Annotated in this window: 46 protein-coding genes and 1 pseudogene; 20 read left to right on the forward strand and 27 right to left on the reverse strand. The window is 71.2% G+C overall.

The annotated features are described in order from the left end of the window. A partial coding sequence (locus V3T34_RS17440; protein WP_331369249.1) for a methyl-accepting chemotaxis protein occupies positions 1-427 on the forward strand: 427 nt, incomplete at its 5' end. Positions 428-485: 58 nt separating this feature from the next. Here V3T34_RS17440 and V3T34_RS17445 read toward each other — a convergent pair. After that, complete coding sequence (locus tag V3T34_RS17445; RefSeq protein ID WP_091891190.1) at positions 486-875, reverse strand: hypothetical protein; 390 nt, start codon at positions 873-875, stop codon at positions 486-488. Positions 876-1384: 509 nt separating this feature from the next. Between V3T34_RS17445 and V3T34_RS17450 the strand changes: the two genes are divergently transcribed. Further along, positions 1385-2032, forward strand: coding sequence for a QcrA and Rieske domain-containing protein (locus V3T34_RS17450; RefSeq protein ID WP_305079243.1), 648 nt, complete (start codon positions 1385-1387; stop codon positions 2030-2032). Positions 2033-2092: 60 nt separating this feature from the next. Beyond that, a complete protein-coding gene (locus tag V3T34_RS17455) occupies positions 2093-3871 on the forward strand; it encodes a PQQ-dependent dehydrogenase, methanol/ethanol family (RefSeq protein WP_305079244.1) in 1779 nt (592 codons plus the stop codon). 428 nt (positions 3872-4299) lie between these two features. Here V3T34_RS17455 and V3T34_RS17460 read toward each other — a convergent pair whose 3' ends face one another. The 4 genes from V3T34_RS17460 to V3T34_RS17475 all read right to left on the reverse strand — a co-directional run bounded on the left by V3T34_RS17460 (position 4300) and on the right by V3T34_RS17475 (position 8481). Next, on the reverse strand, positions 4300-5649 hold the full coding sequence (locus V3T34_RS17460; protein WP_305079245.1) for a histidine kinase: 1350 nt from the start codon (positions 5647-5649) through the stop codon (positions 4300-4302). 73 nt (positions 5650-5722) lie between these two features. Then, the gene (locus V3T34_RS17465; RefSeq protein ID WP_060849734.1) at positions 5723-7015 is read right to left on the reverse strand and encodes an adenylosuccinate synthase; all 1293 of its coding nucleotides are present in this window, start codon (positions 7013-7015) and stop codon (positions 5723-5725) included. A gap of 162 nt (positions 7016-7177) precedes the next feature. Next, positions 7178-7540: a hypothetical protein gene (locus V3T34_RS17470; RefSeq protein WP_060849735.1), complete on the reverse strand. Its 363-nt coding sequence runs from the start codon at positions 7538-7540 to the stop codon at positions 7178-7180. 89 nt (positions 7541-7629) lie between these two features. Then, positions 7630-8481 carry a D-amino-acid transaminase gene (locus V3T34_RS17475; protein WP_305079246.1) on the reverse strand — a complete coding sequence of 284 codons (852 nt, stop codon included), beginning with the start codon at positions 8479-8481 and terminating at the stop codon, positions 7630-7632. A gap of 197 nt (positions 8482-8678) precedes the next feature. Between V3T34_RS17475 and V3T34_RS17480 the strand changes: the two genes are divergently transcribed. Next, a complete protein-coding gene (locus V3T34_RS17480; RefSeq protein WP_305079247.1) occupies positions 8679-9605 on the forward strand; it encodes a dihydrodipicolinate synthase family protein in 927 nt (308 codons plus the stop codon). A gap of 54 nt (positions 9606-9659) precedes the next feature. Here the strand turns inward: V3T34_RS17480 and purB are convergent, their stop codons facing one another. Both purB and V3T34_RS17490 read right to left on the reverse strand, forming a co-directional pair. Beyond that, positions 9660-10967: an adenylosuccinate lyase gene (gene purB, locus V3T34_RS17485; protein WP_305079248.1), complete on the reverse strand. Its 1308-nt coding sequence runs from the start codon at positions 10965-10967 to the stop codon at positions 9660-9662. 142 nt (positions 10968-11109) lie between these two features. After that, entirely contained in the window at positions 11110-11544 is a 435-nt protein-coding gene (locus V3T34_RS17490) for a CU044_2847 family protein (protein ID WP_244533704.1), read from the reverse strand. Positions 11545-12054: 510 nt separating this feature from the next. On the opposite strand from V3T34_RS17490, the gene V3T34_RS17495 reads away from it, so the two are divergent. Further along, positions 12055-13791: a tetratricopeptide repeat protein gene (locus tag V3T34_RS17495; protein ID WP_331369250.1), complete on the forward strand. Its 1737-nt coding sequence runs from the start codon at positions 12055-12057 to the stop codon at positions 13789-13791. A gap of 38 nt (positions 13792-13829) precedes the next feature. On the opposite strand, the gene V3T34_RS17500 is transcribed toward V3T34_RS17495, so the two are convergent. The 4 genes from V3T34_RS17500 to V3T34_RS17515 form a co-directional block, all read right to left on the reverse strand. Then, the gene (locus V3T34_RS17500) at positions 13830-15722 is read right to left on the reverse strand and encodes an autotransporter domain-containing protein (RefSeq protein ID WP_305079285.1); all 1893 of its coding nucleotides are present in this window, start codon (positions 15720-15722) and stop codon (positions 13830-13832) included. A gap of 157 nt (positions 15723-15879) precedes the next feature. Beyond that, complete coding sequence (locus tag V3T34_RS17505; protein WP_091746275.1) at positions 15880-16632, reverse strand: arginyltransferase; 753 nt, start codon at positions 16630-16632, stop codon at positions 15880-15882. Between the two features lie 163 nt (positions 16633-16795). Continuing rightward, complete coding sequence (locus V3T34_RS17510) at positions 16796-17317, reverse strand: RDD family protein (RefSeq protein WP_060849745.1); 522 nt, start codon at positions 17315-17317, stop codon at positions 16796-16798. Between the two features lie 234 nt (positions 17318-17551). Next, positions 17552-17674 (reverse strand): hypothetical protein, encoded by a 123-nt coding sequence (locus tag V3T34_RS17515; RefSeq protein ID WP_305079284.1) that lies wholly within the window; start codon positions 17672-17674, stop codon positions 17552-17554. Between V3T34_RS17515 and V3T34_RS17520 the strand changes: the two genes are divergently transcribed. Together V3T34_RS17520 and V3T34_RS17525 are read left to right on the forward strand one after the other, a co-directional pair. Then, the gene (locus tag V3T34_RS17520) at positions 17661-17945 is read left to right on the forward strand and encodes a hypothetical protein (protein ID WP_091890422.1); all 285 of its coding nucleotides are present in this window, start codon (positions 17661-17663) and stop codon (positions 17943-17945) included. The two genes, V3T34_RS17515 and V3T34_RS17520, sit on opposite strands and share 14 nt — an antisense overlap. Positions 17946-18078: 133 nt before the next feature. Next, positions 18079-18993, forward strand: a complete 915-nt coding sequence (locus tag V3T34_RS17525; protein WP_407942725.1) for a transporter — start codon at positions 18079-18081, stop codon at positions 18991-18993. A 19-nt stretch (positions 18994-19012) separates the two neighbouring features. Here the strand turns inward: V3T34_RS17525 and V3T34_RS17530 are convergent, their stop codons facing one another. From V3T34_RS17530 to hemB, 3 genes are read right to left on the reverse strand one after another with little or no spacing between them, the layout of a single operon-like run. After that, positions 19013-20254, reverse strand: a complete 1242-nt coding sequence (locus V3T34_RS17530) for a threonine ammonia-lyase (protein WP_060849747.1) — start codon at positions 20252-20254, stop codon at positions 19013-19015. Positions 20255-20303: 49 nt separating this feature from the next. After that, positions 20304-20678, reverse strand: a complete 375-nt coding sequence (locus V3T34_RS17535) for a hypothetical protein (protein WP_305079283.1) — start codon at positions 20676-20678, stop codon at positions 20304-20306. Positions 20679-20719: 41 nt separating this feature from the next. After that, the gene (gene hemB / locus V3T34_RS17540) at positions 20720-21769 is read right to left on the reverse strand and encodes a porphobilinogen synthase (RefSeq protein ID WP_060849748.1); all 1050 of its coding nucleotides are present in this window, start codon (positions 21767-21769) and stop codon (positions 20720-20722) included. 309 nt (positions 21770-22078) lie between these two features. Between hemB and V3T34_RS17545 the strand changes: the two genes are divergently transcribed. From V3T34_RS17545 to fcl, 5 genes are all read left to right on the forward strand, one after another. Beyond that, positions 22079-23131, forward strand: a complete 1053-nt coding sequence (locus tag V3T34_RS17545) for an enoyl-CoA hydratase/isomerase family protein (protein WP_091890416.1) — start codon at positions 22079-22081, stop codon at positions 23129-23131. A gap of 3 nt (positions 23132-23134) precedes the next feature. After that, complete coding sequence (locus V3T34_RS17550) at positions 23135-23596, forward strand: DUF6163 family protein (RefSeq protein WP_060849750.1); 462 nt, start codon at positions 23135-23137, stop codon at positions 23594-23596. Between the two features lie 173 nt (positions 23597-23769). After that, the gene (ldtR, locus tag V3T34_RS17555) at positions 23770-24285 is read left to right on the forward strand and encodes a transcriptional regulator LdtR (RefSeq protein WP_060849751.1); all 516 of its coding nucleotides are present in this window, start codon (positions 23770-23772) and stop codon (positions 24283-24285) included. Between the two features lie 276 nt (positions 24286-24561). Continuing rightward, positions 24562-25638 carry a GDP-mannose 4,6-dehydratase gene (gene gmd / locus V3T34_RS17560; protein WP_060849752.1) on the forward strand — a complete coding sequence of 359 codons (1077 nt, stop codon included), beginning with the start codon at positions 24562-24564 and terminating at the stop codon, positions 25636-25638. Beyond that, entirely contained in the window at positions 25628-26602 is a 975-nt protein-coding gene (fcl, locus tag V3T34_RS17565) for a GDP-L-fucose synthase (protein ID WP_139235053.1), read from the forward strand. The genes gmd and fcl overlap by 11 nt, the downstream gene beginning before the upstream one ends. 55 nt (positions 26603-26657) lie before the next feature. Here fcl and V3T34_RS17570 read toward each other — a convergent pair whose 3' ends face one another. The 10 genes from V3T34_RS17570 to V3T34_RS17615 all read right to left on the reverse strand — a co-directional run bounded on the left by V3T34_RS17570 (position 26658) and on the right by V3T34_RS17615 (position 36248). Then, positions 26658-27116, reverse strand: coding sequence for a LysE family translocator (locus V3T34_RS17570; RefSeq protein WP_091890410.1), 459 nt, complete (start codon positions 27114-27116; stop codon positions 26658-26660). A gap of 484 nt (positions 27117-27600) precedes the next feature. Beyond that, positions 27601-27858 carry a DUF6894 family protein gene (locus tag V3T34_RS17575; protein ID WP_060849754.1) on the reverse strand — a complete coding sequence of 86 codons (258 nt, stop codon included), beginning with the start codon at positions 27856-27858 and terminating at the stop codon, positions 27601-27603. 267 nt (positions 27859-28125) lie between these two features. Next, positions 28126-28611 (reverse strand): F0F1 ATP synthase subunit B family protein, encoded by a 486-nt coding sequence (locus V3T34_RS17580; protein WP_091746998.1) that lies wholly within the window; start codon positions 28609-28611, stop codon positions 28126-28128. Between the two features lie 22 nt (positions 28612-28633). Beyond that, entirely contained in the window at positions 28634-29203 is a 570-nt protein-coding gene (locus V3T34_RS17585) for a F0F1 ATP synthase subunit B family protein (protein WP_091890407.1), read from the reverse strand. Positions 29204-29403: 200 nt separating this feature from the next. Next, positions 29404-29631, reverse strand: coding sequence for a F0F1 ATP synthase subunit C (locus V3T34_RS17590; RefSeq protein WP_048430690.1), 228 nt, complete (start codon positions 29629-29631; stop codon positions 29404-29406). 126 nt (positions 29632-29757) lie between these two features. Beyond that, positions 29758-30513, reverse strand: a complete 756-nt coding sequence (locus V3T34_RS17595; RefSeq protein WP_060849757.1) for a F0F1 ATP synthase subunit A — start codon at positions 30511-30513, stop codon at positions 29758-29760. 91 nt (positions 30514-30604) lie between these two features. After that, positions 30605-30982 carry an AtpZ/AtpI family protein gene (locus V3T34_RS17600; protein ID WP_091890404.1) on the reverse strand — a complete coding sequence of 126 codons (378 nt, stop codon included), beginning with the start codon at positions 30980-30982 and terminating at the stop codon, positions 30605-30607. 158 nt (positions 30983-31140) lie between these two features. Further along, entirely contained in the window at positions 31141-34590 is a 3450-nt protein-coding gene (locus tag V3T34_RS17605) for a chromosome segregation SMC family protein (RefSeq protein ID WP_305079282.1), read from the reverse strand. 331 nt (positions 34591-34921) lie between these two features. After that, positions 34922-35566: a DsbA family protein gene (locus V3T34_RS17610; RefSeq protein WP_060849760.1), complete on the reverse strand. Its 645-nt coding sequence runs from the start codon at positions 35564-35566 to the stop codon at positions 34922-34924. A gap of 193 nt (positions 35567-35759) precedes the next feature. Next, positions 35760-36248: a DUF721 domain-containing protein gene (locus V3T34_RS17615; protein ID WP_305079281.1), complete on the reverse strand. Its 489-nt coding sequence runs from the start codon at positions 36246-36248 to the stop codon at positions 35760-35762. A gap of 170 nt (positions 36249-36418) precedes the next feature. On the opposite strand from V3T34_RS17615, the gene mutY reads away from it, so the two are divergent. Further along, complete coding sequence (gene mutY / locus V3T34_RS17620) at positions 36419-37660, forward strand: A/G-specific adenine glycosylase (RefSeq protein ID WP_331369251.1); 1242 nt, start codon at positions 36419-36421, stop codon at positions 37658-37660. Between the two features lie 126 nt (positions 37661-37786). Here mutY and V3T34_RS17625 read toward each other — a convergent pair whose 3' ends face one another. Together V3T34_RS17625 and V3T34_RS17630 are read right to left on the reverse strand one after the other, a co-directional pair. Then, positions 37787-38365, reverse strand: coding sequence for a hypothetical protein (locus V3T34_RS17625; RefSeq protein ID WP_305079279.1), 579 nt, complete (start codon positions 38363-38365; stop codon positions 37787-37789). Positions 38366-38549: 184 nt separating this feature from the next. Beyond that, positions 38550-39740 carry a site-specific DNA-methyltransferase gene (locus V3T34_RS17630; protein ID WP_305079278.1) on the reverse strand — a complete coding sequence of 397 codons (1191 nt, stop codon included), beginning with the start codon at positions 39738-39740 and terminating at the stop codon, positions 38550-38552. A gap of 792 nt (positions 39741-40532) precedes the next feature. Between V3T34_RS17630 and V3T34_RS17635 the strand changes: the two genes are divergently transcribed. From V3T34_RS17635 to V3T34_RS17650, 5 genes and pseudogenes are all read left to right on the forward strand, one after another. Then, complete coding sequence (locus V3T34_RS17635) at positions 40533-40916, forward strand: septal ring lytic transglycosylase RlpA family protein (RefSeq protein WP_082742857.1); 384 nt, start codon at positions 40533-40535, stop codon at positions 40914-40916. Between the two features lie 87 nt (positions 40917-41003). Then, positions 41004-41318 carry a polyhydroxyalkanoic acid system family protein gene (locus tag V3T34_RS17640; RefSeq protein ID WP_048430684.1) on the forward strand — a complete coding sequence of 105 codons (315 nt, stop codon included), beginning with the start codon at positions 41004-41006 and terminating at the stop codon, positions 41316-41318. A gap of 476 nt (positions 41319-41794) precedes the next feature. Beyond that, positions 41795-42157: pseudogene (locus V3T34_RS28600) on the forward strand (PAS domain-containing protein); the annotation flags it as partial. Between the two features lie 18 nt (positions 42158-42175). Beyond that, positions 42176-44005, forward strand: coding sequence for a methyl-accepting chemotaxis protein (locus V3T34_RS17645; RefSeq protein ID WP_407942726.1), 1830 nt, complete (start codon positions 42176-42178; stop codon positions 44003-44005). A gap of 88 nt (positions 44006-44093) precedes the next feature. Next, positions 44094-44300 carry a hypothetical protein gene (locus V3T34_RS17650; protein WP_091746220.1) on the forward strand — a complete coding sequence of 69 codons (207 nt, stop codon included), beginning with the start codon at positions 44094-44096 and terminating at the stop codon, positions 44298-44300. Between the two features lie 6 nt (positions 44301-44306). Here V3T34_RS17650 and V3T34_RS17655 read toward each other — a convergent pair whose 3' ends face one another. Continuing rightward, a complete protein-coding gene (locus tag V3T34_RS17655) occupies positions 44307-46139 on the reverse strand; it encodes a gamma-glutamyltransferase family protein (protein WP_305079276.1) in 1833 nt (610 codons plus the stop codon). A gap of 154 nt (positions 46140-46293) precedes the next feature. Between V3T34_RS17655 and V3T34_RS17660 the strand changes: the two genes are divergently transcribed. Both V3T34_RS17660 and V3T34_RS17665 read left to right on the forward strand, forming a co-directional pair. Further along, complete coding sequence (locus V3T34_RS17660) at positions 46294-48126, forward strand: ABC-F family ATP-binding cassette domain-containing protein (RefSeq protein ID WP_305079275.1); 1833 nt, start codon at positions 46294-46296, stop codon at positions 48124-48126. Positions 48127-48493: 367 nt separating this feature from the next. Then, positions 48494-48632: porin (locus V3T34_RS17665; RefSeq protein ID WP_305077272.1), on the forward strand; the 139-nt coding region annotated here is incomplete at its 3' end.

Here is a 48632-nt window from a genome sequence, read left to right on the forward strand (position 1 = left end):
GGCCGGCGAGGCGGGCCGCGGCTTCGCGGTGGTCGCCGCCGAGGTCAAGGAGCTCGCCAGCCAGACCGCCAAGGCGACCGAGGAGATCGGCCAGCGCATCGGCCAGGTGCAGGGCGTGACCGCCCAGGCCGTCGGCGCCATCGGCGGCATCGCCGGGCGAATCGAGGAGATCTCGGGCGTCGCGGCCTCGATCGCCGCGGCGGTGGAGCAGCAGGGCGCCGCGACCCAGGAGATCGTCCGCAACGTCAGCCAGGCCGCGAGCGGCACGAGCGAGGTGACCGGCAACATCGCGGGCGTCGCCCGCGCCTCCGAGGATACCGGCGCGGCGGCCACCCAGGTTCTCGCCTCGGCCTCCGAGCTGTCGCGTCAGTCCGAACAGCTCTCGGCGGAGGTGCACCGCTTCCTCGACACCGTGCGGGCGGCGTAGGCCCTCCGCGTCGACGCGGCGATCACACGATGAAGGGCAGGCCGGTCGCGCCAGCCCTTCATCGCGTGACGGCGCGCATATGCGCGACGCGTTCCGCGGCCGGGAGCATCCGCGTCTCGATGGCGACCTGCTGGATCAGGAGCTGTCCGGCGTCGACGAACGTCCCGATATAGACGGTGACCGGATGGCCGCCCGCGCCGGTGCAGACGATCCGGATGCGACCCGTCTTGCCGTCCTTGGCTTCGCATTCCGCGCCGCCGGCCGTGATGCGCCGGAAGAAGGCCGGGGTTTCGCCGACGCCCACCGTCTCGCCGGCGCCGTCGGTCGCCGCGACCTGCAGCGGCCGTCCGGCCTCCATCAGGAGGTCGTGCCGGCTCCACTCGACGGCCTGCGCCGCGACAGGCTGGAGCATGAGGGCGAGGCCGCCCAGTGCGTGTCGGAACGTCATGCTCGGTCCTTCGCAGGGGGCGCCATCGGGCACGCGCCCGGCGGCGGAAGGCGGTCCCGCCGTGCCGGCTCTCCCGTCGCCGCGACCCTGCCGGGCGAGGCCGCGTCCGGCAAATCAAAAGTGCAGCCTTGTTCTTTATTATAATGTTATATCTTTATAATAATCTTATTATGATAAGATTGTCGTACCTACGTCCCCTCAATTTGTTGCAAGAAAGAAAATCATGGTGATATCCTTCGTCTAAGGCGCCTGCAGCAGCGCCATCCGACGGCGAAACATCAGGCCGGCGAGACGACAGGGAGGACATGACCGTGCGAAGCCCGAATAAGCCGGGCGTGATCGCGCGTGCAACGCACACAATTCTTGACATCGTCTTGCTGCGCCGCGGTGTCCGCACCGGAACGACCGCGCGCGTACTGGCCCGTGCCGCCTCGGGAGGCCGTTCCCTGCCGCGAGGGCCGCGCGGCCGAGACCCTGCACCAGACAGGTCCTTTGCGGAGAGAGTGCTCATGACCGACGAGACGACGCAGGAGCCGTACGCGTGCGGATGTGCCGGGGCGCCGTTGCCGCGCCGCAGCCTCCTCACGGCGGGGCTCGCGCTGCTTCTCGCCCCCGCCGACGCCTTTGCCGCCGGAGAGCCGGGCAACGCTGCCAACGCATCGACCGTCAGGACGCCGAATCCCAAGGCGATCCGCCCGCAACCCGGCGATACCTTCGCGTATCTCAGCGGCGAGGCCAAGGACCAGAAGGTCATGGCGGCCGACCTCAAGGTCGGCGATCCGCCGCGCCTCGTCTATCCGGTCGATCCGGCGACGGGGACGATTCGCAGCGGCTCGCGGGTCAACCAGATCCTGCTGATCCGCACCGATCCCGCCGCCCTGACCGCGGCCACGGCGCCGCGCTCGGCGGACGGCCTCGTCGCCTATTCGGCGGTCTGCACCCACAACGGCTGTCCGATCACGCTCCTCAACGAGGACGGCCGGTCGGTGGTCTGCACCTGCCACGGCTCGCGCTTCGATCTCGCCGACAACGGCACCGTGCTGACCGGCCCGGCCACCCGCCGCCTCGCCGGGCTGCCGATCGCCGTGACCGACGGGGCGGTCACGGTCGCAGGCGCGTTCGTCGGCGCCCTCGGCGCGGCCCCGTCGCAGCAATAACCGGTCGCGAGAACCGGAAAAGACGCTTTCGCCACACGACGCTTCTGGGAGGTCAACGCCATGATCAAGACCCTGTCCGCGGCCCTGCTCGGCTCCGTCCTCGTGCCCGCCCTCGCCGCGGCGGCGCCGCTGAAGACCTACTCGACCGTCACCCAGGAACGGCTCTCCAACCCGGAGCCCGAGAACTGGCTGATGGCCAAGGGCAACTATGCCGGCTGGAGCTATACGCCGCTCGATCAGGTCAATGCCGGCAATGTCAAGTCGCTGAGGCCGGTCTGGAGCTACTCCACCGGCGTGACCTCCGGCCACGAGGCGCCGCCGATCGTCAACAACGGCGTCATGTATGTCGCCACGCCCTACAACCAGGTCATCGCCATGGACGCGAAGACCGGCGAGTCGGTCTGGCGCTACAAGCGCGACTTCCCCGAGGGCTTCAGCGCCTTCCACTACACCAATCGCGGCGTCGCCCTGTGGGGCGACAAGGTCTACGTCGCCGGCCTCGATTGCCGGCTCGTCGCCCTCGACGCGAAGACCGGCAAGGTGGCGTGGGAGGCCGAGGTCTGCGACTGGACGCAAGGCGCCTACATCACCTCTGCCCCGGTCGCGGTGAACGGCAAGATCATGATCGGCCCGTCCGGGGGCGAGTTCGGCGTGCGCGGCTTCCTCAAGGCCTTCGACGCGGAGACCGGCAAGGAGGACTGGACCTTCTGGGCCGTGCCGGCTCCCGGCCAGCCGGGCTCCGAGACCTGGCCGAAGGAGGGCCGCTGGAAGGACGCCTGGAAGATCGGCGGCGGCACGATGTGGATGCCGGGCAACTACGACGCCAAGAACGGGGTGCTGTACTGGGGCGTCGGCAACGGCTCGCCCTGGCTCGGCGACCAGCGGCCCGGCGACAACCTCTACGTCGCCTCGGTCGTCGCGCTGAACCCGGCGGACGGCACGATCAAGAGCCACTTCCAGTACCACTGGAACGATTCCTGGGACTGGGCCGCGATGAACGCCCCGACCCTGATCGAGCTCGACCGCGACGGCAAGAAGGTGCCGGCGATGATCAGCGCCCAGCGCAACGGCTATCTCTACCGGCTCGGCCGCACCGATGGCGGCCAGATCAGCTTCCTCGACGCCCGGCCCTTCGTGAAGAACACGGTCTTTTCCAGCGTCGACCCGAAGACCGGCCGGCCGACCTACAACCAGGCCGGCGTGCCCGGCACCGGCCGGGCCGGCACCTATTGCCCGAGCGTGTGGGGCGGCAAGGACTGGCCCTACGAGTCCTTCAACCCGAAGACCGGGATGCTCTACGTCCCGTTCAACGACAATCACTGCATGACCTACGAGGGTAAGGTCCAGGAGCGGGTCCCCGGCCAGTGGTCGGCCGGCGTCGACATCACCGACATCAAGCTCCTGATCGATAAGGACGTGAAATATATCGGCGGCATCCAGGCCATCGACGTCAACACCAACAAGGAGGTCTGGCGCGACACTTACGCAAAGTCGTGGATGTGGGGCTCGATCCTGTCGACGGCCACCGACCTAATCTTCACCGGCGGCACCAGCGACCGGATGTTCCGGGCCTACGACGCCAAGTCCGGCAAGGAGCTGTGGAGCTTCAAGACCAACTCCGGGATCATCTCGCCGCCGATCAGCTACGCCATCGACGGCAAGCAGTACATCGCGGTCGTCTCGGGCTGGGGCGTCGATTCCGCCCTGGTCCAGGGCATCATGGCCGACGAGCACGGCTGGGAGAAGGACTTCCCCCAGGGCGGGACGGTCTGGGTCTTCGCCGTCGACGACGAGAGGGCGCCGGAGAAGCGGGCCGAGGCCGGGTCGTCCACCCGGTAGTCCGGCGGGGCGTCCCCGAGACGAGAGACGCGCGGATCTGCCGCTCTCCCCGTGCGGCCTTGGGCCCGCGGGGAGAGCGGAGGCCGTCGCTCTTCCTTCGCCCGGGGCGGGCCCTCGGTCCCCCTAGAGCGCTTCACGATCGCGCTGCAATCGCGAAGCTCTCCAAGTCTTTGTTTTGTCGCATTTTCTGCGACGAACCGGTTCCCACGTCGTCGGAAGCTGCTCTAGCGGGCCGCCCCGGCGTCAGGAAATGCAGGATAGCCAGCCCGCCGGGCTACCTTGGCGAAGCCGTCGATCATCGAGCGACCCGGGCCCGCGCGGGGGCGGAATCGAGGCCGACCCGGGACGGCTCCCGGAAACCCTGCGAAGGCACTGCCTCTCGGTGCCGTGGCCGCGGCGGCGGGCGCGCGATCAAGCGCGCCGGTGCCTCACGGCTGCCACTGCTCGAACGCCTCGCGCATCACCTTCTCGCCGGCATTGCCCTTCTCGAAGGTCAGGATCGCCCGGTTGCCGTTGGCGTAGCGGATCGGCAGGTCGATCCAGTTGCGCTTGAGCAGGAGGTCGGTGTTGCGCTCGATGTCGGCCTTCAGGTTCGACAGGCCGATCAGGAACAGGTTGTCGCGCACCGGCACCGGCAGGCCGGAGACCGGCGAGCCGCGGCCGGTCTCGTCGTCCTTGAACTGGATCAGCCCGACATCGCGCACCGTGCGGTTGGCGTCGGTCGCCGTGAAGGTCAGCTCGATGATGTGCGAGGCCGGCAGGGTCGCGTCGGTGTTGCGGCGCAGGACCAGGGCGAGGTTCAGGCCCGCCTCCGGCACGTCGATCGTCGCCCGCACCACGGTCTGGAGCGGCTGGCCCTGGCCGGCATTGACGGCATCCAGGCGCCAGACCACCCGGGCCTGCGTCGCCTTCGGGGCCGAGCCCTGCGGGCCGTTCTCCTCGTAGAGCGTGCCGCGCTGCGCCACCGCGATGTCGGGCGTCGGCGCGGGCCGGGCGGTCCCGCCCTGCGGCGCGGCCGGCGGGGGAGCGGGCGCCTGGGCGGCCCGATCGCCCCCGACCCGGTCGGCGAACTTCGAATCCTGGTTCTCGGCCGGCCGGTTGGGGCCGTTCTCGGCAAAGCCCGTCGGCAGGGCGGCCGGGTTGTCGCGCAGGGACCAGGCGGTGACCGCGATGGCGCCGACCACCGCCGCCAGCACCGCCGCCACGATGCCGTTGCGCGCCAGCCGCGAGCGGTCGCGCTTGGGCGCCACCACGTCGAGGCGCGGACGCTGCGGGCCGGAGCCTGCCGCCTCGCCGGCCAAGTCCTCGGCCGCCGGCTCGGGCGTGCGCGGGCGGGACGGCGGCAGCTTCAGCTCGACCGGCGGACCGGCCTCCGGCAGGGCGTCGGCGGTGTGGGGGGCGGGCGGCGCGACCGGGGGTGCGGGGAGCGGCGCGGGCGGCGTGGCGCGGGGCAGGCCGTTCGCCTCCGGCGCGGGGGCCGGGGGCGCCTCAGCGGCGGCCGGTTCGGGGTCGCGCGGGGGCTCCTTAGCGGCCTCCTTCGGGGGGTCCGGGAGGGCGGGCTCCGGCTGGCCGCCATGCTCGGTCTCGAGCCGGGCGATCGCCCGGTCGAGCGAGACCCGCTCGGCCTCGATGTCGGCCTCGGACAGCGGCGGGTCGAGGGAGCGGAGCTGGCCGATCAGCGCCGCGCGGGCGCGCTCGTAGACCGTGTGCCGCAAATCGGGCGAACGGTCCGGCAGGGCCTCGAGGGCGCGGGCGAGCAGGGGGTAATAGTCGGCCATGGTCGCCGCATGCCTTGTCGTGCGGGGCGGCGGGCGTCAAGCTTCGCCCGCCGGGATGCGCGCGGGATCCCGCTCAATCCTCGAAGGGGTTGTGGACCAGGATGGTGTCGTCCCGCTCCGGCGAGGTCGAGAGCAGCGCCACAGGCGCGCCGATCAGCTCCTCGATGCGGCGCACGTACTTGATCGCCTGGGCCGGCAGGTCGGCCCAGGAGCGGCCGCCCGCGGTGGTCTCGCTCCAGCCCTCGAAGGCCTCGTAGATCGGCTCGACCCGGGCCTGGTCGGCCTGGCTCGCCGGCAGGTGGTCGATCACGCGGCCGTCGAGGCGGTAGCCGGTGCAGATCTGGATCGTCTCGAAGCCGTCGAGGATGTCGAGCTTGGTGAGCGCGATGCCGTTGATCCCGGAGGTCCGCACGGTCTGGCGCACCAGGGCGGCATCGAACCAGCCGCAGCGGCGCTTGCGCCCCGTCACGACGCCGAACTCGCGGCCGCGCTCGCCGATCCGCTCGCCGATCGCGTCGGTGAGCTCGGTCGGGAACGGCCCCTCGCCGACCCGGGTGGTGTAGGCCTTGACGATGCCGAGCACGTAGCCGATCGCGCCCGGGCCGAGGCCCGACCCCGTCGCCGCCTGCGCGGCCACGATGTTGGAGGACGTCACGTACGGGTAGGTGCCGTGGTCGACGTCGAGGAGGGCGCCTTGCGCGCCCTCGAACAGGATGCGCTTGCCGGCGCGGCGGGCGTCGTCGAGGAGCGACCACACCGTGTCGGCGAAGGGCAGGATCTTGGGGGCGATGGCGAGCAGCTCGGCCTTCAGCGCCGCGCCGTCGATCTCGTCGATGCCCAGGCCCCGGCGCAGGGCGTTGTGGTGGGCCAGCAGCCGGCCGATCTTGGCGTCGAGCATCTCGGCATCGGCGAGGTCGACGACGCGGATCGCCCGGCGGCCGACCTTGTCCTCGTAGGCCGGGCCGATGCCGCGCTTGGTGGTGCCGATCTTGAGCACCGCGTTCGAGGTCTCGCGGAAGTGATCGAGCTCGCGGTGCAGCGGCAGGATCAGGGTCGCGTTGTCGGCGATGCGCAGGTTCTCCGGCGTGATCGCCACGCCCTGCTGGCCGATCTTCGCGATCTCCTCGACGAGGTGCCAGGGATCGACCACGACGCCGTTGCCGATGACCGACAGCGTGCCGCCGCGCACCACGCCCGACGGCAGCAGCGACAGCTTGTAGGTCACGCCGTCGATGACGAGGGTATGGCCGGCATTGTGCCCGCCCTGGAAGCGCACCACGACGTCGGCCTGCTCGGAGAGCCAGTCGACGATCTTGCCCTTGCCCTCGTCGCCCCACTGGGCGCCCACGACGACGACGTTCGCCATATCAAAAACCCGTCCCTGCCCCGCCACGCGAAAAGCCCCGGCGCGTGCTAGGCGCGGGGCTGATCGGCTTGCGGATGGTGTCACGCGTCTGCGCTCTTCGGCGATCCGGGCCGGGAAATCAAGCTGGGCCCGGGAGATGCCCCGGATGCGCGGCGCGAGCCGCTACTTCGCCTCGGTGCCCGGGCCCTGGCCCGGCAGCTCGCCGGGCTTGATCACCGGGGTCGAGTTCGGGGTCGGCTCCGGGGGCTTCACCGCCATGTCCGGCGTGCCGGTGGCCGGCGGCTTGATCACGCCGTCCGAGCGCTGGAGCTTGTCGCTCAGCGTCGAGCCGGTGGTGTCGGACTTGTCGGCGTTCGAGGTCGCGTCGCCGGGCCGGACCTTCTCGGGGATGGTCTGGTTCAGCGGCGGCAGGTTCGGGTCGCGGTCGCGCCCCTTCAGGGGCACCTCGGGCGACTGGGCGAGGGCGGCGGTGGCGCCGGCGACGATCGCCAGCGCGGCGAGCCCGCCACGCATCAGCTTGGACATCGGGTTTCTCCTGCGAGTGGAGTCTCCCGAAGGAAACCGGGCCGGCTCCCGAGGGTTCCGGCCGCGCTTGGTCTCGGCCGTCCTTGCCGTCAGCTCGCCCTGGCCATCTCCAGGTAGAGGTCGCGCAGGCGCCGGGTCATCGGACCGGGCTGGCCGCCGCCGACGCGCGTCCCGTCGATCTCGATCACCGGCATCACGAAGGCCGAGGCCGAGGTGAAGAACGCCTCGGCGGCGGCTTGCGCCTCCGCCACCGTGAAGGCGCGCTCCTCGACGGTGAGCCCGTTCTCCTCGGCGAGCCGCATCACCGCCCGGCGGGTGATGCCGGGAAGGAGTGCGGTCGAGAGCGGGCGGGTGACGATGCGGTTGTCCTCGGTGATGATGAAGGCGGTGGAGGAGCCGCCCTCGGTCACGAAGCCGTCCTCGTGCATCCAGGCCTCGGCGACGCCCGCCGCCGCCGCCTGCTGCTTGGCCAGCACCTGCGCGAGCAGAGCCACCGACTTGATGTCCCGGCGCTTCCAGCGCAGGTCCTCGACGGTGATGACCTTGGCGCCGCGCTCGGCCAGCGGGTTCGCCGAGACGGTCTTGGCTTGCGTGAACATCACCACGGTCGGCGGCGTGCCCTCGGGCGGGAAGGCGAAGTCGCGCTCGGCGACGCCGCGGGTCACCTCCATGTAGACGAGGCCTTCCGTGAGGCCGTTGCGGGTGACCAGCTCCTCCTCGAGCTTCGTCCACTCGACGATCGTGTGGGGGTTGCGGATGCCGATCTCGGCGAGCGACCGGTCGAGGCGGGCGAGGTGGGCCTCGTTGTCGACGAGGCGCCCGTCCAGCACCGCGCTCACCTCGTAGATCCCGTCGGCGAACAGGAACCCGCGGTCCATGATCGGGATCGTCGCCTCCTCGAAGGGCACGAAGCGGCCGTTGACGTAGACGATGCGGGACATGGCGGGCCTTCCTCTCGCGGGGCCGACGGCGCGGCCGTGCACGAACAAGAGGTCCTTGAAGCATCAGCCGGCGCCCGGCGGCAAGCGCGATTCCGGCCGCCCCGCCCTGCACGATTCGGGCGGGCCCCCGGCGCGCGCGGCGGTTGCGCTCGGTTGCGCGCGCGACCTATCGTCCGTCGACACGGAGAGGACACGACATGCGGCTCACCCCCGACGCGAAGGGCGTTTTCCCCATCGCCCCGACCCCGTTCCACCCGGACGGCCGCATCGACGAGGCCTCGATCGACCGGATGACCGATTTCTACGGCGAGATCGGCGCGACCGGCCTCACCGTGCTGGGCATGATGGGCGAGGCGCCCAAGCTCGACGGCGCCGAGGCGATCGCGGTCGCCTCCCGGGTGATCCGGCGCACCAGGCTTCCCGTCATCATCGGCGTCTCGGCCCCGGGCTTCGCCGCCATGGGCTCGCTCGCCCGCGCGGTGATGGAGGCGGGCGCGGCCGGCGTGATGATCGCGCCGCCGCCGTCCCTGCGCACCGACGACCAGATCGTCGGCTACTACGCCCAGGCCGCCGAGGTGATCGGCCCCGACGTGCCGTTCGTGATCCAGGACTACCCGCTGACCCTGAGCGTGGTGATGACGCCCGGCGTGATCCGCCGCATCGTCGCCGACAACGCCAATTGCGTGATGCTCAAGCACGAGGACTGGCCGGGCCTCGAGAAGATCTCCGCGCTGCGCGCCTTCCAGCGCGACGGGTCGATGCGGCCGATCTCGATCCTGTGCGGCAACGGCGGCCTCTTCCTCGACTTCGAGTGCGAGCGCGGCGCCGACGGGGCCAATACCGGCTACGCCTTCCCGGAGATGCTGGTGGATGTCGTCCGCCTCTCCGCAGCCGGCGAGCGCGCGCAGGCGCACGACATCTTCGACGCCCACCTGCCGCTCCTGCGCTACGAGCAGCAGCCCGGCGTCGGCCTCGCGGTGCGCAAATACGTGCTGATGCGCCGGGGCATCCTCGCTTCGGACGCCCAGCGCAAGCCGGCCGGCGGGCTGTCGGCGACGGCCCGCGCCGAGGTGGACTTCTTGCTGGAACGCCTGGGGTGGCACGACCCGCGGGCGCGGGTCTGACCGCCCGCTCGTCCCGGGGCCTCCGCAAAAAGAGCCCCGGGACGTGTTCGGCGATCAGGCCTCGCCAAACACCCGCCGGAAGATCGTGTCGACGTGCTTGAGGTGGTAGCCGAGGTCGAAGCACTCGGCGATGGCCTCGGGCTTCAGCGCCGCGGTCACCTCCTGGTCGGCCTGGAGCAGGGTGAGGAAGTCGCCCTCGCCGCGCCAGACCGGCATCGCGTTGCGCTGGACCAGCCGATAGGCGTCCTCGCGCGACACGCCGGCCTGGGTCAGCGCCAGCAGCACCCGCTGCGAGTGGACGAGGCCGCCGAGCCGGTCGAGGTTGCGCTGCATCTGCTCGGGGTAGACCAGCAGCTTGTCGACCACGCCGGTGAGGCGGGCGAGCGCGAAGTCGAGGGTGACGGTCGCGTCCGGGCCGATCATCCGCTCGACCGAGGAATGCGAGATGTCGCGCTCGTGCCAGAGCGCCACGTTCTCCATCGCCGGGAGCGCGTAGGACCGCACCATGCGGGCAAGGCCCGTGAGGTTCTCGGTCAGCACCGGGTTGCGCTTGTGCGGCATCGCCGAGGAGCCCTTCTGGCCCTCGGAGAAGTACTCTTCGGCTTCCAGCACCTCGGTGCGCTGCAGGTGACGCACCTCGATCGACAGCCGCTCGATCGACGAGGCGACGACGCCGAGCACCGCGAAGAACATCGCGTGGCGGTCGCGCGGGATGACCTGGGTCGAGACCGGCTCGACCGTGAGGCCCATCTGGGCGGCGACGTATTCTTCCACCCGCGGATCGATGTTGGCGAAGGTGCCGACGGCGCCGGAGATGGCGCAGGTCGCGATCTCGGCGCGGGCCGCGACGAGACGGGCGCGGGCGCGCTCGAACTCGGCATAGGCCTGGGCGAGCTTGAGCCCGAAGGTCACCGGCTCGGCGTGGATGCCGTGCGAGCGGCCGATCGTCGGGGTGAGCTTGTGCTCGAAGGCCCGGCGCTTGAGCGCGGCGAGCAGCCCGTCGATGTCGGCGATGAGCAGGTCGGCGGCGCGGGCGAGCTGCACGTTGAGACAGGTGTCGAGCACGTCCGAGGAGGTCATGCCCTGGTGGACGAACCGCGCCTCGGGGCCGACGATCTCGGCGAGGTGGGTCAGGAACGCGATCACGTCGTGCTTGGTGACGCGCTCGATCTCGTCGATCCGTGCGACGTCGAACACCGCGTCGCGGCCCTTCTCCCACACCTTCGCGGCGGCCTCCTTCGGCACGACGCCGAGTTCGGCGAGCGCGGTCGTGGCATGGGCCTCGATCTCGAACCAGATCCGGAAACGCGCTTCCGGCGACCAGATCGCCGTCATCTCGGGCCGGCTGTAGCGGGGGATCATCGTCGGGGCTCCTGCTCGTCGGGGCGGGGGGTAATGCCGCGACGGCTAGGGGAAGCGGGTCGAGAAGGCAAGGAAGGGGAGGGCGGTGGCCTGCGCCGCCCACCGGTGCATGCCTTTCCCTCGTCCCGGCGACTTGCCCCGGCTATTTGCCTTTTCCCAAGGTCAGCGTGACCTCGAACTCGGCCTCGGTGTCGCCCGAGACGATCCACAGGTCGCACTCGCCGGTGAGCGAGGCGCCGAACTCCATCTTGATCCCGTCCGGCCGGTTCGGCAGGGCGCCGACCGTCTCCTCCATCGCCTTCACCAGGCCGGCGAGCGAGCCGAGCGCCGCCTCGAACTGTCCTTGGTCTTGCGCGCGACGTCGTCGGCGATGCCGATCTCCCCCATCGCCCCGCCCTCGGGCGCGCCGATCAGGACTTGGTGCCCGTCCGGCAATTCGACTATCATCCGGGCCGTCATGATCTGGATCTCCGCCGCTCGATGATTCAGAAGAGCCTCGTCTACATCTACGCGACTCATCCACGGCGGACTTTCGTCGGCTGCGGCGCGTTCGTAGAGGGTGGCTACGTCGCGACATGCCGTCACGTCTGGATGACGGCGACGGCAAAACACGGAGGCACTGAGACGCAGGTCGAGATCGTCTTTCCTTATCATCGCGATCCCGCCGCGTCCGCCATCGTCGGATCGCTCTTGAGCGACTGTGATCTCGGCCGGGGACCTGCGCCGAACCTGGTGCTCCTGTCGCCCAGTGCGGTCCCGCCCGACATCGTTGCCATGCAGGCCGCCGCCGACACGGGCAGGGAGACGGGGGAGGCACAGGGCTTGGCCGGGTTGGTCGATCCCGGGCGTCCGGGCGGCCCGTTCCAGGTCGAGATCATAGGGAAGCTCGCCGAGATGATCGGTGCGGATGGACTGCAGCAGTTCACCGGCGCGAATTCCGCCGGCTATTGGCCGAAGCGCGGCTCCAGCGGCTCACCCGTCTTCCTGACCAGGGGCCAGCAGCTACCAGGGGCCAGCAGCTCGCCGGCATCCTCAGCCTCGCGACCTTCCAGGCGAATGCCGGGAGACCCATCTCCGGGAAGCCTACGTGGTGCCCGGTACGGTCGTCCGGGAGCATCTCATCGCGTTCCAGGCCCTTCCGGTCGCGAGGGAGAAGCATATTCCGGTTGCCAATTTGCAGGACATTCTCGAAAGACTTGGAGCTCAGAATATGGCGGTCGCCGACATTCCGAAGCTGCTGCGGGAGTACATCAAGGCGTCCCGGGCCCATGGCCGAAAGCCGCCGGCCCCGTCGAACGATGTCGACATCGCTGCCACCGTCGAGCGGTCGCGAAGCCTGGTTCAGGATCTCAAGCCGAGCGAAGCCCTGAGCGTCCTGACCGCACGCATCGCCGAGGAGAACGAAGCGCATGCACGGCGCCTGATTCCGCTCCTGAAGGAGCAGGCCGAGGTGCAGCGCATCGTGTCCGATCATACCGGCAGGTTGGCGATACTTGAGGAAATCGCGCGGATTGGCGGTTCCGATGCAGCTTTGTGGGGCGAGATCGGCGATATCCAAATCTTGCTGGGAAGCAGCCAGGATGCGCTAGGAGCCTATCACCGCGCTCGTTCTGCAGCGATGGCGGATCAAGACGAACGCAATATCTCGAACAGTCACGAGCGGATCGGCGACGTTCTGGTGGCGCAGGGTGATGGAGCCGAAGCTCTGGGGGCGTACCAAGCGTCGCTCGCGCTCCGCACCGCTCTCGCTCAGCGCGATCCGGCCAACACGGAGTGGCAGCGCGATTTGTCGGTCAGTCACAATAAGATCGGCGACGTTCTGGTGGCGCAGGGCGATGGAGCCGGAGCCCTGGCGGCCTACCAGGCTTCGCTCGCGCTCCGCACCGCTCTCGCTCAGCGCGATCCGGCCAACACGGAGTGGCAGCGCGACCTGTCGGTCAGTCACGACCGGATCGGCGACATTCTGGTGGCGCAGGGTGATGGAGCCGGAGCCCTGGCGGCGTACCAGGCTTCGCTCGCGCTCCGCACCGCTCTCGCTCAGCGCGATCCGGCCAACACTCAGTGGCAGCGCGACCTGTCGGTCGGTCACAGTAAGATCGGCGACGTTCTGGTGGTGCAGGGTGATCGAGCCGGAGCCCTGGCGGCGTACCAAGCCGGGCTAGACATTGCCCGGAGCCTCGCTCGGCGCGATCCGGCCAACACGGAGTGGCAGCGCGACCTGTCGATCAGTCACAGTAAGATCGGCGACATTCTGGTGGCGCAGGGCGATGGAGCCGGAGCCCTGGCGGCGTACCAGGCTTCGCTCGCGCTCCGCACCGCTCTCGCTCAGCGCGATCCGGCCAACACTCAGTGGCAGCGCGATCTATCGGTCAGCCACAGTAAGATCGGCGACGTTCTGGTGGCGCAAGGTGATGGAGCCGGAGCCCTGGCGGCGTACCAAGCGGGACAGGACATTGCCCGGGGCCTCGCTCAGCGCGATCCGGCCAACACGGAGTTCCAGCGCGATCTGTCGGTCAGTCACAACAAGATCGGCGACGTTCTAGTGTCGCAGGGTGATGGAGCCGGAGCCCTGGCGGCGCACCAAGCGGGGCTGGACATTGCCCGGAGCCTCGCTCAGCGCGATCCGGCCAACACTCAGTGGCAGCGCGACCTCGTGGTTTCCAACGTCAACTTGTCGAAGGTCGTCAAGACAGGAAAACGCGCCTATCTCGAACGCGCCCTTCAGATCGTGCGCGACCTCTACGAAACCAACCGTCTCGCGCCAGTCGATGCCTGGATGCTGGACGACCTCACCCGCCGCCTCAACGACTTCCCAGACGAGTAGGTGACCGGTGGTGCGGACCGGTAGCAGCCCGCGCCACCTCAGAACCGCATCGTCAGCCCGCCATTCACCGCATACCCATCCCCACCCGTCCGGGCGAAGGTGGTGCCACCGGTGAGCGTCAGGCTCACGCCCGGCGTCACGTCGGCGGCAAGGCCCGCCTCGACGAGGCCGTAGGTGCCCCGCGCCCCGCGGCCGAGCGGGGTGAGGATCGGCAGGAGCGGCGTCGAGGTGAAGGAGGTCGTCAGCGTCCGGCCGCCGTCCAGGAATTCGTGCTCGGCGGTGACGTTGACGAAGGCGCGGACCGGCAGGCCGACGAGGTGGAAGGGCGCGGCGCGGACCTGCACGCCGGCGCGGCCGACCAGCGACTCGAGACCCGTGGCGCCGACGGCCTGCGTCAGCACCGGATCGCCCCGCTCGGTATAGGCGCCGACCCGGGTGGTGGCGTAGGTCAGGCCGACGATCGGGCCGAGGCGAACGGGGCCGAAGGTGTCGAACAGGTAGCCGGCCTTGGCCGCCACCGCGACGCTGTCGCCACTGGCGGCGCCGTTCAGCGGGTCGACCACGCCGGGGCGGGTCACGGCATAGTGGTGGCGGCCATAGGCCAGCACCGCGTCGGCGAAGAGGTTCGTACCGGTGAACGAGCCGTAGGCGGCAAAGCCGTAGCTGTCGACGTCGATCGCGCCGGCGCCGCCGCGCAGGTTGGCGTGCGGGTTGGCGTAGTTGAAGGCGAAGCCGAAGCGCACGCCCGGCATCGGCGTGGCCTCGAGCCCGATCGTGCCGCTCGGGCTGTCGTAATCGTAGCCGGTGGCGAATCCCCGGCTGGCGCGGCTGCCGCCGGCGTATCCGCCCTGTCCCCACACGATGAGCGGGCTCGCCGGGGCGCCGAGCGGGGCGACGCCGGTGCTGCCGAGGGCGCCGGTCGTCGCGCCGGGAGCGGGGGCGAAGAGCCGGTAGGCGTCGAGGCGCTGGAGCAGGGCGCCCGCGAAGCTGGTGGTGCCGATCTGGCCGAGCTCGGCCTGGGCGGCGATGCCGTTCGGCGCGGCGAGCGCGTTCGCCATGTAGCGCGACAGGACGAGGTAGCCGCCCTCGGTCAGGTGCACGCCGTCGAGGGAGAGAAACGTGTTCTGCACCGCCTTCGGGGCGCCGATGCAGGCGGCGACGAGGGCGCAAGGCGTGGTGGTGTTGGCGAACCCGTAGCGGCCCGGATCGGCGATGATGCGCTGGAAGATCTGGCCGTTGTCGAGGAGGAAGATCCGGGTGCCGGCGGCGGAATACGGCGCGAGGCCGGCCTGCAGCCCGTCGAAATAGGTGCGGGCGAAGAGGTCTGCCGCCGGGGCGTTGCCGGAGGCGGCGACCCGCGGCAGGCCGTTCAGGGTGGTGAAGCCGTTGAACACGATCGTCTGCGCGCCGGCGCCGACGAGCTGCCCGACGCTGCCGACGGCGTTCGCCGACGAGATCCGGCCGAGCAGCGGCGCCTGGGCGGCGGTGAGCCCCGACAGCGCCGCGCCGATGCCGTCGTTGCCGCCGATGTTGATGGCCACGAGGTCGCCGGCGCCGAGGCGCTGGCCGCGGGCCAGGAACGCCGCCACCTCCTGGGTCAGGCCGGGCAGCAGGGCCGAGCCGACATTGCCGGTGCCGGTCTGGGCGCCGCCGACGGCGTAGTTCGTCACCGCGGCATCCGGCAGGCCGTAGAGCGCCTGCAGCCCGTCGACGAAGTTGGCGCCGTTGGAGTAGCGGCCGTTCACGTAGGGAAAGCCGAGGGGACGGCCGGTGAGGCGCACGACGTTGCCGGTATCGGCGTAGCTGTCGCCGAACACGGTGAGCCCGGTCACGCCCTGCGCGCTCGCGCCCTCGACGCCCGCGAGCGCCGTGCCGGCGAGCCACGCGGCGATCAGACCTGCCCGGCGCAACCGCCCGAAATCCTTGCCCATCCGTCGTCTCCCCCGGGGCCTGCGGCGTCGTGGCACCGCTTCGGCACGAGGATGGGGCAGGGCCGGACGAGTTCGGTCAAGCTTCGTCCGGGCGGGTTACGAAGGCGAAAAAGAAAAGGCCCGGTCCTGTGGCCGGGCGGCGACAGGAATGGGCCGCTCAGGTCTCCTCGACCCGGGCCCATCCGTTCGGCATCAGCCGTTCCTGGGGGGTGAACTTGGCCTTGTACTGCATCTTGCGCGAGCCCTCGACCCAGTAGCCGAGATACAGGTACGGCAGGCCGAGGCTGCGGGCGCGCTCGATGTGGTCGAGGATCATGAAGGTGCCGAGGGAGCGGTCGGCCTCCACGGGGTCGTAGAACGAGTAGACCATCGACAGCCCGTCGGAGAGCACGTCGGTGAGGCAGACCGCGACCGGCCCGCCGACGCCGCGGCCGTTGATGGCGGTGTCGGGCCCGCGCCTGCGGTAGACCACCAGGTGGGTGTCGACGTGGCTGTCCTCGATCATCATGGCGTAGTCGAGCACGGTCATGTCGACCATGCCGCCGTCGCCGTGGCGGGCGTCGAGGTAGCGGCGGAAGAGCGCGTACTGCTCCGAGGCCGGGCGGTTGGGCTGGATCTGCCCGACGAGGTCGCGGCTGCGCCGCACCACCCGGCGCTGGCTGTCGCTCGGGCGGAAATCGTCCACCAGCACCCGCACCGAGATGCAGGCGCGGCAGGTCTCGCAGGCCGGCCGGTAGGCGATGGTCTGCGACCGCCGGAAGCCCCCCTGCGTCAGGATCTCGTTGAGGTCGCGGGCGCGCCGTCCGACGAGATGCGTGAAGACCTTCCGCTCCTGCTGCCCCGGCAGGTACGGGCAGGGCGAGGGCGCCGTGAGATAGAACTGCGGTGCGTCCCGCGGATGGCTGGTCACGCTTCGTCGTGCTCGCAGGCAAGGACCGGCGCCGACGCCGGGAGGGCCAGGATAGCACCGGCGCGGCCCGCCTCAACAGGCGGGTGGCGCGCCGGCGCCGATTCCCGGGATTTAAGCGCGGCAGGCCCCCGAAGGTTGCAGCCCGCGGGGCGCGGGTGCGGCCTCAGACGTCGCGCACCACCGCGAGGTCGATGACGAGGTCGTGGCCCATCCGCCGGTCGGCCCGCAGCACGCCGATGCCGATGTCGAGGAGCCAGAGCAGGAAGGTCGAGAGCGCGACGTAGAACAGCAGCGCATGGACCGCCGCGGTGATCCAGTCCACCGGCCCGCCGGTCGTCGCCCGCACCGCCCGCAGGCCGAGCATCCGCATGCCGAGCGTGCTCTGGCGCGGCCCGCCGACCGTGATGGCGCTGTAGAGGATGCCGCTCGCCGGCAGGATCGCGTAGAGCACCCAGGCGACCCCGAAGGTGATGACGCCGAGGAACGAGATCGCCAGCCACAGCAGGCAGCTGAAGCCGAAGATGAACACGATGTCGAGCAGGTAGGCCATGAAGCGCCGCGACAGCGAGCCGTGCGCCACCCGCACCGGGGGCCCGCCCCAGCCAGGCCCGGCCGGCGGATAGGCGCCCGGGTAGGGCCCGCCATACGGCGCCCCTTGCGGGTCCGTCTGCCAGGAATTCGCCATCGCACCCGTCTCCGTTCCATGCCCGGTGGATCATGCCCGACCGGTAAGGTGGGCGCGGCCCGGCCGCGTCTCAAGAGCGGCGGCGCACGGGTCGCGCCGGGATCCCGCGGCCGGCTCTCGCATCTGCGTCATCCCGCGCGACCGTCGCGCCGCGTCGTCCGGTGTGCCCTTGCGCACAATACCGTAGATATCGATGGATTAATTTGAGATTGTCTTGAGGTGTGCTTGCACACATCAACAAATCTTCGTCGAATGCAAGATCTCGATATCGCAAACGGTGGTCGTCGGCATCGGCAGGAAGTCCTGCTCGGTGAGTCGCCGCCCCACATCGAGGATCGCTCCGATGAAGACGCTCACGCTCTCGACCCTCGCCGCCGCGATGGCGGTCTCCCTCCTCGCCGGTGCGGCCCGGGCCGATGGCGGCGGCGACGGACGCATGGCGGCGGGCGGCGCCCACATGAGCAGCTACGTCCACCATCCCTACCACGATCCGCGCTCGTCGCACTCGCAGTTGCGCGGCACCGGGCAGCTCCTCGGCGCGCCGATGGTTGCCGAGCGCCCGAAGGCGGGGCCGGGGCTGCGGGATTCGGGCTTGCGGACCTGGGCGACGCAGCCGCCGCGCCGCTGAAGCGGCGGGCCCCGGTATCCGGCCGGGCCCTGCGGCCGCAAGGGAACTCCGGAAAAAGCGACGGGTCACAACGCATGCAAGAATGAAAAGCCCCCGTCGCTCGGTCATCGATAAAACAACGGGAGGACGATCCGTGGCAGCAGATCCCATCGGAAGGACGCGTCCGGGCGGCAAGGAACGGGGGCGCGCCGCGACGTACGGCGCGATCCTTGCGGCATCCTGCCTCGTCGCGGCGCCCGGGCCCGCCCGGGCCGGCTCCGCGGCGCAGCCCGGCCAGTCGCTCGGGTTGCCGGTCGGGGCGCAGATCCCGCACGGCGTGTACTGGATCACCACGACGAATTTCGGCGTCCGCGACACCGGCCCCGGGGTGACGCCGCTCAACGTCAACGCCACGACCCTGGCCTGGGCGACGCCCTGGGACATCCTCGGCGGCCGGCTGCAGCTCTTCGCCGCCGGCTCGTACTCGGCGGTCAGGCCGCAGGACGGCGACTGGCAGAGCGGCCTCGGCCAGCCGCTGCTCGCCGCCCAGCTCGCCTGGGACCTCGGCAACGATTTCGGCTTCAGCTACCTGCTCGGCGGCTACCTGCCGAGCCAGACGGGCTTCGCGACCCAGACCTCGTCGCTGACGCATCGCTTCGCGCTGAGCTACGTCGGCAACGACTGGAACCTGACCGGCCACCTGTTCTACGGCCAGTTCCTCGATACCACGTCGAAGTCGGGCGTCGTCTATCCCGACTACATGAACCTCGACCTGACCGCGACGAAGAAGTTCGGCAAGTGGCAGGTCGGCGGCGTCGCCTTCGCGTCCACCGACCTGCCGACCGGCGTGGCCGGCGCCCGGCCGCAGGGGCAGATCGCGGTCGGCGGGCTGATCGGCTACAATTTCGGCCCGGTGAACCTTCAGGCCTACGTCACCCGCGACCTGATCGACCGCAACTACGGCGGCCGGGACACCCGGGCGTGGCTGCGGGCGGTGGTGCCGCTCTACCAGGACAAGCAGGAGGCGGCGCCCGGCCGCACCCTGGTGACGCGCGAGCAGTCGCGCTGAAGCCCCCCGCGGCGTCGGGTCAGCCGCCCGTCGCCGCATTCCCGAGCGGGCCGATCCGCCGCGGCTCCAGCCCCTCCTCGCGCAGGGTGTGGAGGATCTCGGCGGTGTGGCCGGGGCCGCGGGTCTCAATGGTCACGTCGATCGAGACGCTTTTGGCCGGCACGTCGAGGTGCAGGCGTCCGTGCGAGACCTCCAGGATGTTGGCGCCGAGCTCGCCGAGCCGCCCCGCCACCTGGCCGAGCACGCCGGGCCGGTCGCTCGCGGTCATGCGGAACGAGATGATCCGGTCCGCGCGCTCCAGCTCGCGCACCATCACGGAGGCCAGCAGCCGCGCGTCGATGTTGCCGCCGCACAGCACCAGCCCGACGGTGCGGCCGGCGAACAGGTCGGGCCGGGCGAGCAGGGCCGCGAGGCCGGCGGCGCCCGCCCCCTCGGCGAGGCTGCGCTGGAGCGTGGCGTAGTCGTGCACCGCCCGCTCGATCTGCGGCTCGTCGACGAGGACGATCTCGCGCACGTGGTCGCGGATGATCGGCAGGGTCAGGCGGCCGACGGTCTTGACGGCGATGCCCTCGGCCAGCGTCGGGCCGCCGATCGGGCGGTCCTGCCCGTCGATGGCGTTGAGGAAGGAGGGGTAGAGCGCCGCCTCGACGCCGGTGAGCGCCACCCGCGGCCGCAGGCTCGCACCAACCGCGATGCCGCTCATCAGCCCGCCGCCGCCGATCGGCACCACCAGGCAATCGAGGTCGGGCGCGTCCTCCAGCATCTCCAGCGCGATGGTGCCCTGGCCGGCCATCACCAGGGGATCGTCGTAGGGATGGACCAGCACGAAGCCGTGCGCCTCGACGAGGCGGTCGACCGCGGCCGCCGATTCGACCAGGGTCTCGCCCTCCAGCACCACGGTGGCGCCGTGGGCCCGGGTATTCTCCACCTTCACCAGCGGCGTCGTCGCCGGCATCACGATGGTGGCCGGAATGCCGAGGCGCCGGGCGTGGTAGGCCACGGCCTGGGCGTGGTTGCCGGCCGACATCGCCACCACGCCGCGGCGGCGCTCGGACGCGGTCAGGGCGCTCAGGCGGTTGACCGCGCCGCGCTCCTTGAAGGCACCGGTCGCCTGCATGTTCTCGTGCTTGACCAGCACCCGCGCCCCGGTGAGCTCCGACAGGCGCGGCGCCGGCACCAGGGGCGTGCGCAGCACGTGGCCGCGGATGGTGTGGGCGGCCCGGACGACGTCGTCGGGGGTGATGGCGTAGGGCTGGCTCACGCGGGGGCTCTCCGGGGAAGCGGCACTGTAGGGCCGGCGGCGCCCCGCGTCAGCCCGGCCCCGGATCGGCGAGCGCGGCGTCCGGCGTGTCGAGGTAGTAGTGCTTGAGCAGGTAGAGCGCCGCGCCGCCGACCGGGCCGCGGTCGCTCGTCAGCCCCGAGAGGTCGGTACGGCTCATGCCCGAGAACTCGCAGACCGCGTAGCGCGGCAGCGGGCTGCGGCCTTCGCGCTCCTGCGAGAAGTCGACCCGGATACTGCGCTCCTGCGGGCCCGGTGCGGTACGCAGGACGGTGATGCGGGCGCCGGCCGGCACCAGGGTCGGCAGGGCCCGCCGGCAGGTCCGGGCCTGCTCGGCATCCGGGTTGCCGGCGCAGGCGGCGAGGCCCATGAGCGCTGCGAGCGCCGCGAGCCTCGACGCGGTCACCCTTGCCGCGATCACCCTTGCCGCTGTCACCCCTGCCGCTGTCACCCCTGCCGCAGCCGCTCGGCGACCCGCGGGGCGAAGTAGGTGAAGATGCCGTCGGCGCCGGCGCGCTTGAAGGCGGCCAGGCTCTCCATCATGGCGCGCTCGCCGTCGAGCCAGCCGTTCTGGGCGGCGGCGGCGATCATCGCGTACTCGCCCGACACCTGGTAGGCGAAGGTGGGCACGGAGAAGGTCTCCTTCACCCGGCGGATCACGTCGAGGTAGGGCATCCCGGGCTTGACCATCACCGAGTCGGCGCCCTCGTCGAGGTCGAGGGCGACCTCGCGCAGGGCCTCGTCGGTGTTGCCGGCATCCATCTGGTAGGTGCGCTTGTCGCCGACCAGCGTGGCGCTGGTGCCGATCGCGTCGCGGAACGGGCCGTAGAAGGCGCTGGCGTACTTCGCCGCGTAGGTCATGATCTGCACGTCGCGGAAACCCGCCCGGTCGAGCCCGGTCCGGATCGCGCCGACGCGGCCGTCCATCATGTCGGAGGGGGCGATCACGTCGGTGCCGGCCTCGGCCTGGATCAGGCTCTGCTCGACGAGGAGCGCCACCGTCTCGTCGTTGACGATCACCCCGTCCTCCAGGAGGCCGTCATGGCCGTGGCTGGTATAGGGGTCGAGGGCGACGTCGGTGATGACGCCGATCTCCGGCACCGCCCGCTTCACCGCCCGCACGGCGCGGCAGACGAGGTTGTTGCGGTTGAGCGCCTCGGAGCCGGTCGCGTCGCGCAGATGGGGCTCGACGAAGGGGAAGAACGAGATCGCGGGGATGCGCAGGGACGCGGCCTTCTCGGCCGCCCGCACCGCCTCGTCGACGGTCAGGCGCTCGACGCCCGGCATCGAGGCGACCGGATCGCGCCGGCCCTCCCCCTCGATCAGGAAGATCGGCCAGATCAGGTCGTCGACGGTCAGGGTCGTCTCGCGCACCAGGCGGCGCGACCATTCGGCCTTGCGGTTGCGCCGCGGGCGCTGGGTCAATCCCAGGGAGGCCGGCTCGGTCCGGGCAGCTTCTCGGGCGAGCGGCCGGGGCATCGGCTGGATCTGCGACATCCGGGGTCGGGCCTCCTCGCGGCCCGCTCCAGGTCGGGCCTGATCTTCGTCGAATTCGTCCAATCCGCAGGTAGCACGTTCCGGGCGGCGCCAGAACCCGGGCGCGGCCGCATGGCAGGGCCGCGGGCGCTTGGCAGGGCCGCTGCCGCCCGGAAGGGCCGCTGCCGCCCGGAAGGGCCGCTGCCGCCCGGAAGGGCCGCGGGCGCATGTTAGGGCCGCGGGCGCCCGGCAGGGGGCGGAGACGGGTCGCGGCGTTGACGCGACGGGCCCCGGGCGGTTAACCGCCCTTAACCGGGGGAGCGAGGCACCATGGGCGACGCGGGCGGGACGGCGGACAACACGGTGCTCGTCGAGCGGCGAGGGGCGGCGGGTTTCCTCACCCTCAACCGGCCGAAGGCGCTGAACGCGCTCACCCTCGAGATGGTGCGGGCCTTGCGCGCCGCCCTCGACGCCTGGGCGGCGGACCCTGAGGTGACCCGGGTGGTGATCCAGGGTGCCGGCGAGCGCGCCTTCTGCGCCGGCGGCGACATCCGCCGCATCCACGAGGAGGGGAGCGCCGGGCGCCATGCCGAGGCCGAGACCTTCTTTCGCGAGGAATACGAGCTCAACGCGCTGATCCAGCGCTACCCCAAGCCCTACGTCGCCTTGATCGACGGCATCGTGATGGGCGGCGGCGTCGGCGTGTCGCTGCACGGCTCGCACCGGGTCGCGGCGGAGCGCACCGCCTTCGCGATGCCCGAGACCGGGATCGGCTTCTTTCCCGATGTCGGCGCCACCTACGCGCTGCCGCGCCTGCCGGGCTTCGTCGGCACCTACCTGGCGCTCACCGGCGAGCGGATCGGCCAGGGCGACGTCGTCGCCTTCGGCCTCGCGACCCACGCCGCTCCGGCCTCGGCGTTTCCGGCGATCCGCGACGCGCTCGCCGAGGGCCGGCCGGTCGAGGCGGCGATCGGCACCCACGAGGCGCCGGCTCCCGGCCCGCTCCACGCCGAGCGGGCGCTCGTCGAGGCCTGCTTCTCGGCCGACGACGTGGCCGAGGTGCTCTCCCGCCTCGATGCCGCCGGGTCCGGGTTCGCGAAGAAGGCCGCCGCGACGATCCGCACCCGCTCGCCCACCAGCCTGCACCTGGCGCTGGCGCAGATGCGGCGCGGCGCCGCCCTGTCCTTCCCGGAGGCGATGCGGCTCGAGTACCGCATCCTGTGCCGGATCCTGCGAGGGCACGACTTCTACGAGGGCGTCCGCTCCGTCCTGATCGACCGCGACGGCAAGCCGGACTGGCAGCCCGCCACCCTGGAGGCCGTCACCGCCGAGGACATCGAGGCCCATCTCGCGCCGATGCCCGGCGAGCCGAGCTTCACCTAGGCCATGCGCTCCCTCAGCAAGGTCCGGGGTGGTCCCCGGCGGGCGGGTTCCGAGGACACGGCCGACCGCATCGAGCGCCGGGCGCCGCGGCCCGAGACGCGCTGGGACGTGGTCCTGGTCTGGCTGATGCGGGTCGTGGCGGCGGTCTGGATGGTCAAGGGCCTGAGTGCCTGGGCCGAGATTCTCGGCGCCCGCCCCAACGCCGCGCCGTTCGAGGCCGCGCCGATCGGCCGGCAGGCGGTGATCGTCTATTTCGGCGTCATCAACCTGCTGGCGGCGGTGGGCCTGTGGCTCGCCACCGCCTGGGGCGGGGTGGTCTGGCTGCTCGCCGCCACCTCGGCGATGGTGCTCGCGTTGCTGGCGCCGCAGCTCCTGCCGATGTCGCTCCCCAGCCTCGCCTTCGACGGCATGATCATCGTGGTCTACTTCGTCGTATCCTGGCTGGCGTCGCGCGAACTACGCTGATCCTCAACCTTTCTCGAAAGTGAATGATCAGGTTCATCTTCGGTTTACCGACAGAGGTAAATCGAGAATTTATCCTGTCGTTTAAACTCACATTCACGGGGTGCGCCTAATTTGAACCCATAAGCGGAGCGGGACACACCGCCGAGCACCCCCGTACAGAGTGAGGCGTTCCCATGAAGACCCAGGCGACGAAGGTGGCGCAGACGATCTCCGCTCCCGAGACCGAGACCGCGGTGCGTCCCCACTACCTCGAGGCCCTCCACCTAGTGGAGCGCCTGCACCGCCGCCTCCTCGACGTGATCAAGGACGAGTTCGAGCGCCGCGGCCGCGAGGACGTCAACAGCGTCCAGGCGCTGCTGCTCTACAACATCGGCGACAAGGAACTGACCGCGAGCGAGCTGCGCACCCGCGGCTATTACCTGGGCTCGAACGTCTCGTACAACGTCAAGAAGCTGGTCGAGACCGGCTACCTGCACCACGCCCGCTCGAAGACCGACCGGCGCTCGGTCCGCATCAGCCTGACCGACAAGGGCCGCGAGGTCCACGAGATCGTCCGCGGCCTCTACGACAAGCACGCCAAGACGATCCAGCCGATCGGCGGCATCTCCGAGGACGATTTCGGCCGCCTCAACGTGGCGCTCGCCCGGCTGGAGCGCTTCTGGACCGACCAGATCCGCTACCGCCTCTGATCGGACCGAACGACGATCGATCCCGGGAGCCGCGCAAGGCCCCGGGATGGAACGAGGTTCCGGGCGGGATCCCGCCGCCGGGAGGAGCATCGACGGTGGCCGCGCAGCCGGCCCGCGCCACGGGACACCGCGCTTTTCGCGCACGATCTTTGCCGATCGTTGACCCTGGCGGTGGACCAGAACGTCGCGCACATCGGCGAAGCGGGTTCCGTCTTGATTGAAAAATATTTTTAAAATATAATTTATTAAATACCTAAGTAATTTTACGGAAAAACGATGACGACAGAGAATTCACGGAAGGTCGCGCTCATCACGGGCGTGACGGGGCAGGACGGCGCCTACCTGTCGGAGCTGCTGCTGCGCAAGGGCTATGTCGTCCACGGCATCAAGCGCCGGTCGTCGTCGTTCAATACGGGGCGCATCGAGCACCTGTATCAGGACCCGCACGTCGTCGACCAGCGGTTCGTGCTGCATTACGGCGACATGACCGATTCCACGAACCTGATCCGGGTCATCCAGCAGGTCCAGCCGCACGAGATCTACAATCTCGCGGCGCAGAGCCACGTCCAGGTCAGCTTCGAGACGCCGGAATACACCGCCAATGCCGACGGTATCGGGACGTTGCGGATCCTGGAGGCGATCCGCATCCTCGGCCTGACCCAGCATACCCGCTTCTACCAGGCCTCGACCTCCGAGCTCTACGGGCTCGTCCAGCAGGTCCCGCAGAGCGAGACGACGCCGTTCTACCCGCGCAGCCCCTACGCGGCGGCCAAGCTCTACGCCTACTGGATCACGGTGAACTACCGCGAGGCCTACGGGATGCACGCCTCGAACGGCATCCTGTTCAACCACGAGAGCCCGCTGCGCGGCGAGACCTTCGTCACCCGCAAGATCACCCGGGCGGTCGCGGCGATCCGGCACGGGCAGCAGGACACCCTCTATCTCGGCAACCTCGACGCCCGCCGCGACTGGGGCCATGCCCGCGAATACGCCCGCGGCATGTGGCTGATGCTGCAGCAGGACCAGCCCGACGACTACGTGCTGGCGACCGGCGAGACGACCCTGGTGCGCGACTTCGTGACCGCCGCCTTCGCGGAGGCCGGGATCGGGCTCGAATGGGCGGGCAGGGGGGTCGAGGAGACCGCGCGCTGCACCCGCACCGGCCGGGTCCTGGTCGAGGTCGACCCGCGCTACTTCCGGCCGACCGAGGTCGACCTGCTGATCGGCGACCCGACCAAGGCGCGCGAGAAGCTCGGCTGGGTCCACGAGACCAAGTGGCAGGACCTCTGCGCCGAGATGGTGCGCCACGACCTCGCGACCGTCGCCCGGGAGCAGCCGCGCCATGCCGAGTGAAACCACGCCGAGTGAGATCCTCTACCCTCTCGCCGGCAAGCGCGTCTGGGTCGCCGGGCACCGGGGCATGGTCGGGAGCGCGGTGGTGCGGCGCCTGGCGGGCGAGGGCTGCGAGGTCCTGACCGCCGACCGCCGCACGGTCGACCTCACGCGCCAGGCCGAGACCGAGGCCTGGATGGCGGCGGCCCGCCCCGACGCCGTGGTGCTGGCAGCCGCCCGCGTCGGCGGGATCCTGGCCAACGCCACCTACCCGGCCGATTTCCTGTACGACAACCTGATGATCGAGGCGAACGTCGTCGAGGCGGCCCGCCGCACCGGCGTCGAGAAGCTGCTCTTCCTCGGCTCGAGCTGCATCTACCCGAAATTCGCGCCCCAGCCGATCGCCGAGGATGCCCTGCTGACCGGGCCGCTCGAGCCCACGAACGAGTGGTACGCGGTCGCCAAGATCGCCGGGATCAAGCTCGCCGAGGCCTATCGCCGCCAGCACGGCTGCGACTTCATCTCGGCGATGCCGACCAACCTCTACGGCCCGGAGGACAATTTCGACCTCGCCGGCAGCCACGTCCTGCCGGCCCTGATCCGCAAGGCGCACGAGGCCAAGCGGCGCGGCGACGACGAACTGGTGATCTGGGGCACCGGCACGCCCCGGCGCGAGTTCCTGCACGTCGACGACTGCGCCGACGCCCTGGTGTTCCTGCTCCAGCGCTACACGGGCGAGGCGCACGTCAATGTCGGCTCGGGCACCGACATCGCGATCTACGACCTCGCCGAGATGGTGGCGGAGGTCGTGGGCTTTCGCGGGCGGATCGCCCGGGACACGAGCAAGCCGGACGGCACGCCCCGCAAGCTGATGAGCGCCGAGCGGCTCCGGGCGATGGGATGGAGCCCGCGCATCCCGCTCCCCAAGGGGATCCGCGCGGTCTACGACTGGTTCCTGCAGAACTGGACGGAGACGCGCGCCTGAGCGCCCGCGCGGCCGGCCCGACCTCGTGTCGGGCCGGCTGCCGCATTCGGCGGGGTCACCGCTCCTGCAGGGCCAGCCGGATGCCGAGCCCGAGATAGATCGCGCCGACGACCCGGCCCTGCCAGCGGCCGATGCGACGGTGGCGCGCGAGCCAGCCGGCGACCTGCCCGGCCGCGAGCGCCAGGAGCGTCGTGTAGACCACGCTCATGCCGACGAAGACGAGCCCGAGAACGACGAGCTGCGCCGGGACGGAGCCCTGCCCGGGACGGACGAATTGCGGCAGGAACGCGAGGAAGAACAAAGCCGTCTTGGGGTTGAGCACCTCGGCCAGCACCGCCTGCCGGAAGGCGAGGCGGGGATCGACCCGTCGGGCGGGGCCGAGGGACAGCTCGCCGCCGCGTTCGGCCAGCGCGCGCAGGCCGAGAACGATCAGGTAGGCGGCCCCGGCATACTTCACGAGGCTGAAGGCGAGCGCCGAGGTCATCAGCACCGCGGACAGGCCGACCACGGCCATCGCCGTGAGATCACTGGATTCCTCCTTCGAGGCTCACTGCGTTCGCACCTCAGGATGAGGTGGAGGGTAGGATAGAAAATCCCCTCGCGATCGTGTCGTCGTAAGTCAAACAGGCTCTGAGACTGTGGAGGCCGTCCGAGGGCGTTCCGAGACGGCTCGCCCCCTGTCCCGGACGACTGGAGCGTCAGCGCAAGGAGATCCGGGACCCAGCACAGGTTGTGCCGCGAAGCGGCTCGGCATGCCGCACCGTCGCGGACGCACGGACGCTTCGCGGCTTGTCGTGCTGGATCCCGGATCTCCTTGCGCTTCGCTTCAGTCGTGCAGGCCCGTACCGGGCCCGGAAAGGGGTTGGCCGACGATGAGCCGGGGAGCCCGGCCAGGGCCAGTGTCGTGTACCGTGGGCAGGCCACGCTTCGCCCGCTCAGGATCTTGTTTTGTCGCAGATTTCCGGCGCCGAACCAGTCACCACTTCGGCGAAATCTGCTTAGTTCACGAAGGCCCGGCTGCGGCTGTCGCGCGCCCGCACGCTCGTCAGCGGCAGCCGGAAGACCCGGCGCTGATCCTGATCCTCGACCCGGACGGCGCTGTGGGTCCAGTCGCACGTCACCTCGCCGTCGTCGAGCAGGCCGGCGGCGAGCTTCGCCGCCATCTCCAGGGCGTCGGCCGGGCTCGCCAGTTCGACCCCTTCGGGGTCCAGGATCAGGCGACGCCCGGCCTGGAAGTGGAAATAGTAGACGGTCATGGCGGGCTCGGCGACGATTCTCCTCCCGTATGCCACACGGCACGACGAGAAGCGATTGTACCTGCGTCAAACCCGCATCGATCATGCATGTTTGCAGTCGTCGGCTTTCCGGATTGTCCCGTCGACTTGCAGGATTGTCGGTTGCCGACAGCGAGACCTTCGCCGAAAGTTCGGAGGCGGCTTTCGCTTGCGCCCAAAAAGAAAGCCGCCCGAAGGCGGCTCTCGTCGTTCGTTTCGGTCGTCCGGCGCCGCGGGGCGGCCGGAACCTCAGGCCTGCAGGCGGGTGCGGACCTCGCCGAGGCTGCGGCGCACCAGATCCTGGGCGGCCTCGCCGCTGACCTTCTCCCGCAGGATGGTCTCGGAGACCCGCACGGCGGCTTCCGCCGCGGCGGCCCGCACCTCGGCGGTGGCCTGGGCCTCGGCCTGGGCGATCTTGGTCTCGGCCGCCTTGGTGCGGCGGGCGACGAACTCGTTCAGCCGGGCATGGCCCTCGGCCGCGGCGGCCTCGGCCTCGGCGCGGGCGTTGGCGACGATCTCGGCGGCCTCGCGCTCGGCATCCGAACGGCGACGCTTGTAGTCCGCCAGGACGGCCTCGGCCTCCTCGCGCAGGCGACGGGCCTCGTCGAGCTCCTTGCGCACGCGGGCGCCGCGCTTGTCGAGCCCGCCGATGATCTGGTCGAACAGACCCATCTTCCAGGCGATGCCGCAGAACACCACGAAGGCGACCGCGACCCAGAACTCCGCATCGAACAGCATGTCGGTGATCTCCTGCGGCTCAGTGCGCGGTCTGGGGCCGGGTGCGGTCGTAGGCCGCCTCGACGGCGCTGCGGTCCGGCGCGTGGCCGGTCAGGCGCTCGACGATCGCGGTCGCGGCGTCGGCGGCCACCTCGCGCACGCTGCCCATCGCGGTGGCGGTGCGGCTGCGGATCTGGCCCTCGGCCTCGGCGAGCTTGGTCGCGAGGTCGGCCTCGAGGGACTTGCGGCGCGTCTCGGCCTCGGAGGCGAGCTGCTCGCGGGTCGCCTGGGCGATGCCCTTGGCCTTGTCCTGGGCGTCCTTGAGGGCACGCTCGTAGGTGTCGCGGGCGCCGTCGGCCTCGGACTTGGCGCGGGCGGCCTGGTCGAGGTCGCCGGAGAGGCGGGCCTGCCGGTCGTGCAGGATGCCGGCGATCTGCGGCAGGGCGATCTTCGACATCAGGTAGTAGAGCAGGCCGAACGAGAGCGCGAGCCAGAGGGTCTGCGCGACGAACGTGCTGCTCTCGAACGGCGGGAAGCCGCCGCCATGCTCGGAGGCCGGCTCGTGAATCAGCCCCTCCTTGAGGGGAGCGGGTGCATGTGGCTGCGCCATGGTGTCGTCCGGGTGTGGGGGAGACGAAGCGCTCCCGCCGAGCGCTCGGCCGGGCCGGCCGTCGCGCCGCCACACCTTGAGCAGGGCGGCGGCTGCACGAAATTGTCCGAGGCGGTCCTTCCATCACGCGCGCGCACCGGAGCCTCGTGTGAAGCCCGGTGCGCGGGTGGACCACCTCTTGGAGGGTAATCCTCGCCGGATTAGACGGCGAACAGCAGCAGCAGCGCGACGAGCAGCGAGAAGATGCCCAGCGCCTCGGTCAGCGCGAAGCCGAGGAGCAGGTTGGCGCGCTGGCCGTCGGCCGCGGAGGGGTTGCGCAGGGCGCCGGCGAAGAACTGGCCGAACAGGTTGCCGAGGCCCATGGCGGCGCCCGCCATGCCGAGGCAGGCGAGGCCGGCGCCGATGTACTTCGCAGCAACGGGATCCATCGTGATGCTCCTAAGGTCGTCTAGTCGTCTGGCGGGTGGTATCCGGCCGCGACACGGCGAACCGGGGTGGGAAGCTCGGGGGTTGCAGGTCCGGGGGGCGAGGCCTCGCGCGGAGGCCTCGTGCCCTTAGTGGCCCGGATGCAGGGCGTCGCTGAGGTAGATCGAGGTCAGCGTCGCGAAGACGTAGGCCTGCAGCACCGCGACCAGCATCTCCAGCGCGGTGACCGCGACCGAGAGGGCGAGGGGCAGCGGCGAGAGGATGCCCCAGACGCCGGCGGCGAGCAGGGCCGGGACGAAGCCCGCGAAGATCTTCAGCGCGATGTGGCCCGCCAGCATGTTGGCGAACAGACGCACCGAGAGGCTGATCGGGCGGGAGATGAACGACACGACCTCGATCACCACGATCAAGGGCTTGAGCCAGCCGGGCACGCCCGGGGGCACGAACAGGCCGAGGAAGTGGGTGCCGTGGGCCATGAAGCCGTAGATCACCACGGTGAGGATCACCACCAGCGCCAGCATGAAGGTGACGATGATGTGGCTGGTCACCGCGAAGGCGTAGGGGATCATCCCGAACAGGTTCAGCAGCAGCACGAACATGAACAGGGAGAAGACCAGCGGCACGAAGCGCTCGCTGCCGTGGCCGGCCGACTGGTGCACGGTCTGGCCGATGAACTCGTAGAACACCTCGGCCAGGGACTGCGCCCGGCCCGGCACCACCGCGCGGCTGCGCGTCGCCCAGATCGTCAGCAGGGCGATGAGCCCCACCGCCAGGAACATGTACAGCGCCGACTGGGTGAAGGCGATGTTCTGGTGGCCGATATGCCCGAACGAAACCAGCGGCTTCAGCTCGAACTGGTGGATCGGATCCATCTTGACGGCCATGCCGGTCCCGCCCCCTCGTGTATCGCTGCCGCGGGCTTGTCCCGCCGCGCTGCCAATCCGTGCAGGCGGATGCACGGCATCCACCGGATGATCAAGACCCTGGCGGGCCTTTCTTCGTGTCCGCGACCGGAAAAAATCCGGAAACGCGCATCACGTTGTAGATTCCGGCCGCGAAGCCCAGGACGAGCAGGACGATCAGGCCCCAGGGCTTGGTGCCCAGGAGACGATCGCAGCCCCAGCCGAGGAGGCCGCCCGCCAGGACGCCGGCCACGAATTCCGTGGACAGCCGCATGGCGACGCCGATGGACGAGGGCTGGCCGCGGTCGTGACGCGACGAAGGATCGGGAGCCGCCGCGGGGCGCTTCCGGTCGATCTGCATCTCGAGACGCTTGAGCCTCGCGGAGAGGTCGTCGTCGGGGGAGGAGCCCTCACCGGTACCATCCTTCCCCCGCGGGTCGTTGCCGTTCATGGCGAAACCTCGCGCGTGAAGAGATGAGGAGATCCGGTCCGGCTACCCCCGTCGAGCGGGCGCACCATAGTTTCGCCCACCTTGGGAGTCAAGGCGCCCGGGACCGACGTTAAGTCATTGGACTTTCGGTGTATTTTGCACCGCGCGCATGGCCCCCGTCAAACCGTCTCGGCCAGCCGCTCGGCGGTCGCGAGATCGACCGAGACGAGCTGCGACACGCCCCGTTCGACCATGGTCACGCCGAACAGCCGGTCCATCCGCGCCATGGTGATCGGGTTGTGGGTGATGACGATGAAGCGGGTGTCGGTGTCGCGCGCCATCGCGGCCAGCAGGTCGCAGTAGCGCTCGACGTTGGCGTCGTCGAGGGGGGCGTCGACCTCGTCGAGGACGCAGACCGGCGACGGGTTGGTGAGGAACACCGCGAAGATCAGCGCGGTCGCCGTCAGGGCCTGCTCGCCGCCCGAGAGCAGCGTCATCGTCTGGGGCTTCTTGCCCGGCGGCCGGGCCAGGATGTCGAGGCCCGCCTCCAGCGGGTCGTCGGAATCGACCAGCGTCAGCTCGGCGGTGCCGCCGTTGAACAGCGTCGTGAACAGGCGCTCGAAGTGGCCGTTCACCGCCGTGAAGGCGGCGAGCAGGCGTTCGCGCCCCTCGCGGTTGAGGCTCTGGATCGCCCCGCGCAGGCGCCGGATCGCCTCGATCAGCTCGTCGCGCTCGCGCCCCAGCTCGTCGCGCCGCCCTTCCGTCTCGCGCAGTTCCTCCTCGGCCCGCAGGTTCACGGCGCCGAGCCGGTCGCGGTCGGCCTTGAGGACGGAGAGCCTGCCCTCGACCGTCGCGGGTTCCGGCAGGGGATCGCCCGGGGTCGCGCCGGCGAGGCCGTACAGGCCCTCGGGCGTGGTCTCGAGCCCGTCGGCGATGGCCCGCACCACCTCGGCGAGGCGGCGCGTCAGGGCCTCGTGGGCGGCCGCCGCCGCGCCCCGCGCCTCGCGGGCCCCCGCGAAGGCGTCGAGGGCCCGGCGCGCCCGCGCCTCGGCCTCGGCGAGGGTCGTCTCCCCGGCGGCCAGGCGCTCGCCCGCCTGCCCGCGGGCCGCCTGCGCGGCCTCGGTGGCCCGGGTGAGCCGGTGGCGCTCCTCGGCGAAGGTTTCCGGGGCTTCCGCCAGCTCCGCCTGCTCCTCCTCGGCGGCGCTCAGCCGTTCGTCCAGCTCGTCGAGGATCGCCGCGGCCCGCTCGGCCCGTTCCTGCCAGCGCGCCCGGTCGGCCGCCAGCGCCGCGCGGCGGGCGGCGGCCTCCTCGGCGGCGCGGGCGAGCGACAGGCGGGCGGCGCGCGCCTCAGCGGCGGCGCGGCGGCGCTCCTCCGCCTCGCAGCGGGCCTCTTCCAGGCGGGCGGCAAGATCCTCCGGCTCGTCGAGGGCGGCGAGCGCCTCCTCGGCGGCCTCGACCCGGGCCGCCGCCTCCTCGGCGTCGAGCGCGATGCGGCCCTCCGCCTCGGCCAGCGCCCTGCGGCGGGCGCCGGCTTCGGCCTCCCGGCGCTCGGCCTGAGCCAGGGTCTCGCGGGCGCCGTCGAGGGTGCGCCGGGCGAGCCGCGCGCCGTCGGCCGCACGGGCCTCGGCGGCGCTCGCCTCCTGCACCCGGGCCTGGAGCGCGTCGTGGGTCTCGCGCGCGGTCTCCGCCGCCTCCCGGGCGAGGGCGGCGGCCTCGGTCAGCGCCTCCAGGCGGTTGCGCTCGGACAGACGTCGCGCCGCCGGCCGCGGGGCCTCCGCGGCGGCTTTCAGCCCGTCCCAGCGCCAGAGGTCGCCCTGACGGGTGACGAGGCGCTGGCCGGGGCCGAGTGCGTCGCGTAGGGACGCGGCCTCCTCTCGCGTCACCACGCCGACCTGGCGCAGGCGGCGCGCGAGCGCCGCCGGCCCGGCGACGAAGGCCAGAAGCGGCCGCGCCCCGCCGGGCAGGGGGGCGTCGGTTCCGGGATCGGGCGGCTCGGCCCAGTGGGTCGGCGCCTCGGGGTCGGTGGCGGCGTCGAGGTCGTCGCCGAGCGCCGCCGCCAGGGCGGCCTCGTAGCCCGGCTCCACCGCCAGGGCGTCGAGAACCGGCGGGAAGCGCGCCTCCGCCGCCGGCGCCACCAGCCGGGCGAGGGTACGGGCCTCGGTGTCGAGCCGTGCCGCCTCGCGCTCCGCCGCGGTCAGGACCGGCCGGCCCCGGCTCTCGGCGTCCCGGGCCTCGGCTACGGCGTCACGGGCGGAGGTCGCCGCTTCCTCGGCGCTCTCGGCCACCTCCCTCGCCTCGTCGAACAGCGCCTGCAGGGCGGCGAGCCGTTCGGTCTCGGCATCGCCGGCCGCCGCGGCCTCTCGGGCGAGCCACGCGCGCTCCGTCGCCAGGCGTCCGGCCCGGGCGCGCTCGTCGGTCGCGGCCCGCATCAGGGCGCCGCGCCGCGCCGCATGCTCGGCCTGCGCGCCTTGCGCGGCCGACAGCGCCGCCTCGGCGCGCGCGAGGCGCGACTCGGCCTCGGCGGCGAGCGCGTCGGCCTCCGCCCTTGCCGCCTCGCCGTCGTCGGCCGCCGCCAGGGCGGCGGCCTCGCGATCGAGGCGCTCCAGCGTCGCCCGTGCGTCGTCCCGGGTGGCGGCCTCGCGGGCGAGGTCGCGGCGCAGGTCGGCGATCCGGCGGGCGAGGTCGCGCAGGCGCTCGGCGCCGCGGCGCTCCTGCGCCTCCAGCTCGGCCGCGGCCAGCACCAGGCGCTGCAGCGCGGCCGCCGCCTCGGCTTCCGCCTCGCGCAGCCGCGGCAGGGCGGCGGCCGCGAGCCCCTGCGCGGTGGCCGATTCGACCTGCTCGGCCTCGGCCCGTGCCAGCTCCGCCAGGGCCCCGGCCAGGGCGGCTTCGGCGGCCAGGGATTCCCGGCGAGCGCCCGCATGGGCGATGAGGAGCAGCAAGGCCTCGTGCCGGCGGATCTCGCCGGCGATCGCCCGGTAGCGCTGGGCGGAGCGGGCCTGGCGGCGCAGCGAATCGACCCCGGCGGTGATCGCCGTCAGCACGTCCTCGACGCGCGACAGGTTCTCCTCCGCCCCGCGCAGGCGCAACTCGGCCTCGTGCCGGCGGGCGTGCAGGCCGCCGATGCCGGCGGCGTCCTCCAGGATGCGGCGGCGCGCCTGCGGCTTGGCGGCGATCAGCTCGGCCACCTGACCCTGGCGCACCATGGCGGGGGAGCGCGCGCCGGTCGCCGCGTCGGCGAACATCAGCTGCACGTCGCGGGCCCGGACCTCGCGGCCGTTGACCCGGTAGGTCGAGCCGGCGCCCCGGTCGATCCGGCGCGACACCTCCAGGGCGTCGGCGGCGTTGAAGGCGGCGGGCGCGGTGCGGGCGCTGTTGTCGAGCGCCAGCGTCACCTCGGCGTGCGAGCGCCCGGCCCGCCCCCCGGAGCCGGAGAAGATCACGTCGTCCATGCCCGAGGCCCGCATGCTCTTGTGCGAGCTCTCGCCCATCACCCAGCGCAGGGCCTCGACGAGGTTCGACTTGCCGCAGCCGTTCGGGCCGATCACCCCGGTCAGCCCGGGCTCGATCAGGAACTCGCTCGGCTCGACGAAGGTCTTGAAGCCGACGATGCGCAGGCGCGTGAATTTCATGGGTGGCGCGGTGCGCGGGTCGTGTGGGTCGCCTCTCCCCGCAGGCGCAGGGCTATCCGGGGACGTTTCGAGACGAGAAGAGCGCGGGTTTCCCTTCTCCCCGCGGGCGGGGAGAGGCTTTCTTCCCCCTTGTCGGGGACGAAAGGAGCGCGAAGCGCGAGGGTGAGGGGGTGTTTCCGGAGGAGTCTCATCCGTCGAGACCCCCTCGCCCTGCGGGCTTCCTGAGCCCCTGCGGAGTTCAGGCCTCTCCCCGCCCGCGGGGAGAGGGGGAACCCGCGATCGAGTCGAGCATCGTGCGTCTTGTTGCGGCGTTCGAGCGCAACGCTCCGCCTCACGCCCCGACGATCGGCTTGATCACCTTCTCCATGCCGTCGATCGTCATCTCGCCCTGGTACTTCTGGCCGTTGATGAAGAAGGTCGGCGTGGCGTTGACCTTGAAGGTGGTCATCGCCTTCTCCTTCACGGCGTTGACCGCGTCGTAGAGGGTCTGGTCCTTCAGGGTCGCCTCGAACTTCTCCTTCGAGAAGCCGGCCTGGCGCATCATCTGCTCGAGGGCGTCGAGGGGCTTGGGCACGAAGGCCCAGTTCGCCTGCTGGTCGAACAGCATGTCGGTGATCGGGTAGTAGCGCGCCGCGTTGTCGGCCCGGGCCAGCATGAAGGCCGCGGTGGCGAGCGGGTCGAGGGGGAACTCGCGCAGGGTGAAGCGGACCTTGCCGGTATCGACCCAGCGCTCCTTGAGCGCCGGCCAGGTGGACTTGTGGAAGGCGGCGCAGTGCGAGCAGGTCATCGAGGCGTACTCGATGATCGTGCAGCGGGCATTGTCCGGCCCGAGCCAGACGTCGCCGAGGGGGCCGGGCTGCATCAGGCCGTCGACCACCGGGCCCTGGGCCAGGGCGGAGAGCGGCAGGGCGGGGGCGAGCAGCGCCGCGCCGAGGGCCGAGCCGGTGAGTGTCAGGGCCTCGCGACGGGTGAGCATGGCAGGCGTCCTCGTAAGGCGGGTGCGGAAGGGTCCGCGGTCGTCAGTGCGGTAGAATCCCGGCCGCCTCGTGGCAAGCGGCCGGCGCATCAACTTCCTTTGTGCCACCGCGTGCCGCGACGGCGTCCGGCCCAAAGGTGCCGGCGCCCGGTCGGGCCCGCCTCGGGTCCCGTTGTCCCGACGGAGGCGCGCGTCAGCGCGGGCGCTGCGCGCCCAGCACCGCGAGGCCGAGGCGGTCGAGGGCGTCGCGGAGCGCCGCCTCGCTCACGCTCGACACCGCGAGCGCGACCTCGCCGCGGCGCACCGGGTCGAGGGGCGGGGGCGCGGCCTTCCGGCGCTGGGTCTGGGCGACCCGGTCCTGGCGCATGCGGATCTTGCCGACGCAGGCCCAGCCGTAATGCCGGTTGATGCGCTCGATCACCAGCGGCCCGAGGTGCTGCAACTCGAGGGCGAAGGCGCCCTCGACCCGCACCGTCAGGGTGCCGGGCTCCGGCCGCTGCTCGCGCGAGGCCCCGCGCCGGCGCGACCATTCGAGCTTTTCCGGCTGGCAGGCCCGGGCCAGCCGCTCGCCGACGATCTCGCCCCAGGAGGCCAGGATGTCGGTCGAGGCGAAGCCCTGGGCCGCGAAGACGGGGCCGAGGGACCGCTCGATCAGCTCGCTCAAGGGTTTGGGCCGTGCCATCGCCCGTCCGTCCTGGTGGATCGCCGTGTCCGGCGTGAAGCCCCGACCGATAGGGTTTTCGTGTGAGGGAACTCTTAACCCTCGGGCCCTCGGCCGCCAGGGCGGTCGTTCGGCGATCGCTCCCGAAATCCCGCTCCCGCCGCGACCGAAAACCCGCTAAGGCGGGCCGCATGGTAGCGCCCGCCGCGTCGCACTCAAGGCCGGAAGCCGCCGACCTCCTGGTCTGGTACGACCGCCATCGCCGCGTGCTGCCCTGGCGCGCGCTGCCCGGCGTCGCGCCTGATCCGTACCGGGTCTGGCTGTCCGAGATCATGCTGCAGCAGACCACCGTCGCTGCGGTGAAGCCCTATTTCGCCCGCTTCCTGGAGCGCTTCCCCACCGTCGCGGCCCTGGCGGCGGCGCCGGAGGAGGCGGTGATGGGGGCCTGGGCCGGCCTCGGCTATTATTCCCGCGCCCGCAACCTGCATGCCTGCGCGAAGGCGGTGGCGGAGTCCGGCGGCTTTCCCGACACGGTCGACGGCCTGAGGAAGCTGCCGGGCATCGGCGCCTACACGGCCGGCGCCATCGCGGCGATCGCCTTCGACCGGCCGGCCGCGGCGGTGGACGGCAACGTCGAGCGGGTGGTGTCGCGCCTCTACGCGATCGAGACGCCGATCCCGGCGGCGCGGGCGGAGATCCGCCGCCTCGCGGAAAGCCTGGTGCCGCAGCGGCGCCCCGGCGACTTTGCGCAAGCCGTGATGGATCTCGGCGCCACGCTCTGCACCCCGAAGCGCCCTGCCTGCGCTCTCTGCCCCTGGATGCAGCCCTGCCGCGCCCGGGCCGAGGGCCTGCAGGAGACCTTTCCGCGCAAGGTGAAGAAGGTGGCGGGCGCGCTGCGGCGCGGCGCCGCCTTCGTGGTGCTGCGGGCCGGCGACGAGGCGGTGCTGCTGCGCACCCGCCCGCCGGAGGGCCTGCTCGGGTCGATGGCCGAGCCGCCGACGAGCGAGTGGCGGGCCGATTACGACCCGGCCCAGGCGCTGCTCGACGCGCCCCTCGATGCGCGCTGGAAGCGGCTGCCCGGCATCGTGCGCCACGTCTTCACGCATTTCCCGCTCGAACTGACGGTCTTCCTCGCCCGGGTCGGCGCCGGCACCCCGGCGCCCGACGGCATGCGCTTCACGCCGCGGGCCGGCCTCGAGGCCGAGCCGCTGCCCGGCGCGATGAAGAAGGTGCTGGCCCACGCGCTGGAGCAGAAGCTCGCCGCGCCCCCGCCCGCCCCGGCGCCCGCGCCGGAGCCCGACCTCGCGACGCTCCCCGAGCCCGAGCCGCCGCCGCGTCGCGCGCCCCTGCCGAAGACGCTGTCGCGCCGCCCGGCCGCGGCGGCACCGGTGGTCAAGACGACCCCCGGGCGGGGACGGCCGAAGCTGCGCTGAACGGGGCCGGCCCGTGACCGCGCGCGGGAGACGCCGCTCGTTCCCGTGCCGCCGGCACCGGCCCTGTCCATCGTCACGGATTGCCGGTCGCGACGGGCAGCGCGCGGCCCTCCTAAAGACGTCGGGTCACGCCCCGGCCGCCAGCCAGTTCCTGAAGCGCCGCGCGAAGTCGTTGGCGGCGCGGTCGTAGAGGTCGTCCATGCCGCCGGCGGTCAGGGCGCCGTCGACCACCACGCCGAGCACGCCCTGGCCGGCCGGCTGGATGCCCTGGTCGCCGCTATAGGTGGTCAGGACCGCGCCGGTGCGGGCATCGACGATCTCGATGTCGGCGCGGATGCTCGGGGCACCGCCGATGAGGATGCGTCGCGCCGCCGACGGGATGTCGACCCTGACCAGGGTGACGACGAGCCGGACCGGGCGTGCCCCCTCGGGCCGGGCCGCGAGCGCCCGCTCCAGGGCCGCCTTCAGGCGCCGCGCCGCCAGGTCGCGGATGAAGCCCTGCGCCTCCGGCGTCCGCACCAGCGCCGGGTCGGTGAGCGACAGGTTGCGGCCGCGCAGGTACTCGTCCTCCGCCGACGTCCAGTCGATCGCCGCGCCGGTGCTCCGCACGTCGATCGCGGCGAAACGCAGGCTCGCCGTGTCGGCCAGCGACAGGCGGTTGGGGGCGACGGTGTTGCACGCCGCCACGCACAGGCTCGCCAGCACGGCGAGTATCCACGACCATCGACCCCACGACCATCGACCCATCGTCGGACCCTTCCCCTCCCTGCGCCGCCCGTGCGGTCGCGGAGAACGGGAATTGTCTGACGATGGGTCAACCGGCAAGGGAAGTATTTCGGTTTCGTGACTGGCGCGGAGGCCCGTGGCCGCGGGGCCACAGGCCTGTCGGTCAGGCGGCCGAGCCCATCCCAGCCCGCATCGTGCCGCGGAAGTCGTCGATGCAGACGAGGCGCCCGCCGCGCTCGGCGTGCCAGAAGGTCCAGCCGTTGCAGGCCGGCAGGCCCTGGACCAGGGCGCCGATCTTGTGGATCGAGCCCGAGGCGGGGCCGACGCCCAGCGTGCCGTCGGGGCGCACCAGCGCCTTGTGGCGGCGGCGCTCGTCGGTGAGCATCTCGCCGGCCCGGACGTGGCCGGCTTCCAGCAGGCTCAGGAAGGGCACCCGCGGCTCGGCGCGCTTCGTCGGCGCGGTGAGGAGGGCGGCGCGCGACAGGGGCTCGATGCCGGCGATGCGCGCGCGGGCGGCGGCCGCGTAGGCCGGCTCCTGCTCGATGCCGATGAAGTGCCGGCCGAGCCGCTTGGCCACCGCACCGGTGGTGCCGGTGCCGAAGAACGGGTCGAGCACCACGTCGCCGGGGTTCGACGAGGACAGGATGGTGCGGGCGAGCAGCGCCTCGGGCTTCTGGGTCGGGTGCAATTTCCGCCCGTCGTCGCCCTTCAGGCGCTCGTCGCCGGTGCAGAGCGGGATGAACCAGTCCGAGCGCATCTGGACGTCGTCGTTGCCGCCCTTCAGCGCCTCGTAGTGGAAGGTGTAGCCCTTCTGGTCGCTGCGCGAGGCCCAGATCAGGGTCTCGTGGGCGTTGGTGAAGCGCTTGCCGCGGAAGTTCGGCATCGGGTTGGCCTTGCGCCACACGATGTCGTTGAGGATCCAGAAACCAAGATCCTGCAAGGCGCTGCCGACGCGGAAGATGTTGTGGTACGACCCGATCACCCAGAGGGTCGCGGTCGGCTTCATCACCCGGCGGCAGGCCGAGAGCCAGGCGCGGGTGAAGGTGTCGTAGGCCTCGAAGCTCGAGAACTGGTCCCAGTCGTCGTCGACGGCGTCGACGGTGCTCTGGTCCGGGCGCAACAGGGCGCCGGCACCGAGCTGGAGGTTGTAGGGCGGATCCGCGAAGACCAGGTCGACGCTGGCCGGCGGCAGCCGGTCGAGGGCGCTGAGGCAATCCCCGAGGATGACTTCGTCCAGGGGAAGGCGCTGTGCGGGGGTAACGAGACCCATCCGCGGCGCCGACACCACTCGCCCGGTACGCGAGACTTGATTCCGGGCGGCGGCGCCGGCGACCGCGGTACGCGGGGAAGCCATGGCAAACACCGGTTACGCGACTGACCACCAGACATTGCCGCCGCTACGGTAAAGGTCACGTTTCCCGCAGGTACGAATTGCGTCTCGAAATGGGGCTGCATTTCTTGCCTAGTCGTTGGATGCGCAGGCTCATTCGTTAATGAAGCGATACTGATGTGCCGGTGGCGCGGCTTCGTCGTCGTAGGCCGGGACTGGCCATTCGGATGGGGCTGCTTGAGGAAAGAACGGCGCGGGTTTTCCCCTCTCCCCGCGGGCGGGGAGAGGCCTTCACTCCCCTCGTCGGGGGTGAAGGGAGCCCGCAGGGCGAGGGTGAGGGGGTGTCTCAGGACGAGGCACTTCCGGAACCTCCCCCTCACCCTCGCTCCGGCTGCGCCTCCGCTCACTTCATCGACGACAAGGTCGATGAAGTCCTCTCCCCGCCCGCGGGGAGAGGGGGATTTCCCGCGCCTCTTCTTTTCCCCGGACAGCCCTGCCGCCCGCGGGGAGAGGGGAAGCCCGCACCATTCTTTTCCTCGGCCAGCCCCGCCCGACGGGGCGCCTCGGCGCCGCCGGAGCCGCTCCCACCGCCCCGGCCCCGCATCTTCCGAATGCTGAAAACCCGAGTGACGCCGTCCGGCCCGGCAAGTCACCAATAAGACTTCACGTTCATCCATGACTTGAAAAGCCAAAACTTAATGATCCGCAAGGTTTCGGCCGAAAATGCGGCGCCATCCGCCGCAAATCGGGCGGTCATATTTTCGTCCTGTTTGGTCTCGATTGACGCTGTCATCAGCAACCACCTAGGACAGTGGAATGAACAGCGCCCAGCCTGCGCGTCGGTCGAACGCGGCCCGCATCGTGGCTTTCGCGGGAGGCTTCGCCCTCGCCGGATTCGGGAGCCTCGCGGGGGTGTCGACAGCGCAGGCCCAGAGCGGCAAGGCCTCCTGGTACGCGTCCGGCCATCGCACCGCGAGCGGCGAGCGCTTCAACCCCAACGGTCTCACGGCGGCGCATCGCAGCCTGCCCTTCGGCACCCGGGTGCGGGTCACCAACCAGTCCAACGGCCGCTCGGTCGTGGTCCGCATCAACGACCGCGGCCCCTTCGCGCATGGCCGCATCATCGATCTCGCCCGCGGCGCCGGCCGGGCCATCGGCATGAGCGGCGTCGCCCGCGTCGCCGTGGCGGTGGTGGACTGATCCAGTCCCCCCGATCCGGGCTTCCGGCGTTGCCGTCGGGCCGGGCCTCCCCACATCAGGCTCATCGTGCGAGCGGAGCGTGACGTGATGGCAAAGCCCCTGGTTGTCGTGATTCCCCATCAGCTCGGTCGGGCCGAGGCCCGCCGCCGGCTCGAGAACGGGATCGGCCAGGCCAAGGAGATGCTCCAGAAGGCCGGCCTCAGCATGGCCGACGCGACCTGGAGCGGCGACCGTCTGTCCTTCCTCGTCGGCGCCATGAACCAGAAGGTCGACGGCGACATCGACGTCGAGGACGACGTGGTGCGGGTCGAGGTGCGGATGCCACTGCTCCTGTCGCTCTTCGCCCACAAGGTTCAGCAGATCGTCAGCCAGAACGGCGCCAAGCTGCTGACCAAGCAGTAGGCCGATCCGTACCCGGCCGCGACCCGGACGGTCGCGGCGAACCGGCCTCCCCGATCCCGGCCTTTCCCGGATCGGGGAGGCCGTTGCCTTTCGATCCGCCTGGAAGACGCCCCGTTCCCGGGACGGACCCGCCCGGCGCCGGGATGCGGTCCGAATCCCGCATCGTCCCGGCGAATGTGTCCCGAGGCCGCTGTGGACGGTTCCGCGACGCCGCCTCGCCAAAAGGTGGGGGTGCGGCGCGGCCGTGGCCCGAATCCGTCATCTTCCCCGCGGCACGCCCGTCCCGCGGGCGGAACTCCGCACCGGCCCCGCCGCCCGGACGGACCGTCCTGTCCAGATGCCTTAAGGGTATCCGCAACTTTTATCGATATTCCTAGGACATGAGTCTTGGCGCGCGGTCTATGACAATGACATCACGCCGTCGGAACGGGCATTCCGCTCGTCAGTGATGATAGATCGATAAGAGCGGGGCGATCATGCCGGTGTTCTACAGCAAGGTAAAATCGCGCGTGGACGCCGTCGAGGCGGCGCAGGCGATCCTCGAGCTCGATCTCGACGGGAAGATCACCGCGGCCAATACGCGTTTCCTGTCCGTCATGGGGTACGGGCTGGAGGAGCTTCTCGGGCGGCACCACTCCCTCCTCGTCGACCGCGCCGACCGCGAGAATCCCGCCTACGCCCGGTTCTGGGAAGCGTTGCGCCGCGGCGAGCCCCAGCTCGGCGAGCACCGGCGCATCGGCAAGGGCGGCCGCGAGATCTGGATCCAGGCGGCCTACAGCCCCGTCGCGAACCGGTCCGGCAAGCCCGGCGGCGTCATCGTCGTCGCGTCCGACATCACCGATCGGAAGACCCGCGCGATCGCGTGCGAGGAGACGCTCAAGGCCCTCGACCGGTCGCAGGGCATCATGGCGTTCGACCCCGACGGGACCGTCATCGATGCCAACGAGAACGCCCTGGCCATGCTCGGCTATGGACGCGAGGAGGTATCGGGCAAGCACCACGCGATGTTCGTCGAGGCCGGCGAGCGGGGCTCCGAGCGGGACCGTGCATTCTGGGACGCCCTGCGGCGGGGCGAGCACCAGGTGGCCGAGTGCAGGCGGGTCGGCAAGGACGGCCGCGAGGTCTGGCTCCACGCCGGCTACTCGCCCGTCCGAGACGCCGCCGGCCGGGTGACCAGGGTGGTGATGCTCGCCAACGACATCACCGCGCAGAAGCGCTCCGCCCTCGACGTCGCGGGCAAGATCACGGCCCTCGACCGCTCCCAGGGCATCATCGAGTTCGATCTCGACGGAACGGTGCTGGCCGCCAACGAGAACTTCCTGCACGTCCTCGGCTACGGCCTCGACGAGGTGCGCGGCAAGCACCATGGGATGTTCGTCGAGGCGGGCGAGCGCGGTTCGGACGCCTACCGCGCCTTCTGGGAGGCGCTGCGGCGCGGCGAGTTCCAGCAGGGCGAGTTCCGGCGCCTCGGCAAGGGCGCCCGCGAGATCTGGATCCAGGCGACCTACAACCCGATCCGCGACACCGCCGGCCGGGTGGTCAAGGTGGTAAAGTTCGCCACCGACATCACCGCGCAGAAGCGGCGCAACGCCGATTTCGAGGGCAAGATGATGGCTCTCGACCGCTCGCAGGGGATCATCGAGTTCGAGCTCGACGGGACGGTCGTCACCGCCAACGAGAACTTCCTGCACGTCCTCGGCTACAGCCTCGACGAGGTGCGCGGCCGGCATCACGGGATGTTCGTGGACGCGGCCGAGCGGAGTTCGGACGCCTACCGCGCCTTCTGGGAGGCGATGCGGCGCGGCGAGTTCCAGCAGGCCGAGTATCGCCGCTTCGGCAAGGACGGCCGCGAGGTCTGGATCCAGGCGACCTACAACCCGGTGCGCGACGCCTCCGGCCGGGTGACCAAGGTGGTCAAGTTCGCCACCGACATCACCCGGGCGGTGGCGGAGCGGCTGCGGCGGGCCGAGCTCCAGCGCGCCATCGACGTCGACCTCGACGGCATGGCCTCCTCGATCTCGCAGGCCTCCGAGCAGGCCGTCGGCGCGGCGAGCGCCGCCGAGCAGGCCTCGTGCAACACCCAGAACGTCGCGGCCGGCTCGGAGGAACTGGCGACCTCTGTCGGCGAGATCAGCCAGCAGGTCGGCCGGGCCCTCGAGGTGACCATGCGCGCCGTCGAGCAGGCGAACGCGACCTCGACGGTGGTGGCCGGGCTGGCCTCGGCCGCCCAGCGGATCGGCGCGGTCGTCGAGACGATCGACAAGATCGCCTCCCAGACCAACCTGCTCGCCCTCAACGCCACCATCGAGGCGGCCCGCGCCGGCCAGGCCGGCCGGGGCTTCGCGGTCGTCGCCGCCGAGGTGAAGGACCTGGCGACGCAGACCGCCAAGGCGACCGAGAGCATCGGCCGCCAGATCGCCGAGACCCAGTCGGCCGCGAGCGAGGCCGCCGCGGCCATCGCGGGCATCGGCGCCACGGTGGGGCAGGTGAACGAGATCTCCTCGGCGATCTCGGCGGCGATCGAGGAGCAGAGCGTCGTCGCCCAGGAGATGTCGGTCAACATGCAGGCGATGACCCAGGCGGTCTCCGAGATCAGCCGCAACATCACGCTGATCGCGAGCCATACCCGGGAGGTCGACCACTCCGCCCGCCAGGTGCGGGAATGCTCGCGGCGCATGGTCGGCTGACCCCGCCCCGTCCGGGCCGAAGGGGATCGGGGCGTGGAACCGGGGCCTCCCGCCCCGGTTTGGCTTCGACGCGAGAGAGGAGCGCCCGATGTCGAATCCCGGCCCGATTCCGGACCAGCCCTACGATCCCGTGCCGCCGACCCCCGGCCCCGATACGCCGAACCCCGGTGGGCCCGACGTGCCGAGCGAGGCCCCGGGCGAGCGGCCGGTCGAGATCCCGGTGAACGATCCCGGCAATTCCCCGGCGATCACCCCCGACCCGTCCCCGACCGGTCCGGCCAACCCGACGATGTAGCGAGCGCTACCGCCCCGCGGCGTAGGCCTGCATGCCGCGGGGATTGGCGGCGGCGCGCAGGCGCCGCCCGTCGCGGCTCGCCGCGGTGAGCCGCCCCTCCGACCAGTTCGATCCGACCTCGACGATGTGGCCGCGCCGGCGCAGCTCGGCGATCGTCTCCGGGGCGATCCTGTCCTCGACCACCACGACCCCCGGCCGCGCCGTGCGGGGCCAGAACGACGACGGGAAGTGCTCGGTGTGCCAGGCCGGCGCGTCGATCGATTCCTGCAGGTTCATGCCGGCATGGACGTGGCGCAGGAAGAATTGCGGGATCCACTGGTCCTGCTGGTCGCCCCCCGGCGAGCCCCAGGCGAGGTAGGGTTGTCCGTCGCGAAGCGCCATCGTCGGCGAGAGCGTCGAGCGCGGCCGCTTGCCGGGCGCGAGCGCCGCCGGGTGGCCCTCGTCGAGCACGAACATCTGCGCCCGGGTGCCCAGGCAGAAGCCGAGGGCCGGGATCACCGGCGAGGATTGCAGCCAGCCGCCGGACGGCGTGGCGGTCATCATGTTGCCGTGCCGGTCGATGATGTCGAAATGCACCGTGTCGCCGCGCACCACGCCCGCGCGGGCGTCGTCCGGCGGTACCGTCGCCTCGATCTTGCCCACCGTCGGCTCCCCGGCGCCGGAGGCGCCCACCGCCGTGCGGGCACCCTCGCTCACCCGGGCGTCGAGGGCCTTGCCGTAACCGGGGATCGTGCCCGGCCGCTGCTCCAGCGAGGCGGTCTCGCCGACGAGCCGGCGGCGCTCGGCGTTGTAGGAATCCGACAAGAGGGTCTCGACCGGCACCCCGACGAAGGCGGGATCGCCGTAGAACGTGTCGCGGTCGGCAAACGCCAGCTTGGCGCACTCGACCTGAAGGTGGATGAAGTCGGGCCCCGCCGGATCGAGGCCGTCGAGGGAGAAGCCCTTGAGCAGGGCGAGCTGCTGGAGCGTGGCGAGCCCCTGCGTCCACGGGCCCGCCTTCAGCACGGTGTAGCGGCCGTACTCGTAGCCGATGGGCTCCTCGACGCTCGCCTGCCAGGCCGCCATGTCGGCCCCGGTGAGGAGGCCCTTGTGGGCCCGGCCGGTCACGTCCATCACGGCCTGATTCCGGCAGAAGGCGTCGATCGCCTCGGCGACGAAGCCCTGCGACCAGATCCGGCGGGCCCGCTCGATCTCCTCCTCGCGGGTGCCGCCGGCGCTCTCGCGCACGATCCGCGCGTAGGTCTCGGCCAGTGCCGGATTGGTGAACAGGCTGCCGGGGGCCGGTACGCCGCCATCCTTCAGATAGGTCGCCGCCGAGCTCGGCCAGTGCTCGCGAAACAACCCCTCGACGGTGGCGATGGTGGCCGAGACCCGCTCGACCAGCGGGTAGCCGTCCCGGGCGTAGCTGATCGCGGCCTCCAGCACGTCGGCGAGGCGCCAGGTGCCGTGGTCGCGCAGGATCAGCATGTAGGCGTCGAAGCTGCCCGGCACGCAGGGCGCGAGCAGCCCGGTGCCCGGCACGAGGTCGAGGCCGAGATCGTCGCGCAGGCGCGCGATGGTGGCGGCCTGCGGCGCCGGGCCCTGCCCGCACACCACCTGGGGCCGGCCGACCCGGACGTCGTGCAGGATCACCGGCACGTCGCCGCCCGGCCCGTTGAGGTGCGGCTCGACCACCTGGAGCACGAAGGCGGTGGCGACCCCGGCATCGAACGCGTTGCCGCCCCGCTCCAGCACGCCCATCCCGACCGCGGTGGCGATCCAGTGCGTCGAGGCCACGACACCGAAGGTGCCGTCGATCTCGGGGCGGGTGGTGAAGGGATCGGGCGTGACGAAGCTCATCGAAATTGACCTCCGGGGCGTCAACGACTGGGATCGCCCTGTCGGCCATCACTGTAAGAGCCAAGTCTCGCTTGGGGAGCCCTGTCGGTGGCAACCCTCGCACCCTCAGGCGCAGGGCTCGCCTTTCGAAGGAGCCTGCCGTAATCCCCGGGCCATGGCCGCTCCTCCGCTCCTCACCCTCCAGGGCATCGCGCTCACCTTCGGCGGCACGCCGCTGCTCGCCGGCGCCGACCTCGCGCTCGCGCCCGGCGACCGCACCTGCCTCGTCGGCCGCAACGGCTCGGGCAAGTCGACCCTGCTCAAGGTCGCCGCCGGGCTGGTCGAGCCCGACAAGGGCGTGCGCTTCCTGCAGCCCGGCACGACGGTGCGCTACCTGGCGCAGGAGCCGGACTTTTCCGGCCACGCCACCACCCTGTCCTTCGTCGAGGCCGGGATGGGGCCGGGCGACGAACTCTACCGGGCGCGCTACCTGCTGGAGAGCTTAGGGTTGACCGGCGAGGAGGATCCGAGCCGGCTCTCGGGCGGCGAATCCCGCCGCGCGGCGCTCGCCCAGGCCCTGGCGCCCGAGCCCGACATCCTGCTGCTCGACGAGCCGACCAACCACCTCGACCTGCCGGCGATCGAGTGGCTGGAGGCCGAGCTGAAGGGCAGCCGCTCGGCGCTGGTCCTCATCAGCCACGACCGGCGCTTCCTCGAAGCCCTGTCGCGCTCGATCGTCTGGCTCGACCGCGGCACGACCCGGCGCCTCGACCAGGGTTTCTCGGCCTTCGAGGGCTGGCGCGACCAGGTGTTCGAGGAGGAGGAGCGCGAGCGCCACAAGCTCGACCGCAAGATCGCCGCGGAGGAGGACTGGCTGCGCTACGGCGTGACGGCGCGGCGCAAGCGCAACGTCAAGCGGCTCGCCGGCCTGCACGACCTGCGCCGCCAGGCCCGCGAGCATCGCGGCCCCGTCGGCGCCGCCACGCTGACGGTGAGCGAGACCGAGGCGTCCGGCACCCTGGTGGTCGAGGCGCGCGACGTCGTGAAGTCCTATGGCGAGCGCCCGATCGTCCGCGACCTCTCCTTGCGCATCGCCAAGGGTGACCGGCTCGGCATCGTCGGCGCCAACGGCACCGGCAAGACCACGCTGGTCAACCTGCTGACCGGCCGCCTCCCGCCGGACGAGGGTACGGTGAAGGTCGGCGCCAACGTCACCCTCAACCTCCTCGACCAGCGCCGCAGCGCGCTCGATCTCGATCGCACCGTCGCCGACGTGCTGACGGGCGGCGGCAGCGACACCGTGCAGGTCGGCAACCAGAGCCGGCACGTCATCGGCTACATGAAGGACTTCCTGTTCTCGCCCGAGCAGGCGCGCACGCCCGTGAGCGTGCTCTCGGGCGGCGAGCGCAACCGGCTGCTGCTGGCGCGCGCGCTCGCCGAGGCCGGCAACCTCCTGGTGCTCGACGAGCCGACCAACGACCTCGACCTCGAGACCCTCGACCTCCTTCAGGAGATGCTCGGCGATTATGCCGGCACCCTGATCCTGGTCAGCCACGACCGCGACTTCCTCGACCGGGTCGTCGACACCGTGCTGGTCTCGGAAGGGGAGGGGCGCTGGGTCGCCTATGCCGGCGGCTATTCCGACATGGTCGCCCAGCGCGGCGTCGGCGTGCAGGCGCGCGGGATCGTGGCGCCCAAGGGAGCGGCCAAGGAGACGGCCAGGAGCGCCGCGAAGCCGGCCGGCCGCAGCGACGCCAAGAGCGAGTCCAGAAAGCGTCTCGGTTTCAACGAGCAGCACGAGCTCAAGACCCTGCCGGCCCGGATGAAGGCGCTTGAGGGCAACCGGGCCAAGCTCCGGGCCGCCCTCGACGACCCGACGCTCTATGCCCGCGATCCCGCCCGCTTCGAGGCGATCTCCCGCACGCTGGCCACCACCGAGGCCGACCTCGCCGGCGCCGAGGAGCGCTGGCTCGAACTCGAGATGATGCGCGAGGAGCTCGAGGGCTGAGCCGCCGCCCGGCCCTCCGCACCGGGCCGGGCCGTCTCCCAAGAGACGACATCACGACACGTCGCGTCTTCAGTCTCTCCGCAGGGAACAGTCGGATTTAGCTGACCCGCGTAAGGTTTCGTGGCGATCTTGCAACATTGGGGCGGAAAGCCGGCGACTTGGCCATGGTGGGCGCGGATCTCGGTTGATCGCCGTTAGCGCCTGGCACATGGTGCCCCTGCACCGGGAACAACCCGGTGGGGACCGGCAGACACCCCGTGCAGGGGGCGCCGGTTCACAAGGGGAAAAGAGTGGCGTGGTTCGGCTCCAGTAGGATCGTCGGGACACAGTCGTTCACCCCCAGGGTCTCGAAACTTTGGAGGTCTCGATGAAGCTCGTGAAGAGCCTTCTGCTCGGTTCGGCTGCTGGCCTGACCGTCGTTGCCGGTGCGCACGCTGCCGATCTGCCGATCAAGAAGGCTGCGCCCGTCGAGTACGTGCGCGTCTGCTCGGCCTACGGCGCCGGCT

The organism is Methylobacterium ajmalii (assembly GCF_036448855.1).
GTDB lineage: Bacteria > Pseudomonadota > Alphaproteobacteria > Rhizobiales > Beijerinckiaceae > Methylobacterium > Methylobacterium ajmalii.

What these genes read in the sequence shown, in the direction of transcription:
- fcl (WP_139235053.1), top strand. Translation starts at nt 25,628, where the DNA reads ATGCCGAGTGAAACCACGCCGAGTGAGATCCTCTACCCTCTCGCCGGC.
- mutY (WP_331369251.1), top strand. Translation starts at nt 36,419, where the DNA reads ATGGTAGCGCCCGCCGCGTCGCACTCAAGGCCGGAAGCCGCCGACCTC.
- gmd (WP_060849752.1), top strand. Translation starts at nt 24,562, where the DNA reads ATGACGACAGAGAATTCACGGAAGGTCGCGCTCATCACGGGCGTGACG.
- ldtR (WP_060849751.1), top strand. Translation starts at nt 23,770, where the DNA reads ATGAAGACCCAGGCGACGAAGGTGGCGCAGACGATCTCCGCTCCCGAG.
- V3T34_RS17605 (WP_305079282.1), bottom strand. Translation starts at nt 34,590, where the DNA reads ATGAAATTCACGCGCCTGCGCATCGTCGGCTTCAAGACCTTCGTCGAG.
- V3T34_RS17575 (WP_060849754.1), bottom strand. Translation starts at nt 27,858, where the DNA reads ATGACCGTCTACTATTTCCACTTCCAGGCCGGGCGTCGCCTGATCCTG.
- V3T34_RS17630 (WP_305079278.1), bottom strand. Translation starts at nt 39,740, where the DNA reads ATGGCTTCCCCGCGTACCGCGGTCGCCGGCGCCGCCGCCCGGAATCAA.
- purB (WP_305079248.1), bottom strand. Translation starts at nt 10,967, where the DNA reads ATGATCCCCCGCTACAGCCGGCCCGAGATGACGGCGATCTGGTCGCCG.
- V3T34_RS17460 (WP_305079245.1), bottom strand. Translation starts at nt 5,649, where the DNA reads ATGGCCGACTATTACCCCCTGCTCGCCCGCGCCCTCGAGGCCCTGCCG.
- V3T34_RS17615 (WP_305079281.1), bottom strand. Translation starts at nt 36,248, where the DNA reads ATGGCACGGCCCAAACCCTTGAGCGAGCTGATCGAGCGGTCCCTCGGC.
- V3T34_RS17650 (WP_091746220.1), top strand. Translation starts at nt 44,094, where the DNA reads ATGTCGAATCCCGGCCCGATTCCGGACCAGCCCTACGATCCCGTGCCG.
- hemB (WP_060849748.1), bottom strand. Translation starts at nt 21,769, where the DNA reads ATGTCGCAGATCCAGCCGATGCCCCGGCCGCTCGCCCGAGAAGCTGCC.
- V3T34_RS17570 (WP_091890410.1), bottom strand. Translation starts at nt 27,116, where the DNA reads ATGGCCGTGGTCGGCCTGTCCGCGGTGCTGATGACCTCGGCGCTCGCC.
- V3T34_RS17610 (WP_060849760.1), bottom strand. Translation starts at nt 35,566, where the DNA reads ATGCTCACCCGTCGCGAGGCCCTGACACTCACCGGCTCGGCCCTCGGC.
- V3T34_RS17590 (WP_048430690.1), bottom strand. Translation starts at nt 29,631, where the DNA reads ATGGATCCCGTTGCTGCGAAGTACATCGGCGCCGGCCTCGCCTGCCTC.
- V3T34_RS17500 (WP_305079285.1), bottom strand. Translation starts at nt 15,722, where the DNA reads ATGGGCAAGGATTTCGGGCGGTTGCGCCGGGCAGGTCTGATCGCCGCG.
- V3T34_RS17490 (WP_244533704.1), bottom strand. Translation starts at nt 11,544, where the DNA reads ATGTCGCGACGTAGCCACCCTCTACGAACGCGCCGCAGCCGACGAAAG.
- V3T34_RS17470 (WP_060849735.1), bottom strand. Translation starts at nt 7,540, where the DNA reads ATGTCCAAGCTGATGCGTGGCGGGCTCGCCGCGCTGGCGATCGTCGCC.
- V3T34_RS17660 (WP_305079275.1), top strand. Translation starts at nt 46,294, where the DNA reads ATGGCCGCTCCTCCGCTCCTCACCCTCCAGGGCATCGCGCTCACCTTC.
- V3T34_RS17655 (WP_305079276.1), bottom strand. Translation starts at nt 46,139, where the DNA reads ATGAGCTTCGTCACGCCCGATCCCTTCACCACCCGCCCCGAGATCGAC.
- V3T34_RS17520 (WP_091890422.1), top strand. Translation starts at nt 17,661, where the DNA reads ATGAAGACGCTCACGCTCTCGACCCTCGCCGCCGCGATGGCGGTCTCC.
- V3T34_RS17510 (WP_060849745.1), bottom strand. Translation starts at nt 17,317, where the DNA reads ATGGCGAATTCCTGGCAGACGGACCCGCAAGGGGCGCCGTATGGCGGG.
- V3T34_RS17600 (WP_091890404.1), bottom strand. Translation starts at nt 30,982, where the DNA reads ATGAACGGCAACGACCCGCGGGGGAAGGATGGTACCGGTGAGGGCTCC.
- V3T34_RS17475 (WP_305079246.1), bottom strand. Translation starts at nt 8,481, where the DNA reads ATGTCCCGCATCGTCTACGTCAACGGCCGCTTCGTGCCCTTCGAGGAG.
- V3T34_RS17450 (WP_305079243.1), top strand. Translation starts at nt 1,385, where the DNA reads ATGACCGACGAGACGACGCAGGAGCCGTACGCGTGCGGATGTGCCGGG.
- V3T34_RS17445 (WP_091891190.1), bottom strand. Translation starts at nt 875, where the DNA reads ATGACGTTCCGACACGCACTGGGCGGCCTCGCCCTCATGCTCCAGCCT.
- V3T34_RS17585 (WP_091890407.1), bottom strand. Translation starts at nt 29,203, where the DNA reads ATGGCGCAGCCACATGCACCCGCTCCCCTCAAGGAGGGGCTGATTCAC.
- V3T34_RS17595 (WP_060849757.1), bottom strand. Translation starts at nt 30,513, where the DNA reads ATGGCCGTCAAGATGGATCCGATCCACCAGTTCGAGCTGAAGCCGCTG.
- V3T34_RS17635 (WP_082742857.1), top strand. Translation starts at nt 40,533, where the DNA reads ATGAACAGCGCCCAGCCTGCGCGTCGGTCGAACGCGGCCCGCATCGTG.
- V3T34_RS17480 (WP_305079247.1), top strand. Translation starts at nt 8,679, where the DNA reads ATGCGGCTCACCCCCGACGCGAAGGGCGTTTTCCCCATCGCCCCGACC.
- V3T34_RS17640 (WP_048430684.1), top strand. Translation starts at nt 41,004, where the DNA reads ATGGCAAAGCCCCTGGTTGTCGTGATTCCCCATCAGCTCGGTCGGGCC.
- V3T34_RS17465 (WP_060849734.1), bottom strand. Translation starts at nt 7,015, where the DNA reads ATGGCGAACGTCGTCGTCGTGGGCGCCCAGTGGGGCGACGAGGGCAAG.
- V3T34_RS17455 (WP_305079244.1), top strand. Translation starts at nt 2,093, where the DNA reads ATGATCAAGACCCTGTCCGCGGCCCTGCTCGGCTCCGTCCTCGTGCCC.
- V3T34_RS17550 (WP_060849750.1), top strand. Translation starts at nt 23,135, where the DNA reads ATGCGCTCCCTCAGCAAGGTCCGGGGTGGTCCCCGGCGGGCGGGTTCC.
- V3T34_RS17545 (WP_091890416.1), top strand. Translation starts at nt 22,079, where the DNA reads ATGGGCGACGCGGGCGGGACGGCGGACAACACGGTGCTCGTCGAGCGG.